This window comes from Glycomyces sp. NPDC049804, assembly GCF_040674615.1.
GTDB classification, from domain to species: Bacteria; Actinomycetota; Actinomycetes; order Mycobacteriales; family Micromonosporaceae; genus Glycomyces; species Glycomyces niveus.
Genome location: NZ_JBFAMQ010000003.1, coordinates 410,495 through 462,092 on the forward strand (window position 1 = coordinate 410,495; position 51,598 = coordinate 462,092).

The 51,598-nt window shown below is 70.1% G+C and carries 40 protein-coding genes and 1 pseudogene; 18 read left to right on the plus strand and 23 right to left on the minus strand.

The annotated features are described in order from the left end of the window. Nucleotides 1-2,266: FxSxx-COOH system tetratricopeptide repeat protein (fxsT, locus tag AB0K52_RS06655; protein WP_363527087.1), on the minus strand; the 2,266-nt coding region annotated here is incomplete at its 3' end. 64 nt (nt 2,267-2,330) lie between these two features. Next, nucleotides 2,331-2,711 carry a hypothetical protein gene (locus AB0K52_RS06660; RefSeq protein WP_363527090.1) on the minus strand — a complete coding sequence of 127 codons (381 nt, stop codon included), beginning with the start codon at nt 2,709-2,711 and terminating at the stop codon, nt 2,331-2,333. 805 nt (nt 2,712-3,516) lie between these two features. Between AB0K52_RS06660 and AB0K52_RS06665 the strand changes: the two genes are divergently transcribed. Beyond that, nucleotides 3,517-4,425, plus strand: a complete 909-nt coding sequence (locus AB0K52_RS06665) for a hypothetical protein (RefSeq protein WP_363527093.1) — start codon at nt 3,517-3,519, stop codon at nt 4,423-4,425. Here the strand turns inward: AB0K52_RS06665 and AB0K52_RS06670 are convergent. From AB0K52_RS06670 to AB0K52_RS06690, 5 genes are all read right to left on the minus strand, one after another. Beyond that, complete coding sequence (locus AB0K52_RS06670) at nt 4,379-5,134, minus strand: helix-turn-helix transcriptional regulator (RefSeq protein ID WP_363527096.1); 756 nt, start codon at nt 5,132-5,134, stop codon at nt 4,379-4,381. The two genes, AB0K52_RS06665 and AB0K52_RS06670, sit on opposite strands and share 47 nt — an antisense overlap. Nucleotides 5,135-5,187: 53 nt before the next feature. Further along, nucleotides 5,188-6,084 (minus strand): alpha/beta hydrolase, encoded by an 897-nt coding sequence (locus AB0K52_RS06675; protein ID WP_363527099.1) that lies wholly within the window; start codon nt 6,082-6,084, stop codon nt 5,188-5,190. Nucleotides 6,085-6,248: 164 nt separating this feature from the next. After that, nucleotides 6,249-8,000 (minus strand): ABC transporter ATP-binding protein, encoded by a 1,752-nt coding sequence (locus AB0K52_RS06680; protein ID WP_363527102.1) that lies wholly within the window; start codon nt 7,998-8,000, stop codon nt 6,249-6,251. Further along, nucleotides 7,997-9,655 carry an ABC transporter ATP-binding protein gene (locus AB0K52_RS06685; protein ID WP_363527105.1) on the minus strand — a complete coding sequence of 553 codons (1,659 nt, stop codon included), beginning with the start codon at nt 9,653-9,655 and terminating at the stop codon, nt 7,997-7,999. The genes AB0K52_RS06680 and AB0K52_RS06685 overlap by 4 nt, the downstream gene beginning before the upstream one ends. A gap of 131 nt (nt 9,656-9,786) precedes the next feature. Then, a complete protein-coding gene (locus tag AB0K52_RS06690) occupies nt 9,787-11,553 on the minus strand; it encodes a thioredoxin domain-containing protein (RefSeq protein ID WP_363527108.1) in 1,767 nt (588 codons plus the stop codon). A 267-nt stretch (nt 11,554-11,820) separates the two neighbouring features. Here AB0K52_RS06690 and AB0K52_RS06695 point away from each other — a divergent pair. Next, nucleotides 11,821-12,294 (plus strand): annotated as a pseudogene (locus AB0K52_RS06695) (DUF998 domain-containing protein); the annotation flags it as partial. Between the two features lie 75 nt (nt 12,295-12,369). On the opposite strand, the gene AB0K52_RS06700 reads toward AB0K52_RS06695, so the two are convergent. From AB0K52_RS06700 to AB0K52_RS06710, 3 genes are all read right to left on the minus strand, one after another. Beyond that, nucleotides 12,370-13,041 carry a lytic transglycosylase domain-containing protein gene (locus tag AB0K52_RS06700; protein ID WP_363527111.1) on the minus strand — a complete coding sequence of 224 codons (672 nt, stop codon included), beginning with the start codon at nt 13,039-13,041 and terminating at the stop codon, nt 12,370-12,372. Nucleotides 13,042-13,097: 56 nt separating this feature from the next. Next, on the minus strand, nt 13,098-13,781 hold the full coding sequence (locus AB0K52_RS06705) for a lytic transglycosylase domain-containing protein (RefSeq protein ID WP_363527114.1): 684 nt from the start codon (nt 13,779-13,781) through the stop codon (nt 13,098-13,100). Between the two features lie 69 nt (nt 13,782-13,850). Then, nucleotides 13,851-15,134, minus strand: coding sequence for a PhoH family protein (locus AB0K52_RS06710; protein ID WP_363527117.1), 1,284 nt, complete (start codon nt 15,132-15,134; stop codon nt 13,851-13,853). 203 nt (nt 15,135-15,337) lie between these two features. On the opposite strand from AB0K52_RS06710, the gene AB0K52_RS06715 reads away from it, so the two are divergent. From AB0K52_RS06715 to AB0K52_RS06765, 11 genes are all read left to right on the plus strand, one after another. Next, on the plus strand, nt 15,338-15,604 hold the full coding sequence (locus tag AB0K52_RS06715; protein WP_208496661.1) for a hypothetical protein: 267 nt from the start codon (nt 15,338-15,340) through the stop codon (nt 15,602-15,604). Nucleotides 15,605-15,617: 13 nt separating this feature from the next. Next, nucleotides 15,618-16,391 carry a hypothetical protein gene (locus tag AB0K52_RS06720; protein ID WP_363527120.1) on the plus strand — a complete coding sequence of 258 codons (774 nt, stop codon included), beginning with the start codon at nt 15,618-15,620 and terminating at the stop codon, nt 16,389-16,391. A gap of 2 nt (nt 16,392-16,393) precedes the next feature. Further along, the gene (locus tag AB0K52_RS06725; protein ID WP_363527122.1) at nt 16,394-19,312 is read left to right on the plus strand and encodes an FtsK/SpoIIIE domain-containing protein; all 2,919 of its coding nucleotides are present in this window, start codon (nt 16,394-16,396) and stop codon (nt 19,310-19,312) included. 30 nt (nt 19,313-19,342) lie between these two features. Beyond that, the gene (locus AB0K52_RS06730; protein ID WP_363527124.1) at nt 19,343-20,005 is read left to right on the plus strand and encodes a hypothetical protein; all 663 of its coding nucleotides are present in this window, start codon (nt 19,343-19,345) and stop codon (nt 20,003-20,005) included. A gap of 60 nt (nt 20,006-20,065) precedes the next feature. After that, complete coding sequence (locus tag AB0K52_RS06735) at nt 20,066-20,620, plus strand: hypothetical protein (RefSeq protein WP_205324320.1); 555 nt, start codon at nt 20,066-20,068, stop codon at nt 20,618-20,620. A gap of 667 nt (nt 20,621-21,287) precedes the next feature. Beyond that, nucleotides 21,288-23,108 (plus strand): phosphoenolpyruvate carboxykinase (GTP), encoded by a 1,821-nt coding sequence (locus tag AB0K52_RS06740; RefSeq protein ID WP_363527250.1) that lies wholly within the window; start codon nt 21,288-21,290, stop codon nt 23,106-23,108. A gap of 88 nt (nt 23,109-23,196) precedes the next feature. Continuing rightward, nucleotides 23,197-23,964, plus strand: a complete 768-nt coding sequence (locus tag AB0K52_RS06745) for an isoprenyl transferase (protein ID WP_363527127.1) — start codon at nt 23,197-23,199, stop codon at nt 23,962-23,964. Nucleotides 23,965-24,139: 175 nt separating this feature from the next. Beyond that, nucleotides 24,140-24,634 carry a sigma-70 family RNA polymerase sigma factor gene (locus AB0K52_RS06750; RefSeq protein ID WP_363527130.1) on the plus strand — a complete coding sequence of 165 codons (495 nt, stop codon included), beginning with the start codon at nt 24,140-24,142 and terminating at the stop codon, nt 24,632-24,634. Continuing rightward, complete coding sequence (locus AB0K52_RS06755) at nt 24,631-25,347, plus strand: hypothetical protein (RefSeq protein ID WP_363527133.1); 717 nt, start codon at nt 24,631-24,633, stop codon at nt 25,345-25,347. Before AB0K52_RS06750 ends, AB0K52_RS06755 begins: the two co-directional genes overlap by 4 nt. 173 nt (nt 25,348-25,520) lie before the next feature. Then, nucleotides 25,521-26,078, plus strand: coding sequence for a sigma-70 family RNA polymerase sigma factor (locus tag AB0K52_RS06760; protein WP_363527136.1), 558 nt, complete (start codon nt 25,521-25,523; stop codon nt 26,076-26,078). Further along, entirely contained in the window at nt 26,075-27,271 is a 1,197-nt protein-coding gene (locus tag AB0K52_RS06765; protein ID WP_363527139.1) for a hypothetical protein, read from the plus strand. Before AB0K52_RS06760 ends, AB0K52_RS06765 begins: the two co-directional genes overlap by 4 nt. A 60-nt stretch (nt 27,272-27,331) precedes the next feature. On the opposite strand, the gene AB0K52_RS06770 is transcribed toward AB0K52_RS06765, so the two are convergent. The 10 genes from AB0K52_RS06770 to AB0K52_RS06815 all read right to left on the minus strand — a co-directional run bounded on the left by AB0K52_RS06770 (nt 27,332) and on the right by AB0K52_RS06815 (nt 38,219). Continuing rightward, the gene (locus tag AB0K52_RS06770) at nt 27,332-27,886 is read right to left on the minus strand and encodes an isochorismatase family protein (protein WP_363527142.1); all 555 of its coding nucleotides are present in this window, start codon (nt 27,884-27,886) and stop codon (nt 27,332-27,334) included. Between the two features lie 123 nt (nt 27,887-28,009). Next, entirely contained in the window at nt 28,010-29,686 is a 1,677-nt protein-coding gene (gene ctaD, locus AB0K52_RS06775) for a cytochrome c oxidase subunit I (RefSeq protein ID WP_307792950.1), read from the minus strand. 226 nt (nt 29,687-29,912) lie between these two features. Continuing rightward, nucleotides 29,913-30,317, minus strand: coding sequence for a roadblock/LC7 domain-containing protein (locus AB0K52_RS06780; RefSeq protein WP_205324330.1), 405 nt, complete (start codon nt 30,315-30,317; stop codon nt 29,913-29,915). A gap of 11 nt (nt 30,318-30,328) precedes the next feature. Next, complete coding sequence (locus AB0K52_RS06785) at nt 30,329-32,752, minus strand: ATP-binding protein (RefSeq protein ID WP_363527146.1); 2,424 nt, start codon at nt 32,750-32,752, stop codon at nt 30,329-30,331. A 114-nt stretch (nt 32,753-32,866) separates the two neighbouring features. After that, a complete protein-coding gene (locus AB0K52_RS06790) occupies nt 32,867-34,213 on the minus strand; it encodes a potassium transporter TrkG (protein WP_363527149.1) in 1,347 nt (448 codons plus the stop codon). Nucleotide 34,214: 1 nt separating this feature from the next. Continuing rightward, complete coding sequence (locus AB0K52_RS06795) at nt 34,215-34,895, minus strand: TrkA family potassium uptake protein (RefSeq protein ID WP_363527151.1); 681 nt, start codon at nt 34,893-34,895, stop codon at nt 34,215-34,217. Nucleotides 34,896-35,111: 216 nt separating this feature from the next. Continuing rightward, nucleotides 35,112-35,924 carry an ectoine/hydroxyectoine ABC transporter ATP-binding protein EhuA gene (ehuA, locus tag AB0K52_RS06800; protein ID WP_363527154.1) on the minus strand — a complete coding sequence of 271 codons (813 nt, stop codon included), beginning with the start codon at nt 35,922-35,924 and terminating at the stop codon, nt 35,112-35,114. Beyond that, the gene (locus tag AB0K52_RS06805; protein ID WP_363527157.1) at nt 35,905-36,576 is read right to left on the minus strand and encodes an amino acid ABC transporter permease; all 672 of its coding nucleotides are present in this window, start codon (nt 36,574-36,576) and stop codon (nt 35,905-35,907) included. The genes ehuA and AB0K52_RS06805 overlap by 20 nt, the downstream gene beginning before the upstream one ends. After that, complete coding sequence (locus AB0K52_RS06810) at nt 36,576-37,298, minus strand: amino acid ABC transporter permease (RefSeq protein WP_363527160.1); 723 nt, start codon at nt 37,296-37,298, stop codon at nt 36,576-36,578. Before AB0K52_RS06810 ends, AB0K52_RS06805 begins: the two co-directional genes overlap by 1 nt. A gap of 9 nt (nt 37,299-37,307) precedes the next feature. After that, nucleotides 37,308-38,219, minus strand: coding sequence for a transporter substrate-binding domain-containing protein (locus AB0K52_RS06815; RefSeq protein WP_363527163.1), 912 nt, complete (start codon nt 38,217-38,219; stop codon nt 37,308-37,310). Nucleotides 38,220-38,422: 203 nt separating this feature from the next. On the opposite strand from AB0K52_RS06815, the gene AB0K52_RS06820 reads away from it, so the two are divergent. Continuing rightward, nucleotides 38,423-39,226: a GntR family transcriptional regulator gene (locus AB0K52_RS06820; protein WP_363527166.1), complete on the plus strand. Its 804-nt coding sequence runs from the start codon at nt 38,423-38,425 to the stop codon at nt 39,224-39,226. Between the two features lie 153 nt (nt 39,227-39,379). Beyond that, nucleotides 39,380-40,177, plus strand: coding sequence for an SGNH/GDSL hydrolase family protein (locus AB0K52_RS06825; RefSeq protein WP_363527169.1), 798 nt, complete (start codon nt 39,380-39,382; stop codon nt 40,175-40,177). A gap of 56 nt (nt 40,178-40,233) precedes the next feature. On the opposite strand, the gene AB0K52_RS06830 is transcribed toward AB0K52_RS06825, so the two are convergent. From AB0K52_RS06830 to eccD, 3 genes are all read right to left on the minus strand, one after another. Beyond that, the gene (locus AB0K52_RS06830) at nt 40,234-41,025 is read right to left on the minus strand and encodes a hypothetical protein (protein ID WP_363527172.1); all 792 of its coding nucleotides are present in this window, start codon (nt 41,023-41,025) and stop codon (nt 40,234-40,236) included. Nucleotides 41,026-41,165: 140 nt separating this feature from the next. Beyond that, a complete protein-coding gene (gene eccB / locus AB0K52_RS06835) occupies nt 41,166-42,761 on the minus strand; it encodes a type VII secretion protein EccB (protein ID WP_363527174.1) in 1,596 nt (531 codons plus the stop codon). A gap of 45 nt (nt 42,762-42,806) precedes the next feature. Further along, the gene (gene eccD / locus AB0K52_RS06840; RefSeq protein ID WP_363527177.1) at nt 42,807-44,180 is read right to left on the minus strand and encodes a type VII secretion integral membrane protein EccD; all 1,374 of its coding nucleotides are present in this window, start codon (nt 44,178-44,180) and stop codon (nt 42,807-42,809) included. A 262-nt stretch (nt 44,181-44,442) separates the two neighbouring features. Between eccD and eccCa the strand changes: the two genes are divergently transcribed. From eccCa to AB0K52_RS06855, 3 genes are all read left to right on the plus strand, one after another. Beyond that, complete coding sequence (gene eccCa, locus AB0K52_RS06845) at nt 44,443-48,474, plus strand: type VII secretion protein EccCa (RefSeq protein ID WP_363527180.1); 4,032 nt, start codon at nt 44,443-44,445, stop codon at nt 48,472-48,474. Between the two features lie 117 nt (nt 48,475-48,591). Then, on the plus strand, nt 48,592-49,716 hold the full coding sequence (locus AB0K52_RS06850) for a hypothetical protein (RefSeq protein WP_363527182.1): 1,125 nt from the start codon (nt 48,592-48,594) through the stop codon (nt 49,714-49,716). 236 nt (nt 49,717-49,952) lie between these two features. Then, complete coding sequence (locus tag AB0K52_RS06855; RefSeq protein ID WP_363527185.1) at nt 49,953-51,386, plus strand: S8 family serine peptidase; 1,434 nt, start codon at nt 49,953-49,955, stop codon at nt 51,384-51,386. The last annotated feature ends 212 nt before the right edge of the window (nt 51,387-51,598 follow it).

The following is a 51,598-nucleotide window of genomic DNA, read 5'->3' on the forward strand; positions in this document are numbered from 1 at the left end:
GCGCGAGGTTGTGGCGGGTTAGGAATGCATCCGGGTGATCTCGGCCGAAAATACGCTGCTGGTCAACCAAGATGGCCCTGATCTCGGAGATGGCGCCGGGCGCGTCGCCATTCTCGCTGTGCAATGCTGCGAGGCACCGGCAGGTCTTCAGGGTATCGGGATGGTCGGGGCCGAGGATGCGCTGCTGGTCAGCTAGGACAGCCTCGATCTCAGTTTTCTCTACGGATGTATCCCCAGACTTTCCGCGCAGGTGCGCGAGGTCGTGGCGAGTATCGAGAGCGTTGGGGTGGTCGGGGCCGAGGACACGCTGCAGATCGGCCAGGACGGCTTCGAGCTCGGTGATAGCGCTTGGAATGTTCCCAGCCTCCCCGCGCAGATTCGCGAGCTTGCGTCGAGTGCTGAGGGTATTGGAGTGGTCGGGGCCGAGGACACGCTGCAGATCGGCTAGAACATCCTCGATCTCGGCGATCGCGCCCAGTACATCCCCAGTCTTTCCGCGTTGGTCCGCAAGACAGCGACGGGAATGGAGGGTGCTGGGGTGGTCAGGGCCGAGGATGACCTGGCGAGCGTCCGTGACCCTTGTAAGAATGTCGATCGCAGTGGAGATGTCCCCGGTGCTCGCCGTCCAGTACCCCAAGTTGTGCAGTGCCTCGAGAGTGTCGGTGTGCTCGGGACCGAAAATCCTAATGTAGTCGTCAACCAGATCTGCGAAACCCTGAGCAGCCGCAAGTGCATCCCCAACGATGCCAGTAACATTCAGGTACTCACGGCGAGCAACGAGAGTGTCATGATGGTCAGGGCCGAGGAGGTCGATACAGTCGCGGGCGAGCGACTGTTGATACTGCAATGATGCGGTTTCTGGGTCACGTTTCCGGAAGCTCGGGGCGGTTTTGAATAGGACCGGATGTGCAGCATCAGATATCAGTGCGGATTTAGCGTGATCGAACAGCGCTAGTACGTTGGCCTGCAGAATTGGACCGGTAATGTAATCGGTATCGGGCCATATTTCAACGAGCGCATCGGCGGCAATTCGAGCGGCACTGTTGATCTGGTCACTGGTCAGCTGGTCGCGGATGGCGTGTTGGGCAAGTGCGTGGAGGCGAACTTGGCCTCGGTCGGAGTCGAGTAGATTGAGCCCGTGTAGCTGCTTTAGAAGGGATTCGATTCCGAAAGCGGTTACGGGCTCAGATGCCTGCGTATCGAGCCAGCTCTGAATCGCTTGACATGTGAAGAGATCGGTTGGTATGGCATTGGGATCAAGCACGCTTGCCAGCTGCAGGAGCGGTGCTGCCGCACCTATAGGTTGATAGGTGTTCGCTAGTTCAATCGAGATCGACCAGGTTGTAACAATACTGCGGTTGTAGTCGTCGGTAGAAGTGTCCGGACTGGGAAGGAGGTCGGCAAGCCGGTTCTGTCGATCGGCCAGTGCAAGGCGATAGTCCTCGCAGGACATAAGGTGGTAGCCGCTGCTACCGTCGCCGTGACTGCGAAGGATACCCGCGTGATGACTTTCGATGTAAGCCGCGGCTTGGGCAAGTGCGAGCGGCAGGTACCCCAAGTCCTCCGCGAGCGCGCCTGCTCCGATTAGCCGCTCTGGTACCCCGTCAAGCCGCTGAGCGAGAAAGGCATCTGCCTCATCGGCGCTGAAGCTATCAATGATGAGATGCTGGTTGACCGAGACCTGGAGGTCGCGGCGTCGGGTCGTGACTACGGTGGCACCGCGTTTGGACTCGGGCGGCCATAGACCTTGCAGGTCGCTGGCTTTAGCAAGATCGTCGAATACGATCAGCCATCGCAGTTTTGTCGAAGGCTTGGCTAGCCAGGCGAGGAACTGACGAGCGCCCTGCTCGGGATCACGGGCTTCCATGCCTGTGACATCGGCATGAGCCTGAGCAAATGCGCTGAGAATCGACTCGCGGGTATCGGCTGTCACCCAAACCAGCAGATCGACCTTGCGCGATCGCCAAAGACGGTTCGCGAGCGCCACCGCCATCTGAGTCTTGCCCACCCCGCCCATGCCGGAGAGAACATACCGTGGCTGCGAGCGTCTGGCGCCGGGCTTTGGCAGCATTGCAGCCAGCTCGTGATCGATGGCCCGGTCGAGTCGCGCGGTAACCATAGTTGGCACTATTCCGACCATATGCGGAAACGTTGCCTTAGGTCGCCGTTGTGGGACACGCTGCTCGAACAAGTTGTATTGCCGACCGTGGTCACCATGCATCAGCCCCTGTGCGGAGCGATTGTCGAAGTGGCCAAGCACGGCCATGTCAGAACTGTGAAGGGGTTCGAAGGCGTCAGAAGCTGACAAAGATGACTCCGGGGCGAGGCGGTCAGTGGAAATGGTTGGTCTGGCTGGTGTGGTCGCCGATTACTACACCCTTTGCGCCGCGATTGTCCACCATATACTTCCCAGCTGGCTCCTCCAGCTGCGCCAGCAACTCTCTGGCCTTGTCGAGGATTTCCTGATCAGCCTCGGCACCCGAATCAATCAGAGCGGGGACGAGTGCGGCGCGTAGTGTGGCAGGCTCGGTGTGGTCAGCGTCGACTACGGCGACTGCATCAGAGCGAGTGCCGAGTTTCGCCCTGAGCAAAGTCTTCAGGCCGCGATAGGTATCAGTGATCATCATGGACACCGTTTCCTTGGCCCCCAAACCAGCTCCTGTGGCGGCGCCTGCCGCTAGAGCGGTGAGGATCAACTCGACCCCAGTCATAGCATGTACCCCTTCACCTGGCGAGAACTGCTCACTACGGTATCAGTGGGTTGGTTGCGGGACAGGACGCGTCGATGCGGAGCCGAACTTCGCGCGCTGGATGGTATTCGGGGCCATATCAACCGAGGCCTTGCCGGCCTTGGACGGTTGGGTGGTTCGGCATCTCCAGGACCATCGAGTGGTATCCGCCATATGCAGGTGCGGCTCGCTGTGGCCGGGCTGGTTGTCGGTGGGCTTCAGTACTGGCGTGATGAGGGCCGTGGGAGTGAATATGATAGCTGGCCTGCTGCTCCATACCTGAACCGGCGAAAGCAACCAGGGCTGAGACACCCTCTCAGCCCTGTTGCTTTCGCCGGTATGCGGTTCCGAGAGCTAGCGAACCATGGGACCAGCGGAGTTCGTACTTGCTTCTCTCACGAGGCGTTTGATGCTCGAGACGCTGACGCCATAGCGGTTTGCGAGTGTCTTCTGGAGTTCTCCTGCCTGGTACTCGTTCACGACGGCGACGCGGTCCGCGCTGGTGAGGCGGCGGTCGAGGGCCCAAGGTTTGCCGTTTGATGACCGGGGTTTGTGCTGGTCGGGTGCTGGGCGGGGGTCAGGATTCGTGACCGGGTGGGTAAATAGGTCGGGGAGCTGGTTTGCGTGGGTGTTGAGCTGGGGTGATGGGTTCAAGTAGGCCGTTGCAAGCTCCACAGATCAGAAGGCCGCAGGCTTCACCTGCGGCCTTTCTGTTTGCCCGGGAACGGTCGCCGGGAGGTCCGTTCTGTTCAAGACCCGGAGGCCGCCGCGGGCTTAGCGTGGGGGCATGGGACGAATCACCGAGAACATGACCGAACGGGCGGCGGAGTTCATCTGGCTGACCGGGAGCGTGCTCGACCAGCGTCGGCTGGAACGCCGGCTCGGCAGCGGCAGCCGGGGCGCGATCGTGGCCGCGCTCGCGGCGCACCGCACGGCTGACGGCGGGTTCGCGTTCGCGCTCGAGCCCGACGTGAAAGGGCCTGCGCCGCAGCCGCTCGCGGCGATGACGGCACTCGAAGTGCTCGACGACGCCGACGCTCTCGACCAGGAGACGGGCGGGCCGATCTGCGACTGGCTGCAGCGCCATACCGCGCCCGACGGAGGCGTGCCGGACCTGCTGCCGAGCGTCACCGCGTACCCGCGTCCGCCGTGGGTCGAGGCGCCGCCGCAGGACCGGGGCGGGCTGCTCACCACGGCCCGCAGCACCGGGCTGCTGCTCGAGCACGGTATCGACCATCCGTGGGTGGAGGGCGCGACCGCGTTCTGCCGCAACCGGATCAGCGAGCTCGAAGCCTCGCATCCGTACGAGGTCTTCAGCGTCGTCCGCTTCCTCGACCACGCCCCCGACCGGGCCTGGGCCGAGGGAGAGGCGAAGCGGATCGGGGCGCTCGTGCGCGACGGCGGGCTCGTGCTGCTCGACCCGGCGAACCCTGAAGGCATCCCGACGCCGCCCGGGTACGCCGAGGAGGAGTACACGCACCCGTGCGAATTCGCCTCCGACCCGCAGAGCCTTGCGGCCCAATGGTTCTCCGCAGAGGAGCTGACCGCGTCGCTCGACCGTCTCGCGGGGGAGCAGCGGGAGGACGGCGGCTGGCCGATCTACTACCGGCGGTGGAGCCCGGCGATCGAGCAGCAGGCCCGGCCCGGGTTCACGCTCGCGGCGCTGCGGACGCTCGCGGCCTGGGATCAGGCCTGAGCGAGCGCGGGGTCGCGCCCGACCAGCGCCGCACCTGGCGGCTCAGGTGCGCCTGGTCGGCGTAGCCCTGCTCAGCCGCGATGCGGCCCCAGCCAGGGGCCTCGTCGGCGGCGGCGAGGGCGCGGCGGAAGCGGAGGATCTGCTCGAGGGTCTTGGGACCGTACCCGGTCGCCGCCCGGACGCGGCGGCGCAGGTGGCGTTCGGAGTAGCCGAGTTCCCAGGCGAGGCTGCCGATCGCGGGCGGGCGGGGCCGGTCGAGGGCGTCGGCGACGGCGACGGCGACCTCGTCGGGTGCGTTGGCGCGGCACCGGTCGCCGAGCGCCGCGGTGAGGGCCGCGCCGATGCGCCACGGGTCGCGTTCGGCGGCGATCGACGCCGAGAGTGGCAGGGCCGCTTCGCCCCACAGGTCGCGCAGCCCGGGTTGGGCGTCGGCGACCTCCGTGGCGGGCAGGTCGCCGAGGAGGGGGCGGGCGGCGCCGGGGCGGAGGCGGACGCCGACGATCAGTTCGCCGGGGTCGAGCGGGACGTCGCGGTGGCCGGTGTCGGGGCCGGCGACCTCGAGTCGGCCGCGCCGCCACAGCAGGTCGGTGCAGCCGTCGGGCACGACCCGCGCGAGTTCGGCCGCGCCGGGGGCGCGCCGGACCCACACGCAGGGCGACCACGAACGCAGCGCCCCCTGCGGTGCGCGCTCTTCGTAACCCGCTGCCACGGTTCCACGGTAGCGCCGGGGTGCGACATCGGAGGCGCTGCCGACCTGGACTGTCAAACCGTGGCGGGGACGCGGCGCAGGTCCTCGACGACCGTGGCGTACGGGAGGTCGCCCAGCGGCTCGCGGTCGAAGAAGCGGACCATGAGGTCCACGAGCTGGGCCGGGCGTTCGAGGTGGATGAGGTGGTCGGCGCGGGCGAGTTCCACGTACCAGCTCTCGGGGCAGGTGAACGCGAGCTCGCGGCACAGCTCGGGCGGGGTGAGCGTGTCGTGCTCGCCGGTGGTGAACAGCGTCGGCACGGCGGGCGGGACCGACGGGTCGATGAGGTCGCGCGAGAGCAGGCGGTTGGTGTTGGCGATGAACTTCGCGAGGTCGGCGTCGTCGGCGGCGCCGAAGCGCATCGCGAGGATGCGGCGGACCACGGACTTCGCGGCGATGTCCGGGTGCGGGCTCATGAGGGCGTCGACGGCGGCCGGGCCGAACTGCTCGCGCGGACCTCGTTCCGCGAGGGCCACAGCGGCGCGCATCATCGGCCGCGACTCGAACGGGATGCCGCCCATGGTCCCGGCCAAGACCATGCGGCCGATCCGCTCGGGGTGGGTCTGCGCGAGCCGGTACCCCACCGAGGAGCCGTAGGAGCCCGCGAACAGGTTCACGCGCTCGATGCGCAGGTCGTCGAGGAGGCGCACCATCGCCTCGGCCGGAATGTCCGGGCCGAGATAGGGCGGCAGGAGGTCGGCGCCGCCCCAGCCGGGCAGGTCCGGGCAGATCACGTCGGCGTGCTCGAGCAGGCCCTGCTCGACCCGGCCCCAGTCCTCCTTGCGGTGCAGCGCACCGCCGATGAGCACGACGGGCGCGAGGCGCGGCGAGTCGGAGTAGGTGCGCCGCGACCAGTACGTGTAGCCCGCGAGGCGGTGCTTGTAGACCTGGGGCGTGGCGTTGCGCGGCATGAAGGCTCCCGTCCGAGATGCGCGGCGGCATCGGGGCCGCCGCAGGTACGGGAGATCACCCTAGTATCCGAAATGCGAATTTCTGGTATTTTGCAACCGAATGGTGCGCATGTCAGTCTTCCGTGGCGGCACGGCCCGGAGCGGGCGCCCCGGGCCGGCCCGCCTCAGACCGCGACGCCCTTCCACGCGCCCCACAGGCTCGCGTACGCGCCGCCCGCTTCGAGGAGCGCCGCGTGGCTGCCCTCCTCGGCGATGCGGCCGTCGCGCACCACCGCGATCCGGTCGGCCGACTCGGCCGCCTGCAGCTGGTGCGCGATCGCGATCACCGTGCGGCCGTTCAGGGCCGCCGCGAGCGACGCCTCCACGTTCCCCGCGCTGCCCGGGTCGATGCCCGCCGTCGCCTCGTCCAGGATCACCACGTCGGGGTCGGCGAGGATCACGCGCGCCAGCGCGAGCTGCTGCGCCTCGGCGAGGTTGAGCCGGTGGTGCTCGTCGCCGAGCATCGTGTCCAGCCCCTCCGGAAGGTCGGCCGTCCAGCGGGCGTCGACCGTGGCGAGCGCCGACAGCAGCGCCTCGTCGTCCGCTTCGGGCGCGGCGAGGTTCAGGTTCTCGCGCAGCGTCGCGGTGAAGACGTAATGCTCCTGGGTCACCAGGATCACCTTGCGGCGCAACTGCTCCAGCGGGATGTCCGCGACGGGCGCGCCGCCGAGGGTCACCGACCCGGTGCGCGGCCGGTCGATCCCCGCGACGAGCCGCGCGATCGTCGACTTGCCCGCCCCCGAAGGCCCGACCACGACGAGGCGTTCGCCGCGCCGCGGGTGCAGGCTCAGGCCGTGCAGCACGTCCGGGCCGTCGCCGTACCCGAACGTCACCTCGTCGAGCCGCACCTCCGCGCCCTCCGGCGCGGCCTCGCGGACCTCGTCGGGCATGAGGTGCACGCCCTCCACGCGGGCCATCGCGGCCCCGCCCATCTGGAACTCGCTGAGCGACATCATGGACCGGAACACCGGCCCGTCGAGGCGCAGCGTCAGCATCGCCACCGCGACCACCTCGCCCACGGTCACCCAGTCGTTCAGGTACCAGAACGCGCCCACGATCGTGACCACCACGGCCGGGGTCAGGAACGTCAGGTCCGTCGCCGGGAAGAACCAGGTCTGCAGCCGCACGATCCCCTTGAGCCGGTCCATGTGCGTCGCCGCCCGCGCGTACCCGGCCGCGCCGCGCTCCTCCTGCATCCGGTACGCCGCCACCGTTGCGGCCCCGGCGGCGGACGCCGTCGCCGTCTCGGCGATCTCGCTCATCGCGGCCCGCTCGCTCAGGAACACCGGGCTCGCCAGCCGCAGGTACCGGCGACCCGCGAAGAACAGCATCGGCATGCCGACCACGAACAGCAGGCCCAGCAGCGGGTTCACCACGAACGCCGCCACGATGATGACCGTGCCCTCGATGATCGCGACCGCGACCTCGGGCGCGGTCTTGCGCAGCAGCTCCGCCACCGCACCCACATCGCCCGACGTGCGGGTGGCGAGGTCGCCGGTGCCGGCGCGCTCGACCGTGCCCAGCGGCAGCCGCAGCACCCGGTCGATGAACGACTCGCGCAGCCGCGCCGCCGCCCGCTCGCCCAACCGGTACCCCATGCGGCGGCCGGTGCGCATCAGCACCAGCTGCAGCACCACGCACGCGGCGATCACGCCGCACACCAGGTCCACCCGGGTGGCGGTCCAGCCCGTCCCGATCCCGTCGATGACCTCGCCGAGCATCACCGGCAGCGCGGCGCTCGCGCCCGCCGCGAGCACGTACAGCGCGACGACGCCCGCGAACGCGCGCTTGTCCGACAGGACCAGCCGCTTGATCGCCTCGATCATCTCGGCCCGGCCCGCCACCGGCAGGCGGCCGCTCGTCTCATTGGCGCTCATCGGGACTCCTGCCTGGAGGTGAGGGAACGGTACTCGTCTTGCAGCGACAGCTCGGCATGCGAGCCGGTGGCGCGGACCTTGCCGTCCACCATCCACGCCACCTGGTCGGCGCGCGCCAGCCACAGCGGCGAGGCCGTCACGACCGCCGTCGTGCGCCCCGCGCGGGCCGCCGCGACCCGCTCGGCGATGAGCGACTCGGTGTGCGCGTCGACCGCGGAGGTCGGCTCGACGGCGAGGAGGATCTCCGCGTCGGCCGCGAGCGCCCGCGCGAGGCGCAGGCGCTGGCGCTGGCCGCCGGAGAGGTTGCGGCCGGCGTTGTGGATCTCGCCGTCCATGGTCGAGCCGAGGCTGGAGTGGACGTCGCCCGCGCCGGCGGTTTCGATGGCGGCGAGCGCGCGGGCCTCGTCGACGCGCAAGGTGGCGCCGAGGGTCTGCGCGAACAGGTAGTCGTCGCGCAGGAGCAGGATGCGCTCGCGCACCTCGTCGAGCGCGAGGTCGGCGAGTTTCACGCCGCCCCATTCGGCGGAGGATTCGCTGTAGCGGGCCAGGCGTTCCATCGCGGCCTCGGCGGGCTTCGCTTCGGCGCTGACGACCACGGTGAGCCGTCCCGGTTCGATCGCGAGCCCCGACTCGGGGTCGCGCAGCGCCCCGGCGGCGCCCGTGGCGGTGCCGTCGTCGGCGATGTCGCTGCGGGTGTTGAAGAACGCGGTGAGCCGCCGGGAGGCCACCTGCGCGGCGATCACGGACTGGGCCATGCCGATCATCGCGCCCGAGTGCTGGGCGACCAGCGCGGTCATGCCGAACGCCGCGGACAGCTCTCCAATAGTGATCGCGCCGTTCAGCGCCAGGCGCGCGCCGACCCATGTCACCGCTGCGATGAGCGCCAGCGGCAGGCTCGCCCGCAGCCCCTGCACCCACGAGTCGGCGGTCGCGACGCCGTATCCGGCCTCGCGCAGCTCCGCCGAAGCCGACCGGTACCGGTGCGAGAACTGGGCTTCGCCGCCGACGCCGCGCAGCACGCGCAGCCCGCCCACGACGTCGCTCGCCTGCCCGGTGAGCTTCGCGACCGAGGACCGGTACGCGATCTGGTGGTGCTGCAGGCGCGAGAGCACCGGCCCGACAACGAATCCGATGAGCAGCACGCCGATGAGCGTCGTCCACCCGAGCGCGGGGCTCGCCCGCCACAGCAGGACCGCGCCGACGGCCGTCATGACCAGGCCCATCCACCCGAAGCCGAGCTGGAAGATGAACGACCCCGTCTTGTGGGCGTCCTCAGTGGAGAGGTTGACCATCTCGCCGGGGGAGACCGCGCCGCGCACGCCCGTCCCCGCCCGGTTCAAGTGGTCGGTGAGGTTGCGGACCGTGCGCACCCGCGCGTGCGACTCGGCCATGAACAGCGACCGGTACCCGGCCACGAACACCCACGAGGAGGCGATCGCGACGACCGCGAGCGCGACCGACCAGCGCGCCAGCGGCTCGGCCGAGCCCGCCAGCAGCACCTCGTCGATGATCTTCGAAATCGTCCACGGCAGCAGGATCCAGGCCGAACCGGAGACGCTGAGCAGCACGAACCCGAGCGCGACCAGGCCGGTCTGGGCGCGGGCGACGTACCACAGGTACCGCCACGGGTCGGCCGGGATGTCCGCGGGGGACAAGGCAGGGGGGTGCAGTGGGTTGGGCTTCACAACTCACCAACGTAAGCACGGCCCTTGCCGGGCGGCAAGCAGAAATACGACGAAGCGGCGTGTGATTCGCGCCCGCGCGAGACGTAATTTCTTGCAGCCGGTCAGCGCTGCGCCCGCACCAGCGCCTCCGCCGCCGCGTGCAGCCCCGCCGTGAACCGCGGATTCGCGCCCATCACCGGCTCGGCCCGCGCCACCGCCCGCCACGCGTCGTCCTTGTACGTCTCGTCGCCCGTCACCTGGAACGCCTCCAGCATCGCGGCCGCCGCCAGCGCCCACCCCGACGCCGTCGGCCCGTCGTGCACGTCAGCGGGGCGCGTCACCAGCGCCTCCGCGTCAGCGGCCGTGTCGAAGAACCCGCCCTCGAAGTCCGTGAAATGCTCCCGGATCTGCTCGATGAGCCCCTGCGCGCGCGCCGTCCAGTCCCCGCCGAGCCGCAGGAACCCCAGCGCCACCGCCGCGTAGTCCTCCAGAATCCCCGGCGCCGCCGACGCCACCCCGCCCAGCGACGCCCGCGCCAGGCGCCCGTCCGCGCCGATGTGCACCCGCGCCAGCAGCTCCGCGGCCCGCTCCGCCGCCAGCAGCGAATCCCGGTGGCCCGTGCGCGTCGCATACTCGGCGAGCGCCGCGATCGCCAGCCCGTTCCAAGCCGCCACCACCTTGTCGTCCCGGCCCGGCTGCGCCCGCAGCCGCCGCGCCGCCAGCAGCCGGTGCCGCACCGCCTCCCAGCGGGCGCTGTCCTCCGGATCGCGCGGCAGCTCCAGCACGTTCGCGCCGTGCTCGAAGTTCGGGCCGGCCGGATCGACCCCGAACACCGCCGCGGCCCACACCGCATCCGGCCCGAGCACCGCCTCCAGCTCGGCCATCGTCCACACGTACGTCAAGCCCTCGACGCCCTCGGTGTCCGCGTCGAACGCCGCCGCGAACCCGCCCTCCGCCGTCGAGAACCGCTCCAGCACGAACGCCGCCGTCTCGTCCGCGATCCGCGCGAACAGCGCCCCCTCGCCGTACAGCCGCGAATACAGCCACAGCAGCTCCGCGTTGTCGTACAGCATCTTCTCGAAATGCGGCACCGTCCACGACGCGTCCACGCTGTACCGCGCGAACCCGCCCTCCAACTGGTCGTAGATGCCGCCGCGCGCCATCCGCTCCGCCGTCAGCTTCACATGCCCCAGCAGCTCCGCGTCCCCCGTGCGCACGTACGCGTCGCACAGGAACCGCAGCGCCGGCACGCTCGGGAACTTCGGCGCCGCCCCGAACCCGCCGTTCACCCGGTCGGCCGAGGCCATCGTCGCCGCCGCGGCCGCGTCCAGCAGCTCCGTGCGCACCGGCGGCGCCGGCGGGCACGGCCCGTCCAGCGGGCACGCCACCGTCACATCAGCGAACGCCGGACCGCTCCGCGCACTCGCCTCCACGACCGCCGCGCCCTGATGCGCCAGCTCCTCCCGCTGCGTGGTCCACGCCGAGTGCACCGCGTCCAGCAGCCGCAGGAAATGCGCCTTCGGGAAGTACGTGCCCGCGAAGAACGGCGTCCCGTCGGGGAACGCGAACACCGTCATCGGCCACCCGCCCTGACCCGTGATCGCCATCGTCGCCTGCATGTACACCGCGTCCAGGTCCGGCCGCTCCTCGCGGTCGACCTTCACCGCCACGAACCGCGAGTTGATCGCGTCCGCCACCGTCTTGTCCTCGAATGACTCGTGCGCCATCACATGGCACCAGTGGCACGTCGAGTACCCGATCGAGATCAGGACCGGCACATCGCGCTCCGCGGCCTCCGCCAGCGCCGCCGCACTCCACTGGCGCCACGCCACCGGGTTCTCGGCATGCTGACGCAGATACGGGGACAGGGCTCCCGCCAACTCGTTCACCCCCCAAGCCTCGCACACCCCGGCCCCACGCGAGCGGGAGCGGCGAACCGCTCCACCGGACCACCGCGGTAGTGCAGGCCGTACCACCGGCCGGGTGCTGGCGGGGGGAGCGATTCGGGTGCCCGCGTCACTGAATCCGCGGCCCGATTTCGCGAGGCTTTAAGCATGATCATTCATGCGCCCCTTGGCGACAGTGCCACCACTGCGACCACCCTCAAGGGACTGACGACGGCCGGGTTCACCGCGCTCGCCGCCGGGTTCGCCGCGATGGTCGTCCTCCACGCGACCTCCGGCCTCAACCCCGTCGAGGTCGTCATCAGCCTCCACCTCTACACCCCGCTCGGCTGGCTCCTGCCCGTCGCGCTCGTCCTCTTCGGGCTCGGCGCCTGCGCCTTCGCCGCCGTCGCCCGCCGCGTCGCCGCCCCCCGCTGGCTCAGCCCCATGCTCCTGGTCTGGGCAGGCTTCCTCGGCCTCGTCGCCCTCTTCCCCACCGACCCGCCCGGCCTCCCCGAGGTCTCCCTGATCTCGGCGATCCACCGCTACGCGGCGTTCTGCGCCTTCAGCACCATGGCCGTCATGGGCCTCTGCTTCGCCCGCTGGGCGCGCGGGGCCGACTGCCCCGACAAGACCCGCAAGGGCGTCCTCGCCGCCAGCTGGATCGCCGTGGTCGCCCTCGTCGCCTGCTCCGCCCCGTACGTCGCCGAATGGTTCGGCGTGCCGAGGGAGCCCGGCGCGTTCGGCGCGGGCCTGCTCCAGCGCACCACCGTCGGCATGGAACTCGTGGCGCTGGCGTTCGTGGGCGCGTGGCTCAAGGGATCAGTAGAAGCCCTCGGCCTCGGATTTGGCCCAGGCGTCGCAGGGGACGTCGTACCGGCCCTCGATGTAGTCGAGGCCCCAGAGGATCTGCGTGACCGGGTTGGTCTGCCAGTCGTCGCCGAAGGACGCCATCTTGCTGCCGGGGTAGGACTGCGGGATGCCGTAGGCGCCGATCGGGTTCTCGGCCAGTTCGTTCCAGCCGGACTCCTTGTCCCACAGCAGTTCCAGACACGCGAACTGCTCGAGGTCGAACCCGGCCTCCAGAGTGAGCGCGCAGCCGGTGGCCTTGTTCCCGGTGAACTCGTCGCAGCTGGACGGGATCTCGACTGAGGTCGGGTTGTTGTTCGCGGCGGCTTCCTCGGCGGCCTGGTCGGCGTCCTCCTGGGCGTCGTTCAGGCCGTTCGCCTTGTCCGCGGCGTATTCGCCGACGGCTTCGGCCTTGACGGTGACGTCGGCGCCGGCGGTCGCGGCGATGTAGTCGCGGTGGTGGCCGCGCGCTTCCTCATACGCCGCCTCGGCGTCGGCCTGCTGCTCGGCGGCGGCCCGGCCGGGGTGCTCCGCGTCGATCAGGGCGGGGTCGTCGGTGAGGGCGTTGACGGCGATGAGGGCGCCGATCGCGAGCACCACGAGGGCGGCGATGCGGGTCCCGTAGCGGGTCAGCTTCGGGATCATGGGGTGGCTCCAATGGAAACGACCGCCGCCCGGGGGACCGGGCGGCGGTCGGAGTCCTAATACCAGCCGACTTCCTCGGAATGGTTCCAGGCTTCGCAAGGCGTGCCGTAGCGGCCCTCGATATAGCCCAGGCCCCACTTGATCTGGGTGACGGGGTTGGTCTCCCAGTCGGAGCCGGCGGACTCCATCTTCGGTCCGGGCAGGGCCTGCGGGATGCCGTAGGCGCCGATCGAGTTCTCCGCCAAGTGGTTCCAGCCGGACTCGCGGTCCCACAGGGCCACGAGGCAGCCGACCTGCTCGAGGTCGAAGCCCCGTTCGAGCGCCATGGCGCAGCCGGTGGCCTTGTTGCCGGAGTACTCGTCGCAGCTGGACGGGATGTCCACCGAGGTCGGGTTGGTGTTCGCCGCGGCGGCCGCTTCGGCCTCGGCGGCGGCCTGGTCGGCGTCCTCCTGCGCGGAGTCCAGGCCGGCGGCCTTGTCCATCGCGTAGTCGCCGACGGCTTCGGCCTTGACGGTCACGTCCGCGCCGGCGGTCTCGGCGATGTAGTTGACGTGGAGGTAGCGGACCTCTTCATACGCTTCCTCGGCCTCGGCCTGCTGCTCGGCGGCGGCCTGGCTGGGGTGCTGGGCGTCCTCTTCCGAGGGCTTGTCGTTCACGGCGTTCACGACGATGACGGCCCCGAGTGCGAGGACGAGCACGGCGGCGACTTTCGCGCCGTAGCGGGTCAGCAGTGGGATCATGCGCTCTACTCCTGTGTCCCGGGCGTCTGTCCACAGACGCCCGGGACACAGCATGCCAGAGCTGGATCCCTAGCCTTCGAGCAGGTTGGTGACCATTTCCGCGATCTCCGAACGCTCACTGCGCGTAAGCGTCACGTGAGCGAAGAGTGGGTGGCCCTTGAGCACGTCGATCACCGAGGCGACGCCGTCGTGGCGGCCCACTCGCAGGTTGTCGCGTTGCGCGACGTCGTGGGTGAGCACCACTTTGGAACCCTGGCCGATGCGCGAGAGCACGGTCAGGAGCACTCCGCGCTCGAGCGACTGCGCTTCGTCGACGATGACGAACGCGTCGTGCAGGGAGCGGCCGCGGATGTGCGTGAGCGGCAGGACCTCGAGCATCCCGCGTTCCAGCACCTCCGAGATCACCACGTCGTTCGTGACGGCCCCGAGCGTGTCGAACACGGCCTGGCCCCACGGGCTCATCTTCTCGCCCTCGGAGCCGGGCAGGTAGCCGAGCTGCTGGCCGCCGACCGCGTACAGCGGGCGGAACACGATGACCTTCTTGAACAGCTCCCGTTCGAGCACCTGCTCGAGCCCGGCGCACAGCGCCATCGCCGACTTGCCGGTGCCGGCCTTGCCGCCGAGGGAGACGATGCCGATGTCGGGGTCGAGCAGGAGGTCGAGCGCGACCCGCTGCTCGGCGGAGCGGCCGTGGACGCCGAAGGCGTCGCGGCCCCGGATGAGGCGGATCTGCTTGTCCACGGTGACCCGGCCGAGCGCCTTGGAGCTGTTGCCGGTGAGGACGAGCCCGGTGTGGCACGGCAGCTCCACGTCGTGCGGCAGGTCCACGTCGCCGCCGTCGAACAGCTTGTCGATCACCTCGTCGGACACCGCGAGCTCGGCCATGCCGGACCAGGTGGGGTCGGCGGCCTGGCCGTGGCGGTACTCCTCGGTGGGGATGCCGACCGCGGAGGCCTTGACCCGCAGCGGCATGTCCTTGGTGACCAGCACCGCGTCGGCGCCTTCGAGCCCCAGTGCCCGAGTGACGGCGATGATGCGCGAGTCGTTGGTGTCCACGGCGAACCCGGCCGGCAGGCCGGAGGTGTCGACGTGGTTGAGCTCGACGCGGATGGAGCCGCCGTGGTCCCCGACGGGGATCGGCTGGTCGAGGCGCCCGTGCTTGATGCGGAGTTCGTCGAGGCGCCTGAGGCACTCCCGGGCGAACCAGCCCAGTTCGGGGTGGTGGCGTTTGCCCTCCAGTTCGCTTACTACGACGAGCGGAATGACCACGTGGTGTTCGTCGAACCGTGAGAACGCACCAGGGTCTGATAGCAGAACCGAGGTGTCGAGGACGTAAGTGCGTTGCACTGGCACGGTCGCCTCCCGGGTGTCGATGTGTAGGGGGCGGGCCCCCGTTGGTACTCACACTCTAGTTGGGAGGTACGTCACTCCGCCACCGTTAAATGCATCGAAAGCAACACTCGTAGTCACGGCAGCGTCGGAAATCCGACAAAGCAGACACGCCGGGTTATCGCCCGATCACTGCATGTACGCGTTCGATCGGTGAGAATGAGCCTGTGTCCACCGTGAGCGTCGCCGAACTCAAGTCCGCCATCGCCGCTGCGCTCCAGCAGGTGCGCGACGGCCAGGCCGCCATCGCCTCCGCCAGCCAGAACATCGAAGCCGCCCAAGGGAGCCTGACCGCCGTCACCGCCGGCTCCGGCCACGACTCGGTCGCCACCGCCCAGGCCGCGCTCGCGCAGGCGGCCGCCGAGCTCGAGCAGTCGCTGGCCGCCACGTTCGCCGCCGCCGAGCAGGCCGAGGCCTACGCCGCGACCCTCTAGAACGGAGACCCCTGTGGACGTCGCCGCCCTCGCCGGGCGCCTCAAGGCCCTGGCCGCCGACCTCCCGCTGCCCGCCCTCGACACCGCCGACCAGTGCCTCGAAGCCGCCCAGGCGGAACTGAAGGAGGCCTCGCGCGAATCGAACGCCGAGATCGGCCTCCACAAGCTCGGTGCCGCCCGCGAACGCCTCGACGCGGCCCGCGTCCGCCTCGCCGAGGCCGCCGCCGCGATCGACGACTACCTCGAAGGCATCGGCGCCAGCGCCGCCGCGGCCCCCGCAGCAGCCATCCCCAAGGGAGCGGCCGTCAAGCCCCCGCCGGTCGACCCGCGCCAGTGGTGGACCGACCGCGTCAACGAGCTCTGCGACCGCACCGGCGCGGCCGACCCGCAGCAGGTGCCGCCCACGCGGCTCTTCAACGACCTGCTCAAAGCCGCGGGCGACGGCAACGCCGAGGCCTACTGCAAGCGCCTTCGCGACGCCGGGCCCCAGACCGGGGTCAAACTCCCCGGCCTCGCCTGGCCGCTCGTGCGCACCCTCGCGGCCGAGCACTTGGGGCGGACCCCCACCGCCCGCGACGTGCCCGGCCTGCGCGACAAATGCGCCGACAAGGTCCGCTCGCTCGTGCCGAAGGCCGAGCCCGACCACATCGGCGCCGCGCTCGCCTCGGCCTGCACCTTGGGGCGCAAGGGCACTGACGACGACGGCGACGCGGCCCGGACCGCGGCGATGGGCCCGGCGCTGGTCGCGGCCCTGCACCGGTTGAGCAAGAGCGAGCGGAGGGCCTGACCATGAGCAGCTGGCGGCGACGACTGGTGGCGGCGATGGGCGACGAGCTCGGGCGCGCCCGCGGTGAGGCCCGCTTCCTCGCCGAGCGCACCGCGGCCGACGCCGAGACCGAGCGGTCCGGGTCCGAGCGCGCGATCGCCGACGCGACCCGCAAGCAGGCGCAGCTCAAAGGCATCCACGAGCGCATGCTCGCCACACTCGAAGCCCGCAAAGCCGCGGCGGTGCAAGGCAGCCATGAAGCGGCCATGGCAGCGGCCGCACAGGCGGCGCCCGCCGCCGCCGGATCACTGTGGACGGTATGGCGGCCCGAATCGGGGCTCGGTCGCGGGGCCGCGCCGATGCTGCGCATCGGGCGCATCGCCGACAGCGCATCGACATTCGAGCCGCAAGCCGGCAGCGCATCGGCCTTCGGGCCGGAGGTCGACAGCGCATCGCCGCTCGAACCGGGGCTTTCGGGGCCCTCCCTCCCCCCTCCCCACCCACCCGCCACCGCCACCGCCTTGCCGGCCGCACTCTCGACCGGGCGCGCTCCGGTCGAGAGTGGCGATGCCCCCGGTGCCTCCGCGATGTTTCGGATCCGTTCCGGTGCAGCGGGTGCATCCGCCGGCAACGCAAGTGTGGCAGGGGGGTACGACAATTCAGCACCCTCGGTGACCACAGTCTCACTGCCCGCACTTGTGCCGTTGCTCGATCGAGCGCACCTGCGCATCGACACCGATGCGGCCCAGGCACTTCCCGGACTGCTGCTGCGGGCCGTCGGGTCCGCGCCGGCCGGGCTGGTGCGGCTGCATGTGTACGACCCCGAGCATCTCGGCGGATCGCTCTCGGCGTTCGCCGCGCTCGGCAAGGCCGGGCTGCTCTCGTTCATCGGCCCCTCGGGCCTGCGCGAGACCCTGGACTCGCTCGTCGAGACCGTGCGGCGCGTCAACGCCGACGTGCTCGCGGGCGAGCACGCCTCGCTCGCCGAGCTCGCCGCCGCCACCGGGCGGCGGCCCGAGCCGTGGCGGGTGCTCGTGCTCCTCAACGCCGACCTCGCCGCCTGGCCCGCCCACGACCAGGCCCAGCTCGCGCGGCTGCGCCGCACCGGCGTCGCCGCCGGCGTACACCTCGTCGTCGTCGGCGACGACACCGCCGGACCCGCCGACCTGCCCCGCCTCACCAGGACCGCCTACACCGGACTCCCCGGCGCCGCCCTCGAACTCGACCCGCCGCCGCCCCTGAGCACCGTCACCGGCGCCGCCAAAGCCGTCGCCGAGAAGCACAGCGCCGGAAGGGAACCCGCCCGCCTCGTCGACCTCCTCCCGCAGCGGCTCTGGGCCGCCTCCTCCGCCACCGGCCTCTTCGCGGCCATCGGCGAGACCGCCGCCGGCGACGTGGCCCGCCTCGCGCTCGGCGACAACCCGCCCCACGCGCTCGTCGGCGGCCCTTCAGGGTCGGGCAAGACGAACCTCCTGTACGCGTGGATCGCGGGCCTCGCCTCCAACTACAGCCCCGACGAACTGGCGCTCTACCTCCTCGACTTCAAGGAGGGGGTCTCGTTCGCGCGCTTCGCCTCCGGCCGCCGCGACCCCACCTGGCTCCCGCATGTGCGCCTCGTCGGCGTCAACATCAACGACGACCGCGAGTTCGGCCTCGCCCTCCTGCGCCACCTCAAAGAGGAGCTGCGCCGCCGCGCCGAGGCCGCCAAAGCCCACGAGGCCACCAAGCTCGAAGAGCTCCGCGCCGCCGACCCCGAAGGCCACTGGCCCCGCATCGTCGCCATCGTGGACGAGTTCCAGGTGCTCCTCGAAGCCCGCGACGCCGTCACCGACGAAGCCGTGCAGCTCCTCGACGACCTCGCCCGCCGCGGCCGCAGCCAAGGCATCCACCTCGTGCTCGCCTCGCAGGACATCGCCGGCATCGAGGCCCTCTGGGGCCGCCCCAGCCTCGTCGCCCAGTTCACCCTGCGCATCGCCCTCCCCAAGGCCCGCAGGGTCCTCGCCGAGAACAACCACGCCGCCGACACCGTCGCCCGCTTCCACGCCGTCGTCAACGACGAGTCCGGCCACACCAACGCCAACAAGGTCGTCGCCGTCCCCAACGCCGGGCACGCCGACGCCTGGGAACCGCTCCAGAAGCGCCTCTGGGAGGCCCGCCCCAACGGCAACGAACCGCCCGCGCTCTTCGACGGCGACCACGTCCCCGCGCTCACCGCGACCTCGCCGCCGCCCGAGACCGCGCTCCTCGGCCAGACCATCGACGTCGCCGCCCGCGGCGCCGAACTCGCGCTCCACCGCGCGCCCGGCCGCAACCTCGCCATCCTCGGCACCAGGGCGACCGAAGCCGCCGACATCCTCGCCGCCGCCGCGCTCACCGCCGCGCAGGGCGCGAAACGGCGGGGCCAGCGCATCGGCGTCGACCTGTGCTGCCTCGAACCGGACGCCGCGCCGTCCGCGCTCGCGCTCGCCGCCGCCCTCGAAACCGAAGGCGCCGAAGTCGACTGGCACGACGGTCTCGACGAGGTCTGCAAGGCATGGGACCGCCGCTGCGACGGCGCCCTGCGCCTCAACCTCGTCTACGCCGTCGACGCCGGGTCCGCGCGCCTCGACACCGCCGGCACGGCCGCCTTGCGCGCCATGCTCATCGACGGCCCCGAACGCCACCTGCACACGCTCGGCTGGTGGCGGTCGGTGCCGCGCCTGCGCGAAGACCTCGGCGGGTTCTCCGCCCGCTTCGACGCCGTCGACGCCTGGCTCGCCCTCGACGTCCAGGGCCCCGAGCTCGCGCCGCTCTCGCCCGCGAGCGGCGGCCCGGCCTGGTACCCGCGCGAGCGGCGCGGCCTCTACTTCGACCGAGCCCGCCACCGCGCCCCGCAGGTCGTCATCCCCTACCAGACGACCGCGCTGCTGCCGCGGCCCGAGGCGATCCTCGACCTGCCGTAGCCCGACCGCCCGCAGAAAGAGGTGCCACACGTGACCGACACCGACTACGCCGCCGCCGTCGCCGCCTACCTCAAGGAGCGCGCCGACGCCGACGCCGAGATCAGCGCCGCCGTCGCGACCTACCGCGCCGAGGCCGACGGGCTCGCGGCCGCCGTCGAAGCCGCCCGCACCGCCCGCGAGGACGCGAACAGCGCCGCGGCGAACGCCGCCGCGCTCGTGGCCGAGACCGACAAGGCCGTCGGCGTCCTGTGGCGCGCCCTCGGCGACTTCGTCGGCCACCGCCGCACCGGCCCCACTCCCTCTGCGGGAGCACCGGACCCGGATCCCGACGCCGAGCGCGTGCGCGCCCGGCTCGAACGCTCCGAACGCCTGCTCTCCCTCGCCCGACAGGGTGAACTCCCGATCGAGGCGCCCCGCCACACCGAGATCACCGCGGCCGCCATCGGGCTCGGCACCGGCGCTCTCGCCGTCTGGGCGGCGCTGGCGATCCTGCGGTCCGGGAGCCTCCCGTTCGCCGAGGCCCTCGCCGCGCTGACGTTGTTCTTCGGCATCGGGACCGGCCCGATCGCGCTGGGGGCGTGGCTGTCCTGGCAGTACCTGGTGCGGCCGCGCCCGGGCCAGACCCTCGTGTGCGTCGGCGCGGCGATCGTCGCGGTGTGCGCGCTGGCGGGCCTGTTCATGAGGGGGCTATAACGAACGGTTGACGCCATGGGGTACACCTGATGCGTCAACGAAACGTGAGGAGTCCCGTCAATGGCCGCCATCGACGACACCGGCTCGTGGCATTACGGCCCACTGCCGTCCACTGACGACGCCCCCGCCTGGATCTACGGGATCGTCCCGGACGGCTGGATCGCCGGCATGCCCGACGTCACCGTGGACCGCGACGAGATGATCATCATCTGCCCGCTGCCGACCCCCGACCACCCCGCCGACGCGACCGAGTCCGACCGGGCCGCGACCGAGGAGGGCCGCATCTCGCGCTTCCGCGAGGCGACGCGCGACATGCGCGTGCAGATCGCGCAGCAGCTCCAGTACCGGTACCACCGCCAGTCCTCGTGGGGGGCGCGCTGCGGCTCCACCACGATGGTCTTCACCCACCAGTCCCTGCCGGTGACGACGCGGCTGCGCCAGCCCGAGCGGCTGGTGCTCGACACGCTCGTGGGCTCGGGCGTGGCAGCGTCGCGCTCCGACGCGCTCGCGTGGTGCGTGCGCCTGGTCGAGCAGCACGCGGAGGACTGGCTCAAGGAGCTGCGCGAGGCCATGGTGAGCGTCGACGAGCTGCGCCGCCGGGGTCCCTCGGTCTGATTCGGGCAGCAAGACGAGGCGGGTGCGCGATCGCGCACCCGCCTTTCTCGTGCGCTCACCGCAAGAGCAGGTAGACCAGAACGATCGCCAGGACGAGGACGATCGCGATCACGAAGCCGACCGTCGCGCCTCTGGCGCGGTTCGGCTGCGGTTCCGGTTCTCGGTGCGCCATGGCCCCCTCCACGTTTCGGATGCGGCTGTGCAGACCTGCATCTTCACCCCAAGACGGCCCGGCGTGCGGCGATTCGGGCCAAAAGCCGGCGGACCTGTGCGCGAAACACGATCGCGACAGCGCGCTAACGCGCTCGTTCCATGATCGAAACCGATCGCATTAGTTGTGAGGAACAGTCAAATTCATGACAGGGTGCGCAGTACTGCTCGGTCACGCGGAAAGTACAAGTAGTTGTGCTCATTCCGAGCCCGAATGAGCACGAGATCAACTTTCATCCATCCCGTCCCTGTTCAGGCCCGGACCGATCGAGCACGACTGCCTGCGCGGGACGGCCGCTTCCCGTAGCGTCCGAAAGACCGGTTCCGGTTGGAGCGTCCGGGCTCCGACCGGCACGGCGGCGTCAGCCGCCACAAGCGGACCGCGCGCGCCGTGCACGAGAACAGCACCGAAGGAGCCACCGCCGTGAGCATCGAAGTCTCCGTAGCCAGTGACGATATGACCAGCGCAGCCTCGATCGGACTCACCGATCCGCCCACCCGCCACCACCGGCTGCTCGCCTGGGTCGGCGAAGTGGCCGAGCTGACCGACCCCGACCAGATCGTGTGGTGCGACGGCACCCCCGCCGAATGGGAGCGCCTGACGGCCGAGCTCGTCGCCTTCGGGACCCTCGTGCCCGTGCCGGCCAAGCCCGACTCGTTCCTGGCCCGCACCGACCCCGGCGACGTCGCCCGCGTCGAGGAGCGCACCTTCATCTGCTCGACCGACCCCGAGGACGCCGGGCCCACCAACAACTGGACCGCGCCCGACTACATGCGCGAGACCATGACCGGCCTCTACCGCGGCTCCATGCGCGGGCGCACCATGTACGTCGTCCCCTTCTGCATGGGCTCGCTCGACGCCGAGAAGCCGATGTTCGGCGTGGAGCTCACCGACTCCGCCTACGTCGCCGCCTCGATGCACATCATGACCCGCATGGGCCTGCACGTGCTCGAGGCCATGGGCAGGGACGCCGACTTCGTCAAGTGCCTCCACTCCGTCGGCGCGCCCCTCGCACCCGGCCAGAGCGACGTTCCGTGGCCCTGCAACGAGACCAAGTACATCTCCCACTTCCCCGAGGACCGCGAGATCTGGTCCTACGGCTCCGGCTACGGCGGCAACTCGCTGCTCGGCAAGAAGTGCTACGCCCTGCGCATCGGCTCCGTCATGGGCCGCGACGAGGGCTGGCTCGCCGAGCACATGCTCATCCTGCGCCTGACCTCCCCCGAGGGGAAGGTCTACCACGTGACCGGCGCGTTCCCCTCCGCGTGCGGCAAGACCAACCTCGCCATGCTCGAGCCGACCATCCCCGGCTGGAAGGTCGAGACCCTCGGCGACGACATCGCCTGGCTCCGCTTCGGCGAGGACGGCCGCCTGTGGGCCTCCAACCCCGAGTACGGCTTCTTCGGCGTCGCCCCCGGCACCGACCACAGGACCAACCCGAACGCCATGCGCACCATCGCGAAGGGCCACACGCTCTTCACCAACGTCGCGCTCACCGACGAAGGCGACGTGTGGTGGGAGGGCATGGGGGAGGCCCCCGAGCACCTGGTCGACTGGAAGGGCCGCGACTGGAGCCCGCGCTCCGAGGAGCCCTCCAGCCACCCCAACAGCCGCTTCTGCACGCCCATCAAGCAGTGCCCGGTCCTCGCCGAGCAGTACGACGACCCGCGCGGCGTCCCCATCGACGCGATCCTCTTCGGCGGCCGCCGGGCCAGCACCATCCCGCTCGTCACCCAGGCCCGCGACTGGGTCCACGGCGTGTACATGGGGGCGACCCTCTCCTCGGAGACCACGGCCGCCGCCGTCGGCCAGGTCGGCGTCGTGCGCCGCGACCCGATGGCGATGCTGCCGTTCATCGGCTACAACGCCGCCGACTACTTCGGCCACTGGATCGAGATGGGCAAGTCCGCCGCCAGCGAGGACCTCATGCCCGAGGTCTTCTACGTCAACTGGTTCCGCCGCGCCGAGGACGGCCGCTTCCTGTGGCCCGGCTTCGGCGAGAACGCCCGCGTCCTCAAATGGGTCGTCGAGCGCCTCGAGGGCCGCGGCACCGCCGTCGAGACCCCGATCGGGTACTGCCCGACCCCCGATGCCATCGACATCGACGGGCTCGACCTGACGAAGGCCGACCTCGAAGCCGCCCTCGCGGTCGACAGGGACGAGTGGGCCGCCGAGATCCCGCTGGTCGAAAGCTGGTTCGCGCGCTTCGGCGACCGGCTCCCGACCGTCCTGTGGAGCGAACTCGACGCCCTCAAGCAACGCCTCGACCTGCAGTAACCACGCAGGGAGCACAGCCACCGCCGCCCGCGCACACGGCACCGTGCGCGGGCGGCGGCGCGCGGGCGGGAGCCTACAATTGCCGGTTGTGGCGATCTCGAACCTGCTTTACCGGATCTACGAGCGTCGGCTCGCACGCGAGCTGACCGGCCAGCCGCTGCCCCGGCACATCGGCGTCATGGTCGACGGCAACCGTCGCTGGGCCCGCGACATGGGCCTCACCGACCCCAACGACGGCCACCGCGCCGGCGCCAAGCACATCGAGCGCTTCCTCGGCTGGTGCGACGAGCTCGGCGTCGAGCACGTCACCATCTGGCTCCTCTCCACCGAGAACCTCTCCCGCCCCAAGGAGCAGCTCGACCCCCTCCTCGACATCATCGACGAGCTCGCCGGTGAGCTCGCCGATGACGACCAGCCCTGGCAGCTGCGCATGGTCGGCGCCCTCGACCTCCTCCCCGAAGCCCACCAGACCGCCCTCAAGAGCGCCCAGCAGCGCACCGCCGACAAACGCGGCATGCAGGTCAACCTCGCCGTCTGCTACGGCGGCCAGCGCGAGATCGCCGACGCCGTGCGCTCGTTCATCCTCGAGCAGGCCGCCACCGGTGCCAGCCTCGAAGAGGTCGCCGAGTCCCTCGACGCCGACTCGATCGCCCGCCACCTGTACATGACCGGCCAGCCCGACCCCGACCTGGTGATCCGCACCAGCGGCGAGCAGCGCATCTCCGGGTTCCTGCTGTGGCAGTCGGCGTACTCGGAGTTCTACTTCTGCGACTCGAACTGGCCCGACTTCCGCCGGGTCGACTTCCTGCGCGCGGTGCGGTCGTTCGCCATCCGCGATCGCCGCTACGGCAAGTAAGCCCTGTTTCACCCGAAAAAACCTGCAACCGGCTGCGTCACTGGGGCCCGGTCCTTCGTGTGGAGAGTGCGATCAAACCCGACTGCACGTCATTTCCCTGGAATCGAGGAACCGGATGACTGCGAGCCCCGTGGTGCAACAGTCCACTGTGTCCCCTACCGTTGCAAGCGGTGCCGTGTCCGCGGACCGCGCGGACTTCAACGGCTTCTACGCCGCGAACGTCGGCCCGATCACCGCCCAGATCCGCGCCTATGTCGGCGACCTCGCCGAGGCCGAGGACCTGGTCGCGGAGGCCTTCTGCCGGGCGCTCGCCCGCTGGGGCGCGATCAGCGCCTACGACAACCCCGCCACGTGGGTGCGCCGGGTCGCCTGGAATCTGGCGACCTCGCGGCTGCGCCGCGCCGCCGTCGTCCGCCGCTTCCTGCGCCGGCAGCGGCCCGCGACCGCCGACGGCCCCGGACCCGAGCGGCTCGACCTCGAGCAGGCCCTGTCCGAGCTCAACGAGCGCCACCGCAAGGCCGTCATCCTCCGCTACATGGCCGGGATGACCTCGGCGGAGATCGCCGAACAGGAGGGCGTCGCCGAAGCGACCGTCCGCTCCTGGCTGACACGAGGGAAAGCGGCGCTCGCCGAGCGCCTGCGCATCGCCGACTTCGAGGAGCAACGATGAACACCCCCCAGCGCGACCCCTTGAGCGCCATGTTCGACCAGTACGCGGCGGCCACCGCCGCCGAGACCAGCCCGCCCACCACCGGGCAGCTGCGCCGCCGCATGCGCCGCCACCGCACCGTCCGCGTCGCGGCCGCCGGTGTCGCCGCCGCGGTCCTCGCCGTCCCCGGCGGCTGGGCACTCCAGCAGGCCGCCGCGACCGACCAGGGCGGCCCCGGCCCCGCCGGCTCCGGCCCGACCTCCGAGGTCACCGAGACGCCCGGCTGCGACTGGCCCACCGACGGCCCCGGCGAAGAGGAGTCCTGGCCCGGCGAGGAGCCCACCGGCGGCACGGAGGAGCCCACCGACGACACCCCCGCGACCGAGGACCAGTCCGACTACGGCACCGAGACCGCCGAGGAGTACGGCAGCGAGGAGCCTACGGAGGAGTACGGCAGCGAGGAACCCACCGAGGCGTCCTCCGACCGGCCCACCGAGGAGCCCTGCGGCGAGGAGCCGACCGAGGAGGTCGAGGAGCCCACCGAAGGCGAGGAGACCTGGCCCGGCGAGGAGCCCACCAGCGGCGAGGAGACGCCCACGGAAGAGCACGAGTCACCGTCCGAAGAGGATCCCACCCCGGGGGAGGGGACGCCCACCCCTGGTGGGGAGACCCCCACCCCCGGCGAGGAGCCGACCGCAGAGGACGCCTCCCCGACCGAACACGCCACTCCCTGATCGCAAGCAGCGCAAGGCCCCCGCGAGCACCGCCCGCGGGGGCCTCAGCCGTCGTCGCCCGGTCGCCGTGTGCGACGCCACTGCGCTCCGGCGCGAAGTCCGGTGCATAACTTCGCGCTCACCGCTCGTGTATCAAATGCGGACCCCCGCGCCACCCGAGTTGAGGAGCCCACATGATGCCGACCCGCGACAGGCCAGACGCCACATTGGAGGAGGGGGCCGCGCCGCACAGGCCGACGCTGCGCGCGACCCTCGAATTCGACGACTTCTACACCGCCAACGTCCGCAACCTCACCAGCCAGCTGCTCGCCTACACCGGCAGCAAGCAGGAAGCCGAAGACCTCGTCGCCGAGGCCTTCTGCCGCGCGCTCGACCGCTGGAAGAAGGTCCGCGAGTACCAGAACCCCACCGCCTGGGTGCGCCGCGTCGCCTGGAACCTCGCCACCAGCCAGCTGCGCCGCCGCGGCGTCGTGCAGCGGTTCCTCAACCGCCAGCGCGAGACCTACGAGACCGCGCCCGACGGCGACCGCGTGGACCTCATGCGGGCGCTGGCGGGCATCCCGCCCAACCACCGCAAGGCCGTCATCCTCCGCTACATGGCGGGACTGACCGTGACCGAGATCGCCGAGCAGGAGGGCGCCGCCGAAGCCACCGTCCGCTCCTGGCTCCACCGGGGCAAGGCCGCACTGGCCGAACGACTCAGCGTGCAGGACGAGAAGGAGCAGCAATGAACCCCGAAGAAGAGACCCGCTTCGCCGAGGCCTTCACCGAACTCGGCGAGGCCGCCGAGCTCATGGTCGAACCGCCCGACCCGGCCGCCATCCGCGGCAGGGTCCGCCGCCGCCGCGTCACGCGCGTCACCGTCGCCGCGGTCGCCGCGCTGGCGATCGCCGCCCCCGCCACCTGGATGCTCCAGCACGCCGCGACGGCCGAGGAGCGGCCGCAGGTCGCCGACGACCGCACCACCGAAGTCGTCGCCTCGCCCGAGCCGACCACCGAGGCCCCCTCGACGCCGGAGGAGACCGCGACGGCCGCCGAGACGGAGAGCGTCGAAGCCCCGCCGCCGCCGACCCACGACGACCTGCTCGGCGCCTCGATCGCGATCCCCGCGTTCGGGGACCTCACGCACGAGGTCTGCCCGAACGAGCCCGCGGCGCTCACCGCGGCGGGCGGGGACGGCAAGGTCTTCCTGCTCAAGGTCGTGCACGCCCGCCTCACCGCGGACGGGCCCGAGCAGGCGGTCGCCCTCGTCGGCTGCCGCCCCGGCGAGGCCATGCTCCGCCAGGTCCTCGTCATCGAGGCGGACGGCGACGGCTACGCGGTCGCCGAGCAGCTCTACGAGTACGGCGAGCACGGCTCGGTGTACGACATCGCGCCCGCCGCCGACTACGGCGTCCTCCTCGGCTTCATCGAGCAGGAACCGTGCTGCTCGGCCCTCCCCGAGGACTTCGACCAGTGGATCGAGCGGTACCGCGACGGCGGCTTCGAGACGCTGAGCGGCGACGTGCCGGGCACGCATGTGACCGACCTCCAGCCGGCGATCGAGGTCGCCGACGCGGGCCGGGACACCTGGGAGGTCACGGTGACGGTCACCAACGCCGGCAGTGTCGAGGCCGCCCCGTTCGAGCTGCGGTTCTGCTCGAACGACGGCATCCGCCTCGCCGACGGCACGACCGCGACCTGCATGGACGGGCCGGTCGCCGTCGAGACCGCCGAGGGCCTCGCCGCCGGCGACGCCTATGAGACGGTCTGGACCGTCACCACCGACCCGAAGGAGGAGTGGAGCGAGGACGCGGTCCAGTACGGGCAGCTCTTCATGGTCGACGTGCACATGCCGCGCTACGGCACCGACGCGCTGGTCTTCGAGACCGCCACGGGCGACAACTCGCAGAGCCACACCTTCACCTACGACGCGATGGACTGACCAGCCGACGCCGGAGGCCCCCGCGAGCACCGCTCGCGGGGGCCTCGTCACGTCATAGGGTCAGGCGAGGGTGACGCCCGCTGCTTCGAGTTCCTCGAGGGCCTTGGCTTTCGTCTCCTCGGCGACCGCGGCCGTGTACTCGAGGAGCACGGTGGTCTCGAAGCCCTCGGCGGCGGCGTCGAGGGCCGTGGCCCGGACGCAGTGGTCGGTGGCGATGCCGACGACGTCGACCGCGTCGACGCCGCGTTCGCGCAGCCATTCGGCCAGGCCCGTCTCCCCCGCCGAGCCCTCGAAGCCCGAGTACGCGGCCTCGTACGCGCCCTTGTCGAACACGGCCTCGGCCAAGCGCGAGTCGAAGTCGGGGTGGAAGCCCGCGCCCGCGGTGCCGACCACGCAGTGCGGGGGCCACGAGTCGCGGAAGTCCGGTTCGGCCGAGAAGTGCAGGCCGGGGTCGATGTGCCAGTCGCGGGTCGCGACGATGTGCTCCCACCGGCCCGGGGCGGACCCGATGAGTTCGGTGACCCCCGCCGCGACGGCCGCGCCGCCCGCGACGGCGAGCGACCCGCCCTCACAGAAGTCGTTCTGGACGTCTACCACGATCAGTGCCCGGCTCATACCCCGATCCTAGTGAGGTCCCGCGAGGCGCGGAAGTCCCGGTGCGCGACTGTGCGCGTATTTCCTCCCCGGGAAGCAGGAAGACCCGGGAGCGGCTGCTCCCGGGTCTTCCTCATGTCGTGGCTAGTGCCCCTTGACTTCCTTGACCAGATGGCCCCACTTCTCGTCGAAGACGGGGCGCTCCGAGCGGATGCGCGGGAGGCGGTCGAAGTTGCGCAGCGGCGGCGGGCAGCTGGTCGCCCACTCGAGCGAGCCGCCGTAGCCCCACGGGTCGTTGGTCTCGACGACGCGGCCGGTCTTCCAGGACTTGAAGAGGTTCCAGATGAACGGCAGGGTCGACAGGCCGAGGATGAACGCGCCGATCGTGGAGATCATGTTGAGCGTCGTGAAGCCGTCGGTCTCCAGGTAGTCGGCGTACCGGCGGGGCATGCCCTCGGCGCCGAGCCAGTGCTGCACCAGGAAGGTGGTGTGGAAGCCGATGAAGGTCAGCCAGAAGTGGACCTTGCCGAGCCGCTCGTCGTACATGCGGCCGGCGACCTTCGGGAACCAGAAGTAGACGCCGGCGTAGACGGCGAACACGATGGTGCCGAACAGCACGTAGTGGAAGTGCGCCACCACGAAGTACGAGTCCGAGACGTGGAAGTCGACCGGCGGGCTGGCGAGCAGGACGCCCGAGAGGCCGCCGAGGAGGAACGTGACCAGGAAGCCGATGCTGAACAGCATCGGGGTCTCGAAGGTCAGCTGGCCCTTCCACATGGTGCCGATCCAGTTGAAGAACTTCACGCCGGTCGGGACCGCGATGAGGAAGGTCATGAGCGAGAAGAACGGCAGCATGACCGAGCCGGTGGCGTACATGTGGTGGGCCCACACGGCCATCGACAGGCCCGCGATCGCGAGGGTGGCGGCGACCAGGGTCTTGTAGCCGAAGATCGGCTTGCGGCTGAACACCGGGAAGATCTCGGAGACGATGCCGAAGAACGGCAGCGCCACGATGTACACCTCGGGGTGGCCGAAGAACCAGAACAGGTGCTGCCACAGGATCGCGCCGCCGGTCTCGGAGTCGAAGACGTGCGCGCCGAGCTGGCGGTCGGCCATGACGGCGAGGAGCGCGGCGAACAGGATCGGGAAGACCAGGATCACCAGGAGGCTGGTGATGAGGATGTTCCAGGTGAAGATCGGCATGCGGAACATGAGCATGCCCGGGGCGCGCATGGTGATGATCGTGGTGATCATGTTGACGGCGCCGAGGATGGTGCCGATACCGGAGATCGAGAGGCCCACGAACCACATGTCGGCGCCGATGCCCGGCGAGTTGACCGCGTTCGACAGCGGCTGGTAGGCGAACCAGCCGAAGGAGGCCGCGCCGCCCGGGGTGATGAAGCCGGAGACCGCGAGGATCGAGCCGAGCAGGTACAGCCAGTACGCGAAGGCGTTCAGGCGCGGGAACGCCACGTCGGGCGCGCCGATCTGCAAGGGCACCAGGTAGTTGCCGAACGCGAACACGATCGGGGTCGCGAACATCAGCAGCATGATCGTGCCGTGCATCGTGAACAGCTGGTTGAACTGCTCGGAGGACACGATCTGGAGGCCCGGCTGGAACAGCTCCGCGCGGATGAGCAGCGCCAGGACGCCGCCGATCGCGAAGAAGGCGAAGGACGTCACGAAGTAGAGCAGACCGATCTGCTTCGCGTCCGTCGTGCGGAGCGTGCGGGCGAGCCAGGAACCGTTGGGCTCCCGGCGTACCGGCCAGGGGCGCGCGACGATAGGCGTTGGCTCAAGCTTCGGCTCAACCGTGGTCACCTGTGGGCCTCCATGATTCATTTCCAGGTAGCGAACGCAGCATAGCCCCGGGAGGGGCCGCCGATGCGGAGGGGCAACGCACTAGCGGCGTGGCGGTGCGTGACCATCTGCTGCGTTCATCGTGGTTGTCGCAGGTCGAAAGCGCGACTGGTCGTTCGGGGGAAGTGATCCCGCGGGGCGCCCGATGGGTCCGGCGCCCGCGGGTGAGCAATCTCCTACAGTGCGGCTACAGGCTGCCGCGGGCGTCGGGCTCGAGCGCGGCGTAGACGCGCTTGACCAGGAGGGCGGTCTCGTAGCCGACCTGGCCGAGGTCGCAGCCGGCGTTGGCGAGGACGGCGAGCTGGGCGCGGTCGCCGACGGCCATGAGGAGCAGGACGCCCTCGTCCATGTCGATCACCGACTGGCGGATGCGGCCGGCGTCCAGGACCTTGGCCGCGCCCGTCGTCAGGCTCGCGAGGCCCGAGGTGATGGCGGCGAGCTGGTCGGCCCGGTCGGTCGACAGGCCGCGCGAGGCGGCGATGGCGAGTCCGTCGACGGAGACCGTGAGCGCCTCGGAGACGTCCGGGACCTTCTCCACGAAGGAGGTCAGGAGCCAGTCGAGTTCACCGACGTTCTTGTCCTTGTTGTCCATCTCGCTGCTTTCTATTGGCGTTGTTCGTGCGCGGCGGCCGCCGCGATGCCGGAGGCGAAACCGGCGAGCCGGTCCCTGATCTCGGCAGGGTCGAGGTCGGTTCCGCCGCCGCCCGAACGCGAGCTGGGGACGGAGCCGGGGAGCAGCCGGGAACCGGGTGCGCGGCGGGGCAGTTCCGCGCCGTTGACCCTGCCGGAGGTTTCGAGTGCTCGGTTCACTTTCCTGAAGGTAACATCCAGCGTCTCGGCGGCCGGGCCCGCAGGGGCGGCGGATCCGTTCCCGCCGTTGAGTGTCGTACCAGCTACAGGCAGTGGTTCGGGGACGGAGCCGGCGCGGCGCGGCCGCGGGACGATCGGCTCGACGGCGCTCGGCGCGCCCGACTCGGCGCCCGTCCCGGTCACCGGCAGGTTCGCGGCGCGCGCCGAGAGCGCGAGCTGCGCGGCCGTCCCGGAGCGGTCGGCGGGGGCGAGGCCGACGGGGTCCTCGGCGTGCGCGCTCGCGGGGATGCGCACGAGCGCGAGCGTGCCCTTGCCCATAGTGGAGTGCAGCTGGACGCTGATCGAGTGCTCGGCCGCGAGCCGCCCGACCACGAGCAGGCCCATGGTCGCGGTGAGCTCGGAGTTGAGCTGCGTCGGCTCGGCCAGGCGGCGGTTGATCGCGGCCATCGGCTCGGGGGCGAGGCCGATGCCGTCGTCGGCGATGGAGATGACGATCTCCGAACCCGAACGGCGCGAGGTGACCCGCACCGACTGGGTCGGCGGCGAGTACGAGGCGGCGTTGTCGAGCAGTTCGGCGAGGATGCGCACGAGGTCGCCGGCGGGCTTGGTCTCGAGCCGGGCCCCGACCTGGTTCTCGACCACGACGCGCCCGGCGTCCTCGATCTCGGCCACGGCGTCGCGGATGATCGCCTCGAGCCCGGCCGGGTGGTTGTAGCGGCGCTGCGGGTCGCCCCCGGCCAGCAGGAGCAGGTTCTCCTCGTTGCGGCGCATGCGGGCCAGCAGGTGGTAGACGCTGCGCCACTCGTCGGGGATCGCGGTCGCGGAGGTGCCTTCGACGAGGGACTCCATGACCTGCTGCTGGCGGCGGATGAGGCTCTGGCCGCGGCGGGCGAGGGTCTTCATCATCGCCTCGACGTCGATGCGCAGCAGGGCCTGGTTCGCGGTCTGGCGCAGCGCCTGGTGGTGGGCGGCGCTGAACGCCTCGGCGAGGGAGTCGAGCTCGTCGGCGTAGCGCGAGTCGGTCTGCAGCACCGTCTGCTGCTTCGCGGCCTGCAGCAGCCGGTCGACCTCGTTCGCGTTGGCGGCCTGGGACACCGCCGCCACGGTCTTGGGGAGCGTGTCGTACGCGGCGGTCAGGGTCGCCTCGCGGACGCCGTCGACGCGCAGGCTGATGCGCCGCGCCAGCATCGCGGCGGAGATGATCGAGGTCAGGGCCAGCACGAGCACGAGCGCGAACGTCGTCAGGAGGGTGCGCGAGGCGGCCTCGCGCATGAGGTCCACGTCTTCCTTCATGAAGTTGATGACCGTGTTCCGCGTCGTGTCGAGCGAGGCGACGATCGCGCCCTGCGCATCGAGGAACGCGGTCGGCGAGATGGTGGGGATGTTCCCGTTCAGGTAGACGCCCAGCGCGGTCTGCGCGTCCTTGACCTCCTGGGACTCCATGGCGGTCCGGTAGGTCGAGGCGGTCTCGGTGGACGCGTTCGCCTGGAACTCGGTGATCTGCTGGTCGAACTCCCCGGCGAAGCTCGCGACCTGCCCGAGGGTCTGGCGGTCGACGAGGACCGCGCCCTCCGCTTCGAGGAGCGCGAGGTCGGCGGTGACGGTGAACTGGATCGAGCCGGCGATGCGGCCCGCCTGCATGACCGCGGCCAGGGAGTCCAGGTGCGCCGAGATCTGCGCGTCGTTGACGAGGCGGGGGAGGATCGCGGCGATGCCGACGATCTGGTCGGCGGTCTCGCGGAAGGTCTGGAACGCGGCCTTCACCTCGTCGTCGGGGTAGGCGGCCTCGCCGGCGGCCATGTCGTCGAAGACCGGGCGCACGGTCTCGAGCTCCCCGGCCTTCTCGAACAGGTCCCCCAGGTCGTCCCGGAGTTCGGGGAAGCGGGCGATGGCCGCGTCCGCGGTCCCCTGGAGCGCGTCGAAGGCGGCGTCGGTCTCGCGGCGGGCGACCGCGGAGTCGAACTGGCCGCCTCCGCCGTTGATCATGGAGGTGACGACCGGCCGCAGCTCGGCCTGGTGCCGGTCGAGGGCCGCGTCGAGCCCCTCGGAGAGCTCCGCGAGGACCTCCGCGTCGGTGGCGTTCTGGTAGTCGTCCCACACCGTGACCGTCTGGAAGAGCCCGAGCACCAGCATCCCCATGAGCGCCGCCGCGATCGGCAGCATCAACTGCATCCGAATCGGGAGGCGACTGGTGCGCTGCCGGCTTTTACGGGCCATCGGGGGGCGTCCTTTCTGAGGGGCGAAAGCGCTGCGGCGAGTGCTGGCTGGTGACCATCTTCGCTTGTGCTTTCAGGGCTGCATGAGGCGGGGCTCACTCCACCGATCGGCCGTTCAGCCCACGAGCGGCCGTCCTTCCGGGTATCGGTACAGGCGGTGGCGCGAGCGCAGCGCGAGGGATGCGGCGAACAGTACCGGCCCGATGCGCCCCGTGTACATGGCGATCGCCAAGAGCCACTTCGAGGGTTCGGACAGGTCGTAGGTGACGCCGGTGGACTGGCCGAGCGTCGCCAGCGCGCTCGTGACCTCGAACATGATCGACATCAGGTCCAGGCCCGGCTCGAAGCGCTGCATGAGGAACACGCCGAAGGCGTTGCAGGCCACGTACACCAGCGCGACGGTGAGCGCCTCGCGGACCACGGACGGGTTGATGCGGTGCCGGAACGCGGTCACGTCGGGCTCGCCGCGCACCTCCGCCCAGATCACGAGCAGCAGCACGAAGAACGTGCCGACCTTGATGCCGCCGGCCGTCGAGGCCGAGCCGCCGCCGATGAACATGAGGATGATCGAGGCCAGCTGCGAGTCCTGGTTCATCGCGCCGATGTCGATCGAGTTCAGGCCCGCCGCGCGCACCATCGAGGTCTGGAAGAACGCCGGCAGGATCCGGTCGTACCAGGGCCACTGCCCGAACGTGGCCGGGTTCGACCACTCGAACGCCAGGAACGCGATCCACCCGCCGATGAGCAGCACGCCCGATCCGACCAGCGTCAGCTTGGTGTGCACCGACCACTGCTTGCGGCCCCACTTGCGGCGCGTGACCTCGAAGATCACGGGCATGCCGAGCCCGCCGATGATGGTGCTCAGGCACAGCGGCAGGCAGATCCACCAGTCGGTCGCGTAGCTCATGAGCGAGTCGGAGAACAGCGCGAACCCGGCGCTGTTGAACGCGCTCACCGCGTGGAAGATGCCGTACCAGATCGCGTCGCCGAGCCCGAACCCGTACGTGGAGAACCGGATCGCGAGCACCAGCGCGGTGGCGGCCTCGACGATGAGCGAGAGCGCCACCGTGCGCAGCAGCACGTGCTTGACGTCGCCGAGGCTCAATGCCTGGCTGATCTCGGTTCGGGTCGCCAACTTGGTCCGCAGCCCGAGCTTGTTCGAGATCAGCAGCCCGATGAGGACGGCGCTGGTCATGATGCCCAAGCCGCCGAGCTGGAAGAGCAGCATGATCACGAACTCGCCGAACCAGCTCCAGTGAAACGGCGTGTCCACCACGGCCAGGCCGGTGACCGACACGGCCGAGGTCGCGGTGAAGAGGGCGTCGGTGAAGTGCGTGACGTACCCGTCGGTCTGGGAGACCGGCAGCAGGAGCAGCAGTGTGCCGCTCAGGATCACCGACAGGAAGACCAGCGGGATGAGCCTTGCGGGGTGGCGGAAGAAGGCTTTGATGCGGGCGGTCATGTCAGGTCGTGGACGCGAAGTGCTCGACCTTGGTGGTGTCCCCGGAGACGATCAGCGTGTCGCCCTCGGCGATCACGGTGTCGGGCGTGGCGTAGGTGAAGTCCTCGCCGGGCTGCTTGACGCCGACGACGGTGACCCCGTACTTGCTGCGCAGCCGCGACTCGCCGAGGGTCTTGCCCACGGCCTCGGCGGGGGCCTTGGTCTTGACGATCGCGAAGCCGTCGTCGAACTCGATGAAGTCGAGCATCTTGCCGCTCACCAGGTGCGCGACCCGCTCGCCCATGGCCGCCTCGGGGTAGACCACGTGGTGGGCGCCGGTGCGGTGGAGGATCTGGCCGTGCTTGGCGTTGATCGCCTTGGCCCAGATCTCGCGGACCCCGACCTCCTCGCAGGCCAGCACGGTGAGGACGCTCGCCTCGATGTCGGTGCCGATGGCGACCACGACGTGGTCGAACTCGCCGATGCCCAGCTGGTTGAGCACGGTCGACTCGGTGGAGTCGGCCTGCACCACGTGCGTGAGGGTCTCGGAGGCGCGCTGCACGATCTCGGGCCGCTCGTCGATCGCGAGCACTTCATGGCCGAGTCGCGTCAGGGACTCGGCGACCGCCGACCCGAAGCGGCCCAGGCCGATCACGGCCACGGTCTCCTCGGTCGGGCTCTCGCCCCTGCCGAACAGGTTCATCGGACTGCCTCTCGCGCGGGAGCTGGTGCTGACACGGTGTCTGATTCTGCCACCTGCCGTCGGCGCGCCCGGGCCGTACCCGCGCCCGACCCGGCGGCCCGCTGCCGTCCACTGGGGACCTTGGGGCAAAAGGAAGAGGGGGGCGGCCGATAACCCCTCATGGCCGCCCCCCTCGAACACCCCTAACACTCTCCAAGGATGGAGGAGACCCCAAGTCTACTCCGCGAGCACGGCCCGGAGGAAGTCCTGCGTCCGCGCTTCTCGCGGATCGGAGAAGATTTCATCCGGGGCGCCCTCCTCGACGATGACCCCGCGGTCGAACATCATCACCCGGTTCGAGACGTCCCGCGCGAACCCCATCTCGTGCGTGACGATGAGCATCGTGATGCTGGTCGTGTCGGCCACGTCGCGCAGCACCCCCAGCACGTCCGCCACCAGCTCCGGGTCGAGCGCGCTGGTCACCTCGTCGAGCAGCAGGATGTCCGGGTCCATCGCCAGCGCCCGGGCGATCGCCACCCGCTGCTGCTGGCCGCCCGAGAGCTGCGACGGGTAGCTGTCCACTTTGGCGGAGAGCCCCACGACGTCCAGGAGCTCCCGGGCCTTCGCCTCGGCCTCGTCCTTGGAGCGGCCGAGGGTGTGCACCTGCGCCTCGGTGACGTTGCGCAGCACCCGCATGTTGGGGAACAGGTTGAACGACTGGAAGACCATGCCGATCTTCCGGCGCACCTGCCGCAGGTGGCGCTCGTTCGCCACCACCAGCCTCCCGCCCTTCTCCATGTGGGACAGCGGCTGCCCCTCGACCCGGATGACGCCGCCGTCGGCCGCCGGGTCCTTCGTCGGGGTCACGCGCTCCAGCGTCATGAGCAGTCGCAGGATCGTGGTCTTCCCCGAGCCCGAGGGCCCGATGAGCGTCACGCGCTCGCCCGGGTCGACGGTGAAGCTCAACCGGTCCAGGACCTTGAGGTCCCCGAAGGACTTGTTCACCCGGTCGAACTCGATGATCGGGTGCTCAGTAGTGGGATTTTGCAAGACGGTTCTCCAATCGCCGCATCGCGACCGCCACCGGGTAGGAGGCGGCCAGGAACAGCAGCCCCGCGATGGTGTAGCCCTCGACGGCTCCGGTGTAGTGCTGGCCTTGGTACTTCTGCGCCTGCGAGATCATCTCCAGCACGCCGATGATGAACAGGGTGGGGACCTCTTTGAACATCGCGATGATCCAGTTGGCCACCGCCGCGGTCGAGCGCCGCATCATCTGCGGCAGGATCACCGCGCCCCACACCCGGTGGGTCGGCAGGCTCAGCGCGGTCGCCGCCTCCCACTGCCCGACCGGGATCGCCTCGATCCCGGCCCGGTACGACTCGGCGGTATAAGAGGCGTAGTGCACGCCCAGCACCGCCGAGCCCACTGCGAAGGCGCTCCAGTCCGGGTTGATGTACAGGCTCGTCGCCGTCCACACCAGCAGCACCTGCACCAGCAGCGGGGTGTTGCGGACGAACTGCATGACCGCGCCCACGGTGCGGCCCACCGCGGGGTGCCCGACCCGCTGGACGACGGCGACCAGCAGCCCCAGCAGCACCGCGATCAACCCGGCCACCACGGTGACCTGGAGGACCACGATGAACCCGTCCCACATGGCCGGGAAGATCTCCCGGGCGGTCTCATTGCTCCAACCGGTCTGCATCAGCGCACGCCTCCCGCCGCGACCTCGGGGGCCAGTCGGCCCTTCACCGGCTTGGCATCGAGGCCCAGGCCGCGCTTGGCCTTGCGCTCGAGCGCGCGCATCCCGGTCCAGATCAGCCAGGCCAGGATGAAGTACATGACGAGCACGACGCTGTAGTGCACCAGCCGGTCCTGCCCGGCCTGCGAGCCGATGAGCCCGGCCAGCGCGGTGATGTCCATGACGCCGATGATCGAGACGAGCGCGCTGGCCTTGAGCAGCATGATCGCGAAGGCGCACAGCGAGGGGATCATCTCGGGCCAGGCCTGGGGGAGCACCACCAGGCGCATTTTCTGCAGGGGCGTGAGGTTGAGCGCCGTCGCGGCCTCGAGCTGGCCCTTGGGGACGGCGGCGATGGCGCCGCGCACCACTTCGGAGCTGTAGGCGCCGTAGTTGAGGCCGAGCGCGATGATGCCGGCCGCGATGAGGTAGTCGAACTGGATGCCCAGCAGCACCGGCATCGCGAACGCGAACCAGAACAGCTGGACCACCGCGGACGAGCCGCGGATGAACTCGACGAAGGCGCGGGCGGGGGTGCGGACGGCGAGATGCTTCGAACTCGTCATCAGTCCCAGCGCGAACGCCACGACGAGCGCGACCGCCGCCGAGGCGACGGTCACGACGATGGTGGTCAGCAGCGGCTCCCCGTACCGGGGCAGCGAGTCGACGACCGCTTGGAGGTCCATGGGGTCCCCCTACTGGTAGGTGTCCGGGCAGAGGTCTTCGGCGGTGAGGCCTTCGGGGTGGTTCTCCTCGACCGTGAACTGGTAGGGCGCGACCAGCTCCTCCCACTTCGCGGTGTCGGCCAGGAGCGTCTCGAGCTCGCCGTTGACCGCGTCGCGGAAGTCGGCGTCCTTCGGCTGGAACACGGCCGCGCCCGCGCCGATGATCTCCTCGCCGGACTCGGGGTCGATGAGCCAGAAGCCGTCGGTGACCTCGACCTCGGCGTCGCCCTCGGCCTTGAGCTTGAGGTTCGCGGAGGTGAGGCCGATCGCGTCGCACCGGCCGGCCTTGAGCTCGAGGACGAGCGAGTCGAGGTTCGCCTGGACGTTGATCTGCTCGGCGGCGAAGATCTGGTCGGCGATCTCCTGCTCGGAGGTGCCGTTCATGACGCCCACGACGCCGTCGGTCTCGGCCATCGCGTTGAAGTCGGTGTAGCCGCCGGGGTTCCCGGCCGGGACCATGAGCGCGTCGGGCATCACGTAGTCGGGGTTGGCGAACGCCACGGCCTCGCACCGGTCGGGCGTGACGTACATCCCGGCGATGACCATGTCGTGGTTGGCGCCCAGACCGGAGATCAGCGCCTCCCAATCGGTGAGCTTCCACTCGATCTGGTCCTCTTTGATGCCCAGTTTGTCCAGCAGATAGAGCTGCACGGCCACCGACTGCCCGGTGACCGAGTCGTCGTCGCCCGTGTACGCGTAGGGGGCCTCGTCCGCGTACGCGATGCGGAGCTTTCCGCCGTCCTGGGCCTGCTTCAGCAAGCTGTTCCCATTGCCGGCGCCGCCCTGGTCGGTGCGGGAGCAGGCCGCGAGCGCGAGGGCCGCCGCTCCGGCGGTCGCCCCGCCGAGAATATGGCGGCGGTTGAGGTGCAGATGGTTCGACACGGGGGTCGCCTCCTGGTTCGGGGGTCGGGTACGTGGCCGAGACTAACGTTCTATTGTAAGTTTGTCGACAATACGATGATCGACGTTCGATAACAAAAAAGCAAGCATGTCGGCGGGGGACGCAACCGGAGCTTGCACCGGAACGTGATGTACCGGCAGCGCTAAGATGCTGCCCAGAAGCGACAGAGGGGGAGCAGGCAGACGTGTCTGATCGCAGCAGCGGATTGAGCGGGCTCACCGGAGCCCGCCAGGTGGGGCGCCTCGCCCCGGTGCGACGCACCTCGACGGTGGACCTCATCGCCGACCGGCTCCGCGAAGCGGTCGTGGACGGATCCCTCCCGCCCGGGGCCGCCCTCGGCGAAGCCGAACTCGCCTACCAGCTCGGCGTCAGCCGCGGCCCCCTCCGCGAGGCCATGCAGCGCCTCACCGCCGAAGGCCTCCTCGTCATCCCGCGCCGCCGCGGCCTCGCCGTGCGCACCATGACCCCCGAAGACGTCCGCGACATCCACTGGCTCCGCGCCCGTATCGAACCCGAACTCGGCCGCCGCATCCTCGCCCGCCCCCTCGCCGAGCGCAAGACCGTCCTCGCCGAACTCGGCGCCGAGGTCAAGCGCATGCAGCGGGCCCTCAAGAAGGACGACGCCCGCGCCCTCGGCGACGCCTACCTCGACTTCCACCGCGGCCTCGCCGCCTGGGGCGGCTCGATCCGCCTGGCGCGCATGATGGCCACGCTCCTCATCGAGACCCGGCTGTGCACCTTCTCCATGTACGAGCACTTCGAAGTCGCCGTCGACCTCGTCCCCGAGCACGCCGCGTTCGTCGACGCGCTGGCCGCCGAGGACGCCGCCCGGTTCGAGGCGCTCATGTGCGCGCACCTCGACGCCGAGGTCCGGCGCCTGCTCGCCGAGCCCGAGGCGGCCAAAGAGGACGACGCCGACCGGCTCCTGGCCGAGACCCCGGACGAGCCGCAGCCGCTCGACCGCCTCGACCTCCCCGAGGGCATCTAGCTCAGCCTTCTCGCCGCCGCGACCCTTTGCCGCGCAAGCGGGAACGATGTTTGTCAATATCCTGACAATTCACGGTCCGTTGGTGGACCGTCCGTTACGAAACCTATATAAATAGGGCCCCGACCCCGGACAAAATTCGAGACGGAGCCCAAAATGTCCCACCCCCGACGAATCTCCACATTGGCGGGCGCGCTGCTCGCCGCCGTCGTATCCGTCACGGCCCTCACCAGCGGCGCCGCCCAAGCCCAGACCGTCGAGTACGTCGCCCTCGGCGACTCCTACGCCTCCGGCGTGGGCACCCGCGACTACATCGACGACTCCTCCTGCCGCCGTTCGGACGCGGCCTACCCCTCGCTCCTCGCCGACGCCATCGGCGCCGACCTCACCTTCGCGGCCTGCTCCGGCGCGAAGACCGGCGACGTGCTCGCCAACCAGCTCGGCGGCCTCTCCGCCGGCACCGACCTCGTCACGATCACCATCGGCGGCAACGACACCGGATGGACCGGCGTCGTCCAGAAGTGCGCGTACCCCTACCCGTGGACCTGCTGGAAGGAGATCGACGCGGCCGAGGCCTTCGTCCGCGACCAGCTGCCCGCCAAGCTCCACGCCGTCTACAACGCGATCGAGGACGCCGCCCCGAACGCCGAGGTGATCGTCCTCGGCTACCCGCTCCTGTTCAACGGCGAGGAGTGCAACGCCATCACCCGCATCAGCCCCGGCGAGCAGGCCGCCCTCAACGACGCCGCCGACCTCCTCGGCGACGTCATCGGCACTGCGGCCCTCAGCCACGGCTTCCAGTACGCCGATGTGCGCGCCGCCTTCGACGACCACGCCGTCTGCGACGACACCGAATGGATCAACGGCATCTCCTACCCGATCGCCGAGTCCTACCACCCCAACAAGGCCGGCCAGAGGGACGGCTACTACGAGATCCTCAACGACCTCGTCTGACAGGCGAAACCGAAGGGCCCCACCGGAATACCGGTGGGGCCCTTCGGTTTTGGCCGCTAGGCGCCGAAGAAGCCGCCGCCGTCGGAGCAGACCTTCCAGACGTCCTCTTCCTTGACGAGGCCGAGGTCGTACTCGGTGTCGAGCGGGATGTCGCCGAGGTCGGGGTGGGACATCGAACCAGTGACCGTCACCGGCACGGTGGCGTTGTCGCCGTCGACCGTGGCCGTGCCGATCTCGTAGTCGACCGTGATCTCGGCGTCGGCCATCATCTCCGACATCTCGGCGATGTCCTCATTGGAGGTCGAATCCAGGTCGGATTCCATGCTGCTGGCCAGGTCGCTGCACAGGTACGGCTTGACCTTGTCGACCATGCCGCTGAGGTCGCTGAAGTCGCCCGAGGAGACGAAGTCCTTGGTGGTCTGCATGTACGCCTCGGCGACGTCCTCCGGGGAGTCGCTCTTCGAGGGGGCGCCGCCGCCGAACGGGTTGGCGACGAGCAGGACGATCGCGACGATCACCACGAGGGCACCCGCGCCGATGCCGACGATCAGACCGGTCTTCGACTTCTTCGGGGCCGGGGGCAGCGGGCTCCCGAAGCCCGGCTGCTGCTGCGGCGCACCGTAACCGGGCTGCTGGCCGTACCCGGCCTGCGGGGCCTGCCCATAGCCGGGCTGCTGCGGCGGCACGCCGTATCCCGGCTGCTGCGGCGCCTGGCCGTAGCCAGGCTGCTGCGGGACACCGTAACCGGGCTGCTGCGGCGGCGGCTGCTGTCCGTACCCCGGCTGCTGGCCGTACTGGGGCTGTTGCTGGTTCGGGTCGAACCCCGGCTGCTGGGGCGGGTAGGCCATGACGCGATTCCTTGGATTGTCGGGAGTGGGTTGCGCCAGGTTAACACGCTGGCGCCACACCCACCTCCCTCCGAACTGGCCGCCAGACGAACGACGCCGGGACCGTCCAGGTCCCGGCGTCGTCAACGCGTGCAACGGCGTCAGCCGCCGCCCTCGGCGCCCTCCTCGGGCTCGGTCTCGTAGACCTGGATGTCCTCGGCGTTCGAGACCATCTGCTTCCTGGCCTCGTACGGGTCGAGGTCCGGGCCACGCGGAATGAGCGTGATCATGGTGTTGGGCACCGAGACGGGCTTGACCCCTTCGTATCCGAGCATCTTCTGGGTCGTGTCCGTCGGCCCGTCGTCGGCGATGCCGTGCCTGATGCCCTGGTCGCTGATCATGTACGTGATGCCCGAGATCGTCGCGCCCTGGTCGGTGCGGCTGTCGACGATCGCCGCGCGGCCCTGCGGGAGCACGGTCTGCGCCCGCAGTCCGGGGGTGTCCGAGAAGATGTCGCCGTTCGGAAGGATCTCGACCGACTTCGCGGCCTCGGTGAGGGTCTTCGGCGCCTCGTCGTACATGGCGACCTTGATCGTCGTCGCCTCCGACTCCTGCTCCTTCGGGTCGTAGACCGCGCACACGGCCGGACGGCTCTTGTCCGAGGTCCAGACGTTCCCGCTCAGGTCTTGCTTCGGGTAATCCTTCGGCTCGTAGGCCGCCTGGGAGCCGAGGCTCGACACGACGCTCGCGGACGCCTGCTGGGGGTCGTCGACGCGCGCCTGCAGCAGCTTGGCCATCGTGTCCGAGATCCGCGCGAACGTGTCCGTGCCGCCTTCGTTGATGAGCACGTACGTGTCGCCGCCGGCATCGACGGGCGCGCCGTAGAGCAGGTTCCCGTTGTCGCCGGCCACGGTCGACTCGGTCCCGAACTCGTCTCGCGCCGGCGGGGCCATCGGCGAGCCGGCCGGGATCGTGTTGAGCATGTTCTCGTTGAGGATCATCGCCTGGCTGAGGTTCAACCCCAGGTCGCCGATGAGCTGATCGGCGGGGTAGTCCTCGTCCCCGATCTCGTACCGCTTGCCGTTCCACAGCAGGTAGTACCGGGGCGTCTCGTCGCTGTTCTCCGGGACGGTGGTCTGCGCCAGGATCCAGGAGTCCTCGCCGAGCCACTGGGGCGTGCCCTCGAGGTCGCCGACCACCAGCTGCGTCAACTGGAATTGCGCCGTGCCGTCCTGTTCGCGCGGCATCGAGCAGGTGTTCCAGTCGACCTGCTGCAGCAGCTCGCTCCTGTCCGGCGGCTGCGAGGGGATCCCCTGGATGCCGATCGTGAAGGAGCCGCGCGGCACGTCCTTGAGCGAGGACGCCTTGAGGTCCTGCACCTCCGGCATGCCGTTTGAACCGGGCTTGGCGAGCAGCAGGGCCGACGTGTAGTTGGTGACCTGCCAGAGCCGGGCCTGGTTCTCATCAGTCTGGTCCTTGCCGTCCTGCGTGATGTACACGTAGACGGCGTTGGAGCCCTTGATCGTGATGATGTTGCCCACGACCGGCTCCGCGTTGCCCTTGCCGAACAGGGTCGCGATCGCGAAGCCGCCGAAGATCAACGCCAGCACCATCACCGAAGCGAAGATCGAGACGCCGATGCGCCGCAGCGGACGCTCGATCGAGTCGGGGTTGGCCAGCACCAGCGCCTGGTTCATGCGCGAGGTGATGAACTTGTGGGCCTCCACCTGTTCGCGGCGGGAGCGCATCTGCGCCATTCGAATTCGCCTCTCTCGGAGTCGAGGGACTAGGGGACCGGGGCGCTAGCCGCGCAGTGCCAGGGCGATCGTGTACAGGCCGCAGACCCAGCCGACCAGCGGCAGGATCGACACGATCAGCAGCGCCTCGATGATGTCGAGGGCGCGGCCCCAGGTGGGGGCGATCTTCTTGCCCGCCACGGCGAGGCCGTAGACCATCGCGATGAGGGTCAGCAGGGTGAGCGCCCCGAGGATCACCGTCAGGCGCACCAGGATGCTGTCCTGGCTCGCCACGAAGATCGCCGCGAGCGTCGCGGTCAGGCCGCCCATGCCGCCGGTGAGCATCACGATGCGGGCGGCGCGGTCCTCGACCGTGCGGGACCGGCTGAGCAGCACCAGCGAGATGATCGTCGACAGGATGAGCCCGGGGATCTCGCCCGAGAACGCGAGCGCGATCGAGGAGACGAGCCCGACGACGGCCGCGAACGAGTACAGGGCCTCGAGGTAGTTCCCGGCGTGCTCGGAGAGCTTGAGGATCCGCTTGCCGTCGATGGCCTCGGCGTCGCCCTCCTTGAGCTCCTCCGTGGTCGTCGGCAGCTGCGGCGTGGGCACCATCGCCATGGTCAGCGACAGCGACGGCGCGAACGGCAGGATCGCCAGCGCCAGCGGCGCGGCGATGGCCGCGGCGGTGGCGGCCGAGTCGCCCAGGGCCATCATCAGGGCCGTCGAGACGCCGAGCACGACCGCGCCGAGGATCGTCACGATGAAGACCGGCGCGGACGCCATGTCGCCGACGGCGACCATGGACAGGACGCTGAACAGCAGGATCGCCGAGGCCGCGATGAGCACGTGCGGGCCCTCGAGGTCGAACAGCCCGGTGTTCTGCCGGTCGGCGATGAGCAGGCCCCCCACGCCGCCGTAGAGCACCGCGGTGACGCCGAAGTACGTGGCCGCCCGCGAGTCGCCGACGGCGCGCGAGAGCAGGGCCGAGGCGCCGACCAGGATCGCGGCGACCGAGAGGCCGACGATCGCGGAGGCGAGGTGGCCGGTCAGCAGGATCGTGATGGCGCCGACGACCAGGGCCGCGGTGCCGACGCCGACGCTGAACCGCTTGGTGGCCAAGTGGTCCCAGCGGTTGCCGCGCTGCTCGGTGGCAGTGGCGATCGCGTCGATGATGTCGTCGAAGACCACCTCGGGCTTGGCGGCGTCGGCGGGGTTGAGGTACAGCATCTCGCCGTCGGTGATCCCGAGCTGCGAGCAGGAGTGGCCCGTGTCGAGGGCCTCCTCGCCGAGGCGGGTGAGGATCCAGCCGCCGTTGTCGCCCGCCTCGTCGATGTAGTACTCGCCGGCCTGGTGCAGGATCGTGGGCAGCAGGTCGGAGAGGGGGACGTCTGAGGGCAACGCGAGGTCGATCCTGGTGCGGGGACTGACGATCGTCACCCTAGAAAGAGTGGCCGACTTGGTGCTCACCGTGCGAACCTCCGGGTCGGGTCGGTGATCGGGGGACCGTTCAAGGATAAATGCCGCATGCAACGGCGGGGGGACCGGCGTGGGCGTACCGGCAAAGGTGGCGCTGCGCCATTACCCTGTTAGTGCGATACTCGACAGAGCGCACTTACAACATTTATACGACAGCGCCCAAGTTACGGCCAGCAAGCGTCCCCGTGGTTGGCGCATCCCCCGGTGAGCACAAGGACCCTCTGTGACGACCAAACTCTTCCGCAGGCCTCCGCGCAAGCGCGGACCGCAGGCCCCCCGCGGTGACATCCTCCTGGAGTCGCCGCCGGACATGCCCGACCCGCAGCCCAAGAACATCACGCAGTATCTGATGATCCTGCCGATGCTCGCGGGCGCCGCGGCCATGGCGATGATGATGATGAGCCGCACGACCGGCGGCGGCAGCGGGGGCAACAACACCTTGCGCATCGCCATGGGCGCCATGATGGGCATCTCCATGGTCGGCATGATGGCCACCAGCATGGGCGGCAACCGCGCCCAGAAGAAGGCCGAGTTCAACGCCGACCGCCGCGACTACATGCGCTACCTCAACCAGGTGCGCCGCCGCGCCCGCAAGGGCGCCGAGCGGCAGTGGCGCGCGGCCCGCTGGCGCCACCCCGACCCGAAGGCCCTGTGGTCGCTCGTCGGCTCCCGCCGCATGTGGGAGCGGCGCGCGAAGGACGACGACGCGCTGGACATCCGCGTGGGCGTCGGCAAGCAGCGCATGACGATGAAGCTCGTCCCGCCGGAGACCAAGCCGGTCGAGGACCTGGAGCCGATGACCTCGATGGCGCTGCGCCGCTTCGTGGCCGCGCACTCGAACGTCATCGACATCCCCCGCTCGATGAAGTACACCGAAGCCGCCCGCGTGGTCCTGCGCGGCGACCGGGCGCTCGTCGTCGACAACCTGCGCGCCCAGCTGGTCCAGGCCGCCGTGCTGCACTCTCCCGACGACTTCATCGTCGCGGTCGTGGCGGACAACGAGCGGATGGCCGAGTGGCACTGGATGAAGTGGCTGCCGCACCTCCAGCACCCGTCCGCCGAGGACGGGGCCGGGCCGGTCCGCATGTTCTACAGCACCACCACGCAGCTGGAGAACTCGCTGCGCGAGCAGCTCTCGAGCCGCGGCGCGTGGTCGCCCGGCGCGACCGCCGGTGAGGGCCAGGCGCACCTGGTCGTCATCCTCGACGGCGGCGAGGTCGACCCGACCGGCATCATCGCCGCCGACGGCATGGCCGGCGTGACCGTCTTCGACTTCTCCGGCTACCTGCCGCGCAAGCCCGGACCGCAGATCAAGCTCTACGACGTCACGGTCGAGGAGATCTACACCGACCAGGCCGGGCGCCGCCGCGTGCTCGGCAAGCCCGACCGCATGTCCTACAACCAGGCCGAGGGCGTGGCCCGCTCGCTCGCGCCGTGGCGGCTGACGCTCAAGGGTGCGGCCGGGAAGACCGAGTCCGGGGACGAGGACCAGTCGCCGCTGGCGAACCCGTCGTCGCTGCCGGAGATGCTGGGCTTCAACGACGCCGCGGCGCTCGACCCGGCCGTGCACTGGCGCGAGAAGCCGATCAAGGACTACCTGAAGGTGCCGATCGGCCCGGGTCCGGACGGCGGCATCGTCGACATCGACTTCAAGGAGTCCGCGGTCGGCGGCATGGGGCCGCACGGCCTGCTCATCGGCGCGACCGGTTCGGGTAAGTCGGAGGTGCTCCGCACCATCATCGGCTCGCTGATCGCCACGCACTCTTCCGAAGAGCTCAACTTCATCCTCGTCGACTTCAAGGGCGGCGCGACCTTCGCGGCCCTCGACGACCTGCCGCACGTCAGCGCGGTCATCACGAACCTCGCCGACGAGATCGAGCTGGTCGACCGCATGGCCGACGCGCTCGAGGGCGAGCTCGTGCGCCGCCAGGAGGTGCTGCGCGCCGCCGGCAACTTCACGAACCGCTGGGAGTACGAGAAGGCCCGCAAGGCCGGGCAGCCGATGGATCCGATGCCGACGCTGCTCATCATCGCGGACGAGTTCTCCGAGATGCTGGTCGCGAAGCCCGAGTTCATCAACCTGTTCCTCCAGATCGGCCGCATCGGCCGCTCGATCGGCGTGCACATGCTCCTCGCGTCGCAGCGCCTCGAGGAGGGCAAGCTCAAGGGCCTCGACACCTTCCTCTCCTACCGCGTCGCGCTCCGCACCTTCTCGGCGCAGGAGTCGCGCACCGTGATCGGCTCGGGCGCGGCCTACGAGCTGCCGCAGGCGCCCGGCCACGGGTACCTCCAGGTCGGCACGCAGGACCTGGTGCGCTTCCGCGCCGCGTACGTCGGTGGCCCGTACAAGCCGCCGAAACGCGTCGCCTCGCGCGCCGAGCGCATCGCGGCCGTGCAGCACAAGGTGCAGCGCTTCCTGCCCGGCTTCGTCGAGCTCCCGCCGGAGCCCGAGGTCGAGGAGGAGCCCGAAGAAGAGGTGGCGGCGCCGGAGGCCGAGGACGAGAACGAGAAGCTCTCGGAACTCGAGGTGATGGTCAACAACTGCCTCGGCATGGGCCGCCCGGCCCACGAGGTGTGGTTGCCGCCGCTGCTGGAGCCGCCGACGCTCGACCAGCTGCTGCCCCCGCTCGAGGCCGACCCGGTGCGTGGCCTGTCGCCGAAGGGTTTCTCGCTCAACGGGAAGCTGCACGCCGTGCTCGGTGAGGAGGACCGGCCGTTCGAGCAGCGCCGGAGCCCGTTCGTGGTGGACCTCTCGGGCGCCCAGGGCACCGTGGCCATCGCCGGTGGGGCACAGTCGGGCAAGTCGACGATGCTCCGCGGCCTGATCGGCTCGCTCGCGCTGCTGCACACGCCGCGTGAGGTGCAGTTCTTCTGCCTGGACTTCGGTGGCGGCACGCTGCGCGGTATCGAGGACCTCCCGCACGTGGCGGGTGTGTTCGGCCGCCAGGAGGAAGAGGGCGTGCGCCGCACGATCCAGGAGGTCACGACCATCCTGGACGACCGTGAGAAGTTCTTCACGGACAACAAGATCGACGGCATGAACTCCTACCGGCGCATGAAGGCCGACGGGCGGTTCCAGGAGGACCCGTACGGGGACATCTTCCTGGTCATCGACAACTGGATGACGTTGCGCGAGGACTTCGAGCCGTTCGTCGACCAGGTCCGCGCGATCGGCAACCGGGGTCTGGCCTACGGCGTGCACGTCATGGTCACCTGCACCCGCTGGGGCGACATCCGCATGAACATGCGCGACATGTTCGGTCTGAAACTGGAGTTGAAGCTCTCGGACAACATGGAGTCCGAGATCGACCGCAAGGCGGCGGCGAACGTGCCGAAGAACCGTCCCGGTCGGGGCCTGTCGCTTCAGAAGCTGCACTTCCTGTCCGGCGTGCCCCGCATCGACGGCATCCGCGACGGCGACGACCTGCAGCCGGGCGTGGAGGACTTCGTCAAGAAGGTCAAGCAGGCGTGGCGGTTCCAGCCGTGCCCGAAGGTGCGGCTGCTGCCGCGTCAGCTTCACGTGGCCGACTTCCTCCAGGCGGTCGACCGCTCGAAGCCGGGCATCCCGATCGGCCTCAACGAGGCCGGGCTCAAGCCGGTGTACCTCGACTTCCAGGCCGAGCCGCACCTGCTCGTGTTCGGCGACTCCGAGTCGGGCAAGACCAACCTCCTGCGGCACATCGCCCGGCAGATCCAGGCGACGTACTCGCCCAAGGAGGCCAAGGTCATCATGGCGGACTACCGGCGCGGCATGCTCGAGGAGATCTCGAAGCCGACGCTGCTGGACTACGCCATGTCGGGCAAGCAGTTCGAGACTTCGGTCAAGAACCTCAAGGGCCCGATCGAGCGGCGGCTCCCCGGAGACGACGTCTCCCCGGCGCAGTTGCGCGACCGGTCGTGGTGGACGGGTCCGGACCTGTACTTGATCGTGGACGACTACGAGATGGTGGCGCAGCGGGTGAACCCGATGACCGCCATCGCCGAGCTCATCCCGCAGGGCCGCGATATCGGCTTCCACGTCATCGTCGCCCGCCGCGCCTCCGGCGCGTCCCGCGCGATGATGGACCCGATCGTGGGCCAGATCAAGCAGCTCGAGTCTCCGGGTCTGCTCATGAGCGGCCGCAAGGAGGAGGGCGCGATCTTCGGCAAGCTCCGCCCGAGCCCGCAGCCGCCGGGCCGTGGCACGCTCGTGCGCCGCAAGGACGGCGAGCAGCTCATCCAGACCACGCTGCTCCCCCCGAACGGCACCGCCTAGCACCTGCGATTGACGCAGATCTCGAGGCCGCCGACCGCAACCGGTCGGCGGCCTCGCGGCGTATTAGTGTCAGAACGGACGCGAAGCCGGCTCGCGCCTCTGACACCAAGGCCCCGCATGAAACCGCTGCTCACCAACCCCGGGCTCGAACCCGTCCCCACTCCACACGGGACGACCGAGACGGCGGCCGCGCGCACCCCCGCGGGCGTCCAGGTCCTGCGGCTCCTGCTCCTCGCCGCCACCGCATCGGTCATCGCGACCTGGCTCTGGGCCTGGCACGGCGTCCAGGCCTACGCCTGGCCGGGCGTCGACAACGACCTCACCGAACGCGCCCTCGCCTACCTCCTCATCCTCGCCCCCGCCGTCCCCGTGAACCTCATCGCCGCGATCCGCCTCGCCCGCGGCGGCGCCCGCGCGCGCCTCTACCTCGCGGCCGCCGGCGCGCTCGCCGTCGTCCAGACCCTGCTCCTGCTCACCCCCAGCGCGATGCCCCTGGCCGACACCATGAGCGACGGCTCCAACGACGTCGGCGTCCGCCACCTCCTCACCGTCGGCCCGCTCCTCTTCGCCGGCCTCTGGATCGCCACCACCCGCAAGACCCGCGCCTGGCTCGGCGCACCACCCCGCCCCCGCCGCGGCTTCGGCCTCGAAGCGGCCGTCTGGTGCCTCGCCCTCGCCGCCGCCCTCGCCGCCGGCACCGAGGTGCGCGACTGGACCCAGACCGCCGCCGCACCCGCCGCCCCCGCAGGCGAATACACCGAAGCCGGCACCTGGGCCGCCCTCGAACAGGCCGTCACCGAGACCACCGACGCCGTCCCGGACTTCGCGGGCTTCACCACCCGCACCATCGAGGCCGCCTCCTGCGACTACCTCACCCCCGCGGGCCTGCCCACCTACCGCTACCTGCTCACCTACGAACTCCGCGCACCGGCCGCCGCCCCCATCGCGACCCGCTGGGCCCAGGACGAGTTCCACCTCACCTACGACGGCACCGCCCTCGACGGCACCCGCCGCATCACCGCCGAACGCGCCTTCCCCACCACCGCCCCCGACGACGACCGGGCCGCCTACCCCACCGCCACCGGCCTCCACGCCCTCACCCTCACCTACACCGAGGCCCCCACCCCGACCCTCCACCTCGAGAGCCCCTGCGTCGAGCGCACCACCGAACCGACGGCATGCATACTGCCCCAAGGCGACCCGACCACCGACACCATCACCGGCATCACCTGCCGCGACTGATCACGGGCGGTCCATGCTGGGCTGCACGAATCCGCTGCAACCACCCGGAATCATCGCTGAACGACTGAAGCCGCGCGGGCTCAGGGGCCTGTGCTTGGTCCGGTATCTTGTGGGACAGAGCGGACCGCGCTGTAACGACCGGCATACGGAAGGGGTCTCACCCTATGGCCACACCTCTCACGCCAATCCCTCCGCGACACCGACCAGCGCAACACCGAACCGGACTCCGCACCGCCATGGGAGCCGGATTCGCCGCCCTGGCCACCGCAGCCTTTGTCGCCGCCACGCCGGGTGCGGCGCTGGCCCAGGACGCTACTTATGCGTCGGACAACGCCTGGGTCCCGGAACTCGTGCAGGCCCCGGCCGCTTGGGACACCACCAAGGGCGAGGGCATCACTGTTGCGGTCATGGATACGGGGATCGGCGACCACCCGTATTTCGATGATAAGGACATCCTGCCGGGATACACGGTCTTTCCTGACGAAGAAGACGGCCGAGGCGACACGGACGGCCACGGGTCTGCGATTGCAGCCGGAGTTCTTCTTGTCGCACCGGAAGCCACGATCATGCCGATCCGGATGGACACGGGTGCTACCGACTTCGGTTCGTCCGGGGATAGCGACGATGAGGCATTCCGGTGGGCTGTTGACAACGGGGCGGATGTACTCGTCGTTCCCTGGGTCATCAACGGCACTGGCTTCTCAGGCGAGGAGATCGAAGTACTGCAGTATGTCATCGATAAGGGCGCGATCATCGTCGCGTCCGCCGGCAATGACCCTGCAGGTGAGGTTGGGTATCCGGGGTTGGTGCCGGGCCTAGTCACGGTCACAGGTACCAACCGCAATGGCGACATCTGGTTTGACAACACCACCACAGGACCGGAAGTCGTAGTAGCGGCTCCGGCCGATGAAATGACAGCTCCTGTGCCTCAGGATCCGACTCTGGGAAACACTGAGCTCTATGCGAATGTCGTCGGCGGTACGTCGATGGGCTCAGGCATCGTCGGCGGCGTCGCTGCCTTGACATGGGCTGCGCACCCTGACCTCGACGCCAGCAATGTCATCCAGCGCGTGATCCAGACGGCCGGTGACGGAAGCGGCAACCGGAATGAGGACTTCGGCTACGGCCTCGTAAATGCAGACCAGGCGGTCCACGCCGAGGACATCGAGGAAGTGACGGAGAACCCGCTCGGTTACCCGATGGGTGAGGCCGGCGCCAGCGGCGCCACCCCGGATGACGCCGCGTCCGAGGACCCCGCCGAAACCGAAGCGGGTGCCGAGACCGGAGGACCTGCCGCCGGCGGTGCAGAGGCGAACAAGGAATCCAACCTCTCGACCATCATCGTGGTGGCCGCCGCAGTTGTCTTGATTGCCGCGGCGATCGCCGTATGGCTCGTGCTCCGTGGTCGCAGCCGCAAGAACGCCGTTGCGGCCGAAGGCGGTCCGTTCGGCCCCAACGACGGCCAGCCTCAAGGCGCATACCAGCAGCAACCTGCAATGCAGCAGCAGTACGGCAGTCCCCCGATGGGCGGCGGCCAAGGATACGGCGGACCCCCGCCTGGACCGCAGGGCTACAGCAGCCCGCCGCGAGGCCAGCAGGGATTCAACCCCCCGCCTGGCGGCGGTGACCAAGGCGCTCCCTGGCGGCCGAGCGATCCGAACAGGCAGTAGGCCGTAAATCAAGGGCCTCATGCGCGCCGCGCATGAGGCCCTTATAGTTTCGTCAAGAAGCGAGGGGCGGGGGGGGGGGGCGCGGCCGGGCCGCCCCCCGGGGGGGGGGGGGGGGGGGGGCGGGGGGGCCCCCCCCCCCCCCCCCGCCCCCGCCACAAAACGGCGGCGGGGTGGGGCCGGGCCGCGGCGGCCGTGGGCAGCGGGGGCGCGGC

What these genes read in the sequence shown, in the direction of transcription:
- AB0K52_RS06765 (WP_363527139.1), top strand. Translation starts at nt 26,075, where the DNA reads ATGAACCCCGAAGAAGAGACCCGCTTCGCCGAGGCCTTCACCGAACTC.
- AB0K52_RS06850 (WP_363527182.1), top strand. Translation starts at nt 48,592, where the DNA reads ATGAAACCGCTGCTCACCAACCCCGGGCTCGAACCCGTCCCCACTCCA.
- AB0K52_RS06700 (WP_363527111.1), bottom strand. Translation starts at nt 13,041, where the DNA reads ATGATCCCGAAGCTGACCCGCTACGGGACCCGCATCGCCGCCCTCGTG.
- AB0K52_RS06705 (WP_363527114.1), bottom strand. Translation starts at nt 13,781, where the DNA reads ATGATCCCACTGCTGACCCGCTACGGCGCGAAAGTCGCCGCCGTGCTC.
- AB0K52_RS06665 (WP_363527093.1), top strand. Translation starts at nt 3,517, where the DNA reads ATGGGACGAATCACCGAGAACATGACCGAACGGGCGGCGGAGTTCATC.
- AB0K52_RS06680 (WP_363527102.1), bottom strand. Translation starts at nt 8,000, where the DNA reads ATGAGCGCCAATGAGACGAGCGGCCGCCTGCCGGTGGCGGGCCGGGCC.
- AB0K52_RS06780 (WP_205324330.1), bottom strand. Translation starts at nt 30,317, where the DNA reads ATGGACAACAAGGACAAGAACGTCGGTGAACTCGACTGGCTCCTGACC.
- AB0K52_RS06825 (WP_363527169.1), top strand. Translation starts at nt 39,380, where the DNA reads ATGTCCCACCCCCGACGAATCTCCACATTGGCGGGCGCGCTGCTCGCC.
- AB0K52_RS06795 (WP_363527151.1), bottom strand. Translation starts at nt 34,895, where the DNA reads ATGAACCTGTTCGGCAGGGGCGAGAGCCCGACCGAGGAGACCGTGGCC.
- AB0K52_RS06735 (WP_205324320.1), top strand. Translation starts at nt 20,066, where the DNA reads ATGGCCGCCATCGACGACACCGGCTCGTGGCATTACGGCCCACTGCCG.
- AB0K52_RS06725 (WP_363527122.1), top strand. Translation starts at nt 16,394, where the DNA reads ATGAGCAGCTGGCGGCGACGACTGGTGGCGGCGATGGGCGACGAGCTC.
- AB0K52_RS06785 (WP_363527146.1), bottom strand. Translation starts at nt 32,752, where the DNA reads ATGGCCCGTAAAAGCCGGCAGCGCACCAGTCGCCTCCCGATTCGGATG.
- AB0K52_RS06770 (WP_363527142.1), bottom strand. Translation starts at nt 27,886, where the DNA reads ATGAGCCGGGCACTGATCGTGGTAGACGTCCAGAACGACTTCTGTGAG.
- AB0K52_RS06660 (WP_363527090.1), bottom strand. Translation starts at nt 2,711, where the DNA reads ATGACTGGGGTCGAGTTGATCCTCACCGCTCTAGCGGCAGGCGCCGCC.
- eccB (WP_363527174.1), bottom strand. Translation starts at nt 42,761, where the DNA reads ATGGCGCAGATGCGCTCCCGCCGCGAACAGGTGGAGGCCCACAAGTTC.
- AB0K52_RS06790 (WP_363527149.1), bottom strand. Translation starts at nt 34,213, where the DNA reads ATGACCGCCCGCATCAAAGCCTTCTTCCGCCACCCCGCAAGGCTCATC.
- AB0K52_RS06855 (WP_363527185.1), top strand. Translation starts at nt 49,953, where the DNA reads ATGGGAGCCGGATTCGCCGCCCTGGCCACCGCAGCCTTTGTCGCCGCC.
- AB0K52_RS06760 (WP_363527136.1), top strand. Translation starts at nt 25,521, where the DNA reads ATGATGCCGACCCGCGACAGGCCAGACGCCACATTGGAGGAGGGGGCC.
- AB0K52_RS06810 (WP_363527160.1), bottom strand. Translation starts at nt 37,298, where the DNA reads ATGGACCTCCAAGCGGTCGTCGACTCGCTGCCCCGGTACGGGGAGCCG.
- AB0K52_RS06675 (WP_363527099.1), bottom strand. Translation starts at nt 6,084, where the DNA reads ATGCCGCGCAACGCCACGCCCCAGGTCTACAAGCACCGCCTCGCGGGC.
- AB0K52_RS06805 (WP_363527157.1), bottom strand. Translation starts at nt 36,576, where the DNA reads ATGCAGACCGGTTGGAGCAATGAGACCGCCCGGGAGATCTTCCCGGCC.
- AB0K52_RS06755 (WP_363527133.1), top strand. Translation starts at nt 24,631, where the DNA reads ATGAACACCCCCCAGCGCGACCCCTTGAGCGCCATGTTCGACCAGTAC.
- AB0K52_RS06830 (WP_363527172.1), bottom strand. Translation starts at nt 41,025, where the DNA reads ATGGCCTACCCGCCCCAGCAGCCGGGGTTCGACCCGAACCAGCAACAG.
- AB0K52_RS06740 (WP_363527250.1), top strand. Translation starts at nt 21,288, where the DNA reads ATGACCAGCGCAGCCTCGATCGGACTCACCGATCCGCCCACCCGCCAC.